Here is a 57,671-nt window from a genome sequence, read left to right as displayed (position 1 = left end):
CTACTTCCGTTACTTTCACTTTAAAGCTAATACTACGCTCAGCTGTATCAGTAATATTTTCATACTTCGCTGTGATTTTTCCAGCTTCTTCTTTTAGCTCTACTGGATTCGGTTCATTACCTTCTGCTTTTAAGCTGTCCTTTACATACTCTAAACCAGTTGGTAATTGATCCTCAATTTTCACTTCTGCTAGTTTTCCGTTTTCTACCGTATTTTTAAAACTAATTCGGTACTCTACTTCTTCTCCTAGCTTTGGATCCTTTTTATTTACCTTTTTATCAGCTTTAACTTTACCGTCTTTATGCTGCGGTGTAATATCTACTTCCGGTCGCTCTGGTGGATTTTTTGTATCATCAACAATTGCTTTATTTACAATTGCTTTGTCCACTTCAACAGAATCTTTCACCTTCACTTTAAAGATAATGCTTCTTTCTTTCATATCAGTGATATTTTCATACTTCGCACTAACCTTACCAGCTTCTTCTTTCAACTCTACTGGTGCTGGCTTATCACCTTCTGCTTTTAGACTATCTTTCACATACTCTAAACCAGACGGAATTTCATCCTCAATCTTCACCTCTGCCAGTTTTCCATCTTTCACCGTATTATTAAATGAAATTCGGTATTCGATTTCTTCCCCTAGCTTCGGTTTATGATTATTCACCTTTTTATGAGCAGCAATTTTACCGTCTTTATATTGCGGTGTAATTTTTGCTGTCGGATCAATTACTGGATGGTTCGGATCATCAACATGGATAATCGCTTTATTTGTAATGTCTTTACCTATTGCAACTGAATCTTTCACCTTCACTTTAAAGACGATACTTCTTTCTTTCGTATCCATAATCTCTGAATACTTTGCCATTACCTTACCATTTTCTACTTTCAACTCCACTGGTTTTGGCTCTTCACCTTCAGCCTTTTCGCTTCCTTCTACAAACTCTAATCCAGCTGGAATTTCATCTTCTATTTTTACCTCTGCTAGTTTTCCATCTTTCACCGTATTATTAAAAATAATTCGATATTCGATTTCCTCACCTAACTTCGGTTCATGATTACTTACTTCTTTTCTTGCCTCAATTTTCCCATCTTTATATTGTGGTGTAATCGGTACATAAGGCTCTTCTGGCAGATTCTTTGTATCATCTACAATTGCCTCATTTACGATTTCTTCTCCCACTTTTACGCTTTCTTTTACCTTCACTTTAAAGACAATACTTCTTTCCTCTGTATCTGTAATTTCTGGATACTTTGCCATTACCTTATTATTTTTCACCTGTAGCTCTACTGGTTTCGGTTTAGAACCTTCTGCTGTGATGCTGCCTTCTACATACTCTAAACCATTTGGTAATGTATCCTTTATATTTACCTCTACTAGTTTTCCGTTTTCTACCGTGTTTTTAAAACTAATTCGGTATTCTACTTCTTCTCCTAGTTTCGGTTTATGATTATTTGCTACTTTCTGCGCAGCAATTTTACCATCTTTATATTGCGGAGTAATTTCCACACGAGGCTCTTCTGGCTCATTTTTTGTATCTACTACGATTGCTTTATTAACAATCTCCTTGCCTATTTCTGCCTCTTCTTTTACTTTCACTTTAAAAGTAATACTTCTTTCTTTTGTATCCGCAATTTCTAGATACTTTGCCATTACCTTGCCGTTTTCAAATTTCAATTCTACCGGACTTGGTTTAGAACCTTCTGCTTGTAAACTGTTCTCCACGTACTCTAATCCAGCTGGAATTTCATCTTCTACTGTAACCTCTACTAGTTTTCCGTTTTCTACCGTGTTTTTAAAACTAATTCGGTATTCTACTTCTTCTCCTAATTTCGGTTTTTTATTGTTTACAAATTTCTCTGCTTTAAGCTTACCGTCTTTATATTCTGGCGTAATTGTTACTTCTGAAGTTGTTGGATCTTTTGTATCATCAACAACTACTTTATTGACAATGCCTTCACCAACCTTAAATTCTTCTTTTACTTTCGCTTTAAAGACGATACTTCTTTCTTCTGTATCCGTAATTTCTGGATATTTTGCGATTACTTTTCCATCTTTCACTTTCAGTTCTACCGGATTTGGCTTAGAACCTTCTGCTCGTAAACTATCTTTTACATACTCTAATCCATTTGGTAAATCATCTTCTATTGTTACCTCTGCTAGCTTTCCGTTTTCTACCGTGTTTTTAAAACTGATTCGGTATTCCACTTCTTCTCCTAACTTCGGCATTTCATTATTTACCGTCTTCTTCGCTTCCACTTTTCCGTCTTTATGCTGTGGAGTAATTTCTGCCGTCGTTGTTTCTGGCTCATTTTTCGTATCATCAATAATTGCTTTATTGACGATTTTTTTACCGACTTTCACTTCATCTTTTACTTTCACTTTAAAAGTGATACTTCTTTCTTCTGTATCCGTAATCTCTGGATACTTCGCCATTACCTTACCATTTTCCACTTTCAATTCTACTGGATCCGGCTTAGAACCTTCTGCTTTTACACTATTTTCTACATACTCTACACCTTCTGGTAAAGTATCTTCTATTTTCACCTCTGCTAGTTTTCCGTCTTCTACCGTGTTTTTAAAACTAATTCGGTATTCTACTTCTTCTCCTAACTTCGGCGTTTCATTATTTACCGTCTTCTTCGCTTTCACTTTTCCGTCTTTATGTTGCGGAATAATTTCTGCTGTCGGTGTTTCTGGCGGATGTTTCGTATCGCTCACAATCGCTTCATTAACAATTGAATCGCTCACTTTACCTTTTACTTTCACTTTGAAGGTAATACTTCTCTCTTTTGTATCTGTAATCTCAGGATACTTTGCCATTACCTTACCGTTTTCAAATTTTAATTCCACTGGATCTGGCTTAGAACCTTCTACTTTTAAACTATCTTTCACATACTCTAATCCAGTTGGTAAATCATCTTCTATCTTTACCTCTGTTAGCTTTCCATGTTCTACCGTATTTTTAAAGCTGATTCGGTATTCCACTTCTTCTCCTAACTTCGGCGTTTCATTATTTACTGTCTTTTTTGCTTCAAGTTTTCCATCTTTATACTGAGGAGTAATTTCCGCTGTCGGATTAACTGGCTTATTTTGCGAATCATCAATAGTTGCTTTATTAATGATTTTTTTACCGACTTTTACTTCTTCTTTTACTTTCACTTTAAAAACGATAATTCTTTCTTCTGTATCCGTAATTTCTGGATATTTTGCCATTACTTTACCGTTTTCAAATTTCAGCTCTACTGAATCTATTCCGGCACCTTCTGCCTTCAAACTATTTTCTACATACTCTAAACCTTCTGGTAAAGTATCCTCTACTGTCACGTCTGTTAGCTTTCCGTTCTTTACCGTATTTTTCATACTAATTCGGTATTCTACTTCTTCTCCTAACTTCGGTGTTTCATTATTTACGATTTTCTTCGCTTTAATTTTTCCATCTTTGTGTAATGGTGTAATTTTTGCTTCTGGTTCTTTCGGATCTTTCATATCATCAACAATTGCCTTATTGATGATTTCCTTCCCCACTTCCGCTTCTTCCCTCACCTTTACCTTAAAGACAATACTTCTTTCTTTCATATCCGTAATATTGTTGTACTCAGCAATAACTTTTCCATCTTTCACACTTAACTTTAATGGAGCTGGTTTATCACCTTCAGCCTTTTCACTGCCTTTTACATACTCTAAACCGTTAGGAATTGTATCCTCTATTATTACCTTTTCTAGTTTTCCGTTTTCTACCGTGTTCTTAAAGCTAATTCGGTATTCTACTTCTTCTCCTAGTTTTGGTGATGGATTATCTACTGTCTTCTTTGAATCAATTATTCCATCCTTATGTTGCGGAGTAATTCTTTCCTCCGGTTCAATCGGTGGATTTTTCGTATCATCAACAATTGCTTTATTGACAATCTCTTTATCTACTTTTACTTCTTCCTTCACCTTTACTTTAAAGACGATACTTCTTTCTTTCATATCCATAATATCGATATACTTAGCTTTGACTATCCCATTTTCAACAGCTAATTCTACTGGTTCAGGTGCTTCTCCTTCGGCCTTGATGCTATTTTCTACATATTCAAGACCTTTTGGAATTGTATCTTCCACTCGCACCTCTTCAAGTTTTCCGTTCTCAACCGTATTATGAAAACTAATGCGGTACTCGATTTCTTCGCCTAACTTTGGCTTCTTATTATTAACTACCTTTGTAGCAGCAATTTCACCTTTTTTACTTTGCGGTGTAATAACAACCTTTGATTCAACAGGCTCATTTTTCGGATCTTTTGCAATTGCTTTATTTACGATTGCCTCCCCTACTTTTGCCGAATCTTTTACTTTCACTTTAAAAACAATACTTCTTTTTTCTGTATCCGTAATTTCTGGATACTTCGCCATTACTTTGCCATCTTCCACTTTTAGTTCTACTGGCTCTGGTTTTATACCTTCAGCTTTCAAACTATCTTTCACGTATTCAACACCTTTAGGTAGTGTATCTTCTACTAGCACCTTTTCTAGTTTTCCGTTTTCTACCGTATTATAAAATGTAATTCGGTATTCCACTTCTTCTCCTAGTTTTGGTGTTTGATTCGTTACGCTTTTTTCTACATCCACTTTACCGTATTTATAATCCGGCGTAATCTTTTCCTCTGGATGCTCAGTTTGTCCATTTGGCTCACTCACAACCGCTTTATTAACAATCGTTTCTCCCGCTTTTGCCTCTTCTTTTACTTTCACTTTAAAGGCAATGCTTCGCTCTTTTGTATCCGTAATCTCTGGATATTTTGCGATTACCTTACCATTTTCTACTTTTAACTCTACTGGATTTGGTTCAGCACCTTCAGCTCTCTCACTGCCTTGAACAAATTCTAAGTTAGCTGGAATTTCATCTTCTATTGTAACTGCATCTAGTTTTCCGTTTTCCACCGTATTTTGGAAGCTAATTTGATATTCAAATTCTTCTCCTAGCTTTGGCTTCTTATTTGTTGCTTTTTTCTTTGCAGCAATTTTACCGGCCTTATGCTGTGGTGTAATCTTCTCTTCTAGATTCTTTGGTGGATTTGTTTTATCACTAACGTTTGCTTTATTAACAATTTCTTCACCAATTTTTGCAGTTTCTTTTACTTTTGTTTTAAAGACGATACTTCTTTCTTCCATATCCATAATTTCTGGATACTTTGCAATTACTTTTCCATTTTCAAACTTCAGCTCTACTGGCTCTGGTTTTGCACCTTCGGCTTTCAAACTATCTTTCACGTATTCAAGATTGCTTGGTAATTCATCTTCAATGGTCAATACATCTAGACGTCCATCTTTTGTATTATTTTTAAATGTAATACGATACTCTACCTCGTCACCTAGCTTCGGTGTTTTATTAGATGCTATTTTTTTAGCTTCTATTTCTCCAGGGATCTCTTTTGGAGTCGTAACCGTAATATCTGCATCATCTGCAGTTTCATAATTTACCTCGGTACTATCTTGTCCCTTTACAACAACGATATTTTTTACTGTTGTATCTGATTGTACAGAAGCTTTCACTTTTACTTTGAATGTAATAATGGCACTTTCACCAGGCTTTAAAACACCGCCGTCTTTAGCATTAGCACCTTCACCAACACGAAAATCAATTTGATTATTTACAAACTCTGCTTCATCATCGCTTGCATCATCTGTTTTATTTCCTTTATTACTTCCAGAAATATATTGTATAGATCCCGGAACATACTCTAAACGATCATCTAATTTATCAAAACCTTTTACATTCGATACAGGTGCTTGGTTATTTTTCGTATCATTTTTCACTTCAATTTGATACGTAAACTCTTCACCAGCTTTAATTTCCTTAACCTCTTTACCAGCACTATCTAATGCCTTTTTATCAACTTGTAAGTTTGGAGCATTATGTTCTGTAACGAATGTAGCGTTATTTAATACGTAAATATCACCGCCACCACCATATGCTCTAAAACGCATTTTTGCTTCTTTTAAATCATTTTTCACTTGAGTGGGTCCTTCAAGGTGATACGTATGAATATCTGTACTGAAAGAATTTGTCCAATCCGGGTTATATCCTGGATATTTTTTTGTAACAAACTCGTTAGTACCGTCTACTTGTACTTCTGTCATAGACGAATCATTCGCATCATTTTCTTTACCGTTAATATTTTTTATCTTTATATATCCAGCACCAAAATCGTATTCTCCATAATCATATGCATATCCATCTTTCTCAGCTGGATCACCTTGCGATGAAAAATAACTAAATTTTGCTTTAAAAGCACCTTCTTTTGGTGTGTTTATTTTATTAACACTAATATCTGTCCAAGCTGTACTTTTTTGAGAGACTAGCCCTTCCCAAATCTTCATGTCTTTTACTGTTTCTTTATAGTTTTCATAAACTAATATAAGATTCCAGTTACCCCAGTAATAGCCGCCACCTGTTACATCTTTAATTTGTGGCACGTTTGCAACTGTCAACGTTTGAGAAATCCCTTGCTGTGCAATTACATTTGTTACATCTGCATACGCAACATATCCCGCGCCACTACCTGAGTAATTAGAAATATAAGGTAGGTAATCCGCTTTTCGTATACTATCAGCAGTTACCTCTGCATATTCTTTATTTCCCATTTTCATTTTGACTGGTTGTCGTACATCATTATCACTAACTCTTTGATTAACATTTGTACTAGTTACAGTTCCCATTGCAGCTGTCCAAAACAAATACGCCTTTTTTACTTTACTTCCAGCAGGAATGTTAGGAAATGCGCCTGTTGACGAATTAAAAGTACTATTATCGTTATCAACGTCCACTGTCATTTTGTTCGTTTTATAACCCATACTTTGTCTGCCGTAATGGTCAGTTGTCAAACCAAGCGTCACATTACCAGTCTGTACTAAATTACCAGCAGCAATTGTAGAATACAGTGGATCTCCAAACCCTTGTTTATCTCCTGTTTGGATTTGAACCTTCGAAGCATTTTCTGACGCAGCTTGTACTTCTGCATCGCTCTGCTTTACTGCTAAAGGTGATTGCTTTTTCTCTTTTTCTAGTTGCTTCTCAGCTTCAGGTTGTTTTATCTTCTCTATTTCTGTTTTTTGTGTAGATGTATTTTTATCTTCTACAGATACTTTTAATTTCCCATCCACTTCTTTAGTTGTTGATCCGATAGCTTTCTTACTACTGTCAGCCTCATCATCGGTATTAGCTTCTAACTTCTCTTCAGAAGGAAGCCCTTCAACATCTACAGACATGTTTCCTATTTGTAGTTGATCCTTTTGCACACTAATTTTTTGCTTATACTCTTTATTAAAGTGTTGCGTACGACGAGCTTTTATTAATACAGTCATTTTTTCATGTGATTTTAAATCTTGAATTTTAAGATTAGAAGAAAGAACCTTTCCTCCATTATCTTTTTCCTCTACATAGAAATCCGCTACCTTATTTTCAAGTAACTTCTCTCCGTTTACTTTCACAGATTGCGAAAGAAACTCAATTCCATTGTCATTATTTTGTTTAATTACTAATTCTCGGATTGGTGTATCTCCCGTATTTTCAATCTTATATTGAAATACGTGCTCCCTCTCCGCTACTTCTCCCTTATACATTTCAGCATTCACTTGATCTGCCTTAATTTTCACATCATTTCCTTGTAACTCATCCCAGCTTTTTTTATTTATCTCTGTAGCAAAAGCACTGGGCGAAGGCAATATGATGGATAGAAGAAGTGTGATCATTGTTACGACATTAAAACACTTCAATACTTGCTTCATATTTTCTACCTTTCTCCTTTCTATATACTTGCTATCCGCCTACTTCATTTCAGTAACCCTTTCATTTAGTAGCCGAATACATAGCAATATATATCCACTCGCAACAATCCGACCTACGAAAATGTATCGTTGAAATCCCAATGTCAACAATATAAATCTCATAGAATATTACTATTTTAATTTATCAAAAATAGCATATATACCGGACACTTATACAAACCTTTACCATACTTTTAATATAGTAAAAACACCGTGCTGTATAGGTTTATATAACAGTTAAAGGATACTTAAAAATTTTAACATACTCCCAAACCTATTTGTACACGAAATAGAATTTTTACCATTTTTTACTTATTTTTTATTTATAATTAAAATTTCAAAAAAATTAATCTTAACATGTAAAAATATGTTATATTAAATCAAAGAACAAATGTTCTCGTTTAAAAGGAGGAATTTTCATGATTAACGAGCCCATTATAATGAAAAAAGAAGCTTTCCAAGCAATCGGCGTTTCAGTTACGACGACTAACGAAAGAGAGGCATCTACTAAAGGAAAAATCCCCGAGCTTTGGAACCGCTACTTCCAAGAACAAATGATGCATCACATCCCAAACCAAAAAACGAAAGCAACATTTGCTTTCTACTCAAACTACGAATCAGATGAAACTGGTACATATACATTCACAATCGGTATGCCCGTTTCTTCGTTAGAAGACGTGCCTGAAAATATGACAACTTTAACAATACCTGCCGCTACATATGCGGTATTTACAACAAGAAAGGGACCAATTGCTGAAGTCGTTTGCGAGGCTTGGGAATATATTTGGAAATGGTCAAAAGAAAATAAACGTGCTTTTACAATAGACTTCGAGCTTTACGACGAAAGGGCATTAGACCCCAATTATGCACAACTGGATATTTATATTGCGTTAGCCTAAAAAAAGATGCCCATTCGGCATCTTTTTTTGTCGTTAAATAGCTACTGGGCAAATTCATTATTATTGTCTACAATGAGAAAGTGCAGTATAGAAATATTAGAAACTGTATAAAGTGAAACTATAATCAGTGGGGGCATCTCCCATTAAGTATTAGCCCTCACCAATCGGGCGTTTACTGGTTTCTTAGTTTAAATTTGTCACATAGAAAGGAAGCAATATGGAGGAACTACAACAAAATAAAACTGCTTTAGAAGGAAGCGGAAAACCGTTATTAAAAAATACGAATTTCCTTTTTCTTTGGGCAGCTACTCTTTTTTCAAGCTTTGCTTTAGCCTTTTTTACTTTTTCACAAACGTGGTACATAGCAAAAACGTTAAACCTTGAAGCTTCACTCGGTGTTGTTTTCGTAGCCCTTAGTGTTCCAAGGCTTATTTTTATGATTGTCGGCGGCGCTGTAGCTGATAAATTCCCGAAAAAAAATATTATGTTTTACTCCAATATCATTCGAGCGATTCTTGTCGCAACCATTCTCACATGGTTCATTGTCGGTGATGTAACGCTATATACATTTGCTTTATTCGCTTTATTCTTTGGACTTGCTGATGCTTTCTTCTGGTCAGCAGATGGATCTATCTTACCGGAATTGGTAGAAAAAAGCCGATTAACACAAGCGAATTCACTTACACAAATGACGAACCAAGCATCGGTCATCTTAGGCCCTGTACTTGGCGGAATTCTCATTAAATTTACGAACTATGAGACAATCTTTTCCATTACGATTTTATTACTGATTGTCGCGGCCATACTCGTTCAAAGAATACAATTTACGATGCCAGAACAAAAAGATACAGATAAAGGTATGTTCACTTCCATTAAAGAAGGAATCTTATATGTAAAGGAATCGCCATTCCTTTCAACTTTCCTTATTTGTAGCGCTTTTTTAAACTTATTTTTAATCGGTCCGATGCAAGTTGGTTTCCCGCTTTTTGTTAAAAACGTGCTGCATGGTGATTCGCTCCAGTTTAGTTACTTAGAGGCATCTGTAGGCGGTGGAATGGCAATCGGTGCTATCATTGTCGGTTTAAAAAATATTAATCGTAGACGCGGTCTATTTTGTATTATCATGATGCTATTGTCTGGTATATTCTTCTTAGCCATCAACTTTAGTACCGTACTTTGGCAAGCACTATTAGCTGGCATGTTTTACGGTATTACAATCGCAATGGCGATTGTACCGCTTATGGCAATGATTCAATCGACAGTCAAAGAAGAAATGATGGGACGCGTAATGAGTTTACTTATGCTATCATCAATGGGCTTTATCCCGCTCTCTTATGCATTCACATCCATTGCACTTGCAATAGGAATTCCAATCGTAACCGTTATGAAAAGTGGTGCAATAGCTGTTATCGTCTTCGTACTATTTGTAGCGATTCGTGTTCCAGTTGTAAGGAAGTTCGATTAACTAATTAGAGTCATGTATTATACACATGGCTCTTTTTTGAATGGATCAAATAGTGATATTCCCTTACTTCTCCTTAATGCTGCTCCCCATTCTAATCCAATCTCTAAAAATAAATCTCGCACTGTACTGTATAAAAGTGCCCCAATGTCTTTACGAATTTCCCCATATTTATATGCTCTTACAACACTTTTCACACGCCAAATTAAATTTCCATACAATTCTTCGTCAGCTAATATTTGCTCTAGTAAAACACCTTGTTCTAGTAACCCGCTCTTTTTATACGCAAGCTCGACCTTACTCCAAAATATATTAATTTTCTTCGGATTACGCGTCATCGGTACAAGTGCGTATATAAAAGGCTTCGGTATATCGTGGCGGCAATACGTCTCATCAAGTTCGTACGTTTCTTTTCTATTCTCTTTTATTTGTGGAATGTTTTTAGAAAGAATTGTTTCCCCCTCATTTTTTTGCACATTTTTACTACAGCCAGTTGCATTATCCTCAATTTTACAAGCGGACATTTGCATACGGTCATCCATGCGGTCAATTGCAGATGTAAGAAATACATATAAGTTCGCACTATATCCGCCGCGTTTATGCCTTTCTTTCGTTGCAACACGCTTTATAATTCCTAGTTCCTCTAACTTTGCAATTGAACGGCGTACTGTACGAATACTCTTTCCAACATTCGTCGCAATCGTCCCCATTAATGGACAAGCAACCCCTACTGTTTTTTGTTTCTCGTTCACCGCATATTTTCCTAAAAAATGAATAATGGTAGCATCTGTTTTATTCAATTGAAATCGGTAGCACTTCAAAACTTGGTTTTGATATGTATTAAACTCTTCTTTACTTCGAAATTCACTATATGGTTTCATTAAATTATATAAGCTTCCCATTTATATCACCTCATTTATAAGTAAGAGGCAGGAAGAGAATTTGGCGTGATAGTTAATATTTTTTTAATGGAGATGAAAATATGATCGTAATTAGCGCTTGTTTAGGTGGGATTGCTTGCCGTTATGACGGGAATGACAATCTCGTTTCAAAAATAGAGGAGCTTCTGCAAAAAGAAGATACAGTCCTCATTTGTCCTGAAATATTAGGAGGACTACCAACACCTCGTCCTTCCGCTGAAATTATTGGCGGGAATGGCGACGACGTTTTAGACGGAAAAGCGAAAGTGATGACAAAAAATGGTGAAGATGTCACAGCAGCTTTCGTAAACGGTGCTTATAAAGCATTAGAACAAATTAAAAATTTAAACCCAGAATATATTATTTTAAAAGAACGCAGCCCATCTTGTGGTAGTTCTACAATTTACACCGGAGAATTTAACGGCAATAAACAAATCGGTTACGGGGTAACAACTGCTTTATTTAAAAGACATGGCTTTAAAGTCATTTCAGAAGAGGATTTTGAGAATCAAAAAAGGAATTGACCCTGTTCGTCAATTCCTTTTTCTTTCTTATTTCGCACCTAATTTTTCTTTCACTTTTGCAGGAAGCTCATCTTTCTTTACTTCTTCCCAAGCTGTTACACCTTTTTTATCTGAATTGTATACGCGTAAGAATGCATCTTTACGAAGATTTTTTTGAGCTGTGAATTCTAATTCTTTTTCTTTTTCTTTTCCGTCTTTATCGAATCCTTTTAATTTATACTCGAAATATTTATGTGGCTCTCCGTTATCAAACTTCTCATTTTTTTCAATTCCATCAGCTGTAACTTGAACGTAATACTCATCTTTTCCTAAACGATTAATATCACAACCAACTAAAAGGCTTGCGAATACAACTAAAATACTAAACAGTGCAATATATCTTTTCATTTCCTTCACCTCATGTGTTTTTCTTATATTGTTATCTTAAAGCTTAAACTTTAAAGAAGAAATTCAAAAACATGACATGAACATTACACTTTTGTAAGATAATAATTATTTCTTCACTTTAGAAATCGTCATCCCGCCTTCAATATGTGACAAGGGATTTCTAAATAATGAATTGAATATATATTTATTGTTTTCTAGCTTTTGAGAGGAGAAATAATATGAACCCTATTTTACTGGATGTTCCGTTACAAATAGAAACAGACAGACTCATTCTTCGAGCACCACTTCAGGCTGGTGAAGGGAATGTAGTACATGAAGCTATTAAAGATTCAATTCATGAATTAAAGCAATGGTTGTCTCTATTTCAGTCCATTCCTACTGTTGAAGAAACGGAAATTCTTCTGAGAAATGCACATATAGATTTTTTGAAAAGAGAAAGCTTTCGCTATCTTATCTATCATAAGGAGAAGAATGATTTTATTGGAACTGCTAGCCTTCACGCAATTGATTGGAAGGTTTCTAAATGTGAAGTTGGATACTGGATTAACACGCAATTTAGTGGCTATGGATATATGACGGAAACAGTAAGTGCGTTAATAAACTTTGGATTTCATTTATTCAAATTTAGAAGGATTGAAATACGATGTGAACGTAATAACACGAAAAGTCGTGCAATCCCTAAAAAACTTGGTTTTGAGCTTGAAGGGATATTACGTAATGAAGATCTTTCAGCTGACGGCAAACAACTAACTGATACTTGCATCTATGCAAAGATAAAGTAAAACTTTAATAAGCCTTACTAATTGGACTTTCACGGCAAAAGAAAAGACCTCCTTAACGATTTTATTTCATCGCTAAAAAGGTCTTTCTCTATTTCTGCTAAAAACTTAGCACTCTTCTGGCTTACCAGCATTCGATGCTGTACGGAAAGATGATCCACATCCGCATGATGCGATTGCGTTTGGATTGTCGATTGTAAATCCGCCGCCAAGCATAGATTGTTTATAGTCAATTTTTACTCCTTTAACAATTGGAGCACTTTCTTTATCGATAACAAATTCAACACCGAAAAACTCAAGAACTGTGTCGTCTTCTTTTGGTTCTACTTCAAACCCTAAGCCGTAAGAAAGACCGCTACATCCGCCGCCGTGTACAGCAAGGCGCACATACTTCTCTCCATCTTCAGCATCTTTTAACATATCTTTAATTTGAAAAGCTGCTTGTTCTGTTACTTCAATCATGAAATACACCTTCCTTTCTGTTCTTAGTCCATTATACATCTTTACGCTTCTATCTTGTACTCATACACTCCGCGACAAATTACTTCCGCAGGTCCTTTCATCAACACGTTTCCTTCTTCAGTCCACGCAATCATTAAATCGCCACCAGCTAAATGGACTGTAATTTCCTTACCACGTTCCATCTTTCCATTTAAAATAGCAGCTACAACTGCAGCGCACGCCCCTGTTCCGCAAGCTTGCGTTACACCAGACCCACGTTCCCAAACGCGGAAGTTCATCTCGTCATCATTCAAAATTTCGATAAACTCAACATTTACTCGCTCTGGAAACATTTCATGTGTCTCGAGGACTGGTCCAAGTGTTGTAAGAGGCGCTTTTTCTACATCATCAACAAAAATAACCGCATGTGGATTTCCCATTGAAACAGCTGTAAATGCATAACGATGATTATTGTATAAGAAGTTTTCACGAATAAATGGTGTTTCACCTTCACCAAGCATCGGTATTTCTGCACGTGTTAGACGCGGTGCTCCCATATCGATTTTCGCTAATGTCACGACACCATCTTCTACTGTTACTTCAGCCGTTACAATACCAGCCAACGTTTCAATTGTAAAAACTGTTTCTTCTACTAGTTTATGCTCATACGCATATTTCGCTACGCAGCGTAAACCGTTACCACAGCTCTTTCCTTCAGAACCATCATTATTAAACATGCGCATTTTCACCGGAGCTACGTCTGAAGGGCAAATTAAAATCATCCCGTCTGCTCCAATACCAGTATTAATATTTGAAACCTTTTCCGCCACAAGGGCTAAATCTTCTTCAGGAATTTGCTCTTCAAACATATTTACATATATATAACTATTGCCAAGACCATGCATTTTTGTAAAAGAAAATTGGCTCATTTATATTCACTCCAAAAATAATTTGTTATGTTAAGTATAAAATGCATGCTTTTAGAACACAATATGAATGTCCCCCGTTTCTCATATTTGACAACGTTTGGCGATGAGCCACTCTTACACAATTTGTGTAAGAAAAAAGCCCTTCTAAAAAGGGCCTTTTTTTATTTATTCCACTATTTTCGATTGGGGAGAGCTAATAATTAGTATTAGCCCTTCCCAATCGAAATCACATTTTATCTAATAAAAAAGGTGCTGCTAATTCGCAACACCTTAAAACATTGGATTTTCATCCAAATACTCATATACATTATTAACAAGCTCTTCTACTGTTGCACCTTGTACAACTTCACCATTTACAAGTGCAAACGGTCCTTCAAAACAAATACCACAATATCCTAGACAACCATACTCCATTACATCTAAATTCGGATCTTTTTCTAATTTTTCTAGAGCTGCTTGTGAACCACTTGCAAGGTTACCTACACAAAATTCAATTAATGGTTTAATCAAAATTCTCCCCCCTGTACTACAAAACAAATTACCTTTTCACTTTATCTATAAGAAGAAAACTAAGCTGTTTCTTGTTGTTTTCGTTACACAGTCTAAACTATTTAGTTACTTCATTACTTCACTTCAAAGTAGATGACTTCTTCTATATAACATGCTACTTCCAATGAAATAGTAACTACAAAGGAAAAACAGTTTATTTTACTTTTCTTCTTATTGTACAACAGAGTATTCATTCATGCATTGTTATTTGTTCACAAATTCGATATAATTTGATTGAGTAAAGTCAAAATATTTTATTAATATAAAATTTTATGATTAGGGGATATTTCAACAGAAAAGGGGTAATCCATCATGAAACACCTCGTAATACTAGGTGGCGGCTACGGTGGAATGAGAATTCTGCAAAGGCTACTTCCAAGCAACCAACTTCCAGATGATGTACAAGTGACATTAATCGACAAAGTACCATATCATTGCTTCAAAACTGAATATTATGCATTAGTTGCGGGTACTATTTCAGAAACGCATATTCGTATACCGTTTCCTGAACACCCACGCCTCAATATTCAATACGGCACAATAACAAATATTGACCTCGAAGAAAAAGCTGTTCATCTCGATGGCGGCGAAGCAATCCAATATGATGACTTAATTATCGGACTTGGCTGTGAAGATAAATATCATAACGTTCCTGGGGCTAGGGAATATACACATAGTCTACAATCAATTGAACAAACACGTAAAACCTATGAACAATTAAATAGTCTAGAACCAAATGCAACAGTAGCTGTTGTTGGTGCTGGCTTAAGTGGCGTTGAAGTAGCAAGTGAACTTCGTGAAAGCCGTTCTGATTTAAAAATCTATTTATTTGATCGAAAAGATAGAATTTTATTCCCATATCCAGAGAAATTAAGTAGATATGTAGAAGAATGGTTTGTAAAGCATAAAGTTAACATTATACGAAACTCTAACATTACAAAAGTGGAACCAAATATTGTGTATAACCACGATGAACCACTTGAATGTGATGCAATCGTCTGGACAGCTGGTATTCAAGCAAATGAAGTTGTTCGAAACCTTCCAGTTGAACAAGATGGTAGCGGACGGGTTGTCTTAACGAAATATCACAATATTCCAAATAACGATCATGTTTACGTTGTAGGAGATTGCGCAGCACTTCCACATGCACCATCTGCCCAACTTGCTGAAGGTCAAGGAGAACAAATTGTCCAAATATTATTAAAACGTTGGAATAATGAATCACTCCCGGATGAACTACCTGTTATTAAATTAAAAGGTGTTCTCGGCTCTCTTGGTAAGAAGCATGGATTTGGTTTACTCGCAAATCAACCGTTAATGGGACGTGTACCTAGGTTATTAAAATCGGGTCTTCTTTGGATGTACAAATATCATAAGGGTTAATACTTTACAGGCTGTCTACTATATAGGCAGCCTCTTTGCATCAGTTTTTAAAAATTATCAGACACATCTTTCTCAATATTTATAATGATTTATTTTTCATTTTCATATTAAAAAATATTGATAAACATTGTATGCTATTTGTAAGTTGTTTTATTATTTCCTTGAAGACCGAATTCATTCGGTCTTATTTTTTATGTGATAAATACTTTTGTAGGAGGCATTACATTCCACTTATGAACTTATCGAAACTAAACAATCGAATAGAAGCGAAAAAGAAAGAGTTACTCTATCTCGTTGAACGATACGGATTCACTCATGATAAAGTGATTTCTTTCAGCCAAGAATTAGATCGTTTACTTAACTTATTAATAAAACTCAAGACGAAGAAAAAACGTTGTTCATTATAACCATTTTTCCCTCTTTTTTTGATACGATATAACTAGAATCAGAAAGGAGCGATTTATGTTTATATTAAAAGACGTTATATATAAAGATATACTACACATTCCTTATTTACAGATTCAAAAAGAAAAAATCACATGTATTATAGGTGAGAGTGGGAGCGGAAAAAGTACATTGCTCCGTATGTTAAATGATTTGCAATCTCCAACGTCTGGAACAATTGAATATAACGGAAAACTAATTTCCGATTATCCTCCTATTCATTTACGACGTGACGTAGTTATGCTTGGGCAAACGCCACCTATTTTTGATGGAACCATTAAAGACAATTTATTAATGGGACTTCGTCTTTCTGAAAAACCATTTCCAAATAATGATATTTTGAGAAGCGTATTAAAGACTGTTAGCTTAGAAAAAAGTTTAGAGGACAACGCTGACTCATTATCAGGTGGAGAAAAACAACGCCTTGCTTTTGCACGTATCGTACTTATGGATCCACCTGTTTATTTATTAGATGAACCAACTTCGGCGCTAGATAGCGATACAGAACGCCGCGTTATGAAACAATTTACTGAACTAGCACGAAAAAAGAAAAAAACAATTATCTTCATCACACACTCACAACAACTTCCAGAAGAAATTGCAGACGACATTATTGAAATTAGTAAAGCAAACGGTACAACTAGAAAGGAAGTGCTCTCAGTTGAAGGGCGTTATTGAACTCCAAATTTGGCAACTTGCCGCTGCCTATATTTTCATTCTTATTTTAATTGGGCTTGTGAAATTAAAAGGAATACCTCGCGAAAAACAAATCGCGCTCGCAACATTCCGTATGACGATTCAGCTCGTACTTGTTGCATATGTCCTTACATACGTATTTGAAAACAGTAATCCATTTTATACAATTGCTCTCATTACTTCTATTACTACCTTTGCAATTTTTAATATTTATAAACGAGTTAACATCCCAATGTCTAAAGAATTAAAACGAGTAGCCGCCCTTTCCATGGTCGCCGGGTCAATTGGGCCACTTCTACTATTTATCTTTGTTATTATCGGACATGATCCGTGGTATGCTCCGCAATATATCGTCCCTATTACAGGAATGTTAGTTGGGAATGCCATGACTGGCGTTTCTCTCGGCGCAAATACGTTCTTAAACAATATGAAATCGCAAAGAGGTCAAATTGAAGGTGCACTTATGCTCGGCGCAACACCGAAAGAAGCAGCTGCTCCGCTCATTCGAGACGCTTTTGACTCTGCTATTTTACCGACAATCAATTCTATGGTCGGAATGGGGATTATAAGCTTACCAGGCATGATGACTGGTCAAATATTATCCGGTGTATCACCATTCACAGCCATTCAATATCAAATCGCCATCATACTCGGTATTTCTGGAAGTACTGCCTTTGCTGTCATTATCTTTTTACAGCTTGGATATAAAACGTTCTTTAATAAGCGATGTCAATTGAAAGAAATTGACTATGGTGCACGGTGAATCGTGCGTAGTTCACGATGAATGAAATTATATTAACGATTTTTTCAATATATCTATCATAACTTGCAATATATCAACGATTTTTCAAATATATCTATCATAACTCAGAATATATCAACGATTTTGTACGAAATATCGATTTACCGACAAAAAGTGACATAATAAAAAGAGGAGGCTATTCGCCTCCTCTTCTATTTACTTACGCCTTCTTAACGAACTGTGATTTTAACTTCATAGCTCCGAAGCCGTCGATTTTGCAATCGATATCGTGATCGCCATCAACTAGACGGATACTCTTTACTTTCGTACCGATCTTCACAACTGAAGAAGTTCCTTTTACTTTTAAATCTTTAATAACAGTAACTGCATCGCCGTCTTGAAGAACGTTTCCGTTCGCATCTTTTACAACTTTCGCACCATCATTATTTTCAGCTTCTGCTTCTTGGCCCCACTCATGAGCACATTCTGGACATACGAAAAGAACGCCATCCTCATACGTATATTCTGAATTACATTTTGGACAATTTGGTAAAGTAGCCATAAATTCATTTCCTCCGTTCATTATTTATACGTAAAAATCAAAATTGATGTTTACATCTCGATAAATAAAATTTGTATAGCATTTCTTTATAGTGCCATAGTCTCACGTTATTGACAAGCCTACCTCAAATTCTCATTTTTTATTGTATTTTACAAAATTTCAATTTGTATGCCGTTTTTCTATTTGCTCTTCTACTAATTTTAAAAATCTTCGTTGTGCATTTTTATTTTTTACAAGCAATCGAACTCTTAGCTTACTTTGTAAATATGAGCGAACTTTGTAGTTCGTAATAAATAACTTTCGATACTTTTCGTCTTCATATATCATTCGAAACCATTCATACTGCTGCAAGTAACGTATGTTAGCATCAATCTTTTTCGTGTGTAAACCCGTACTTAAACTAATCGATCCTATTAGAGCTTCTATTAATGCTGAAATTATTTCTCTCCCCCCTAATAAACAAAAGAAGAACCTTCACAAGATTCTTCTTTTCAAAATGAACGAGTTCCCTCTAGAAACCCCAATTATTTTCTTCAATATAAATTTGATATTCTTCTACTTCTTCTTCACTTAACTTCTTATTATTTTCATATACCTCTTGCCACTCGAAATAATCTTCATCGAAATAAACAGCAAATTTAATTTTCACGTTTTTCTTCTCTGTATAATCATAGCCAGTAAACTCTACTACATCATAATCTTTTTCTTTCTTCACAAACTTCCAGGTTGGATTATCAGTCATAATCTCTAAAGTAACCCCTTCACCAGTTGAACGAACAACGTTTTTAATATTCGGCTCAGTTGGTAAAAGAGAAAGTCCGAGCATAGCTCCGCCAAACACAATCCCGACTATAACTTGTAAACCAATCATACCAGCTACACTAGCGCCACCCTTAGATTGTAAGAAATACGCCTTCTCATGATCAGACGCATCTTCTCCCTTACGAAAAACACGAACAGCCTGCTTATAATATAAACGGTTTCCTTGCCATCCAGTAAATATCATCATTCCTAATTGAAGAGCTAAACTAAATGTTACATAAATCCCCTCTGGAATATCTATAAAAGGGGTTATAACTATACTAGGTATAGCCAATAACGCAAATATAATAAATAACTTATACATTTTGCGATAAGCTAACCAAAAGGTTGGGAAGAAAAAGGCTACCCAATTCCATGTATTCCCTTGCGCAGGGTTTTCTACTTTACCCCACTTAAAATCATAATAAGCTGTATTCTTTTGAACAACTTTATGTAATTCTTGTGGAGAAATCGTTTCTTGTAAAACAGTGTCCTTCACGTACATCATCCTTTTCTTATTTCTATATACATTTATTGTATATGGACAAAATGAAGGAATCTAACAAAAAGTACACATATTTCATAAAAATGAACGGAAATCGAATATATTCCGACAATTATCCGTTTCTTATTTCATTTTACTTTTAATTATATTAAAATAATCATGTATCATATCTTTAATACACTAAGTTAATTATTTTATATATTCACTAAAAAGGATGCATCAAAATCATTTTTATACATCTTTTTTAGTGAATATATACTACTACTTTAAAACAAACATCTCGACTTAAGAAAACTCACAAATTAGCCTTCTACTATTTCAAACATATTTCCACTTACACAACTAATGAATAGTCCATTATTAACTTCCTCAATTGATACAATAAAATCTATTACAACAACATTTTTAGGAAGTTTAATTATATTTTTTACTTCGCCACATTCAGCATCAAGTATTATCAATTCTAAATTTGAAGTTGCAATGTAAATTTCTCCCTCTTTATATAACAGAACCTCTGTAATATCATGTAGAGTAGTATTATTCCAAAGCACTTTACCTGTTTGAATATTAATACCACAAATTCTGCCTTCTCCTAAGGACAATACCATCATCTCTCCGATAAGAAATGGAGGCAATTCAATTTCAAAAGACATATTTACTTCATATAACTTTTGACCGCTCTTATGGTCATAACATTGTATTTGTCTACTTACCCCTTCATATCCATACTCAGTTCTTGTTAATAGTATTTTCGCTTCCTTTGATTCAATGCAAGAGTACCATACCTCATCAAAAGCTTTTTCAAAAATTAAGTTACAGCCTTCTTTTCCATATTCCCACTTTTGTAATGAATCTATTGCTACACATATAAAATGTTCATTAGTTAAAGTAACTGGTTCATTTGGATTACAATCTTCCATCATTTGTTTCCATCGTGTAGAAGCATCTAATAATTGAATGGAAATTGCAACATTACTATATGCATCAACTTCCCCATCTTCATCAAAAGGATTCCCTGCTAATACATAGTAATCTGGGCCAAGATGGCACTGCAATTTTTCTCCTCCGACTCGAACATTCTTTTCCCATACTTTTACTCCACTTTCAAGCTCTAATAAAACATTGTAGCCTTCTTGTGTAATAACTAGTAAACGTGGTAACTCTTCTCCCGTAGTTTTTACATCTTGTATAATATGCCCTTCTATTTCTAAATCCCATAGAAGCTGTCCACAACTTGATGAAATAGCATACAATTTCGCAATACTTTCTCCAAATCTATTTGCATGCCAAATAATTACGACACCATTCACAGTAACGCAATTACAATCTTCTACTATTGGAATACGGCACTGCCAAATCTCTTCTTTCGTTTCACTATCGAGTTTACGAATTCTGTGGTTATTTTCCTCTACATAAAAGATACTCTTCTTATCATGAGATAGTACCGGAGTAAATATCGGTTCAACCTCTCTCCCTTTTAAATACTTCCATTTTAATTCATACTTGTCACTTGTAGAATGATAAGTTCGATACATAATTTCGTCATTTCCATTTATAAGTTTAGGAACAAATGGATCAATTTCTAACATTCTATGGTAAGCATCTTTGATTCGAAAAGAATCAACTCCACTCATGTAAATCTGCCCTATCTCCTTTTTAAGAAACGAAAAGAGTACTCGTAAAAATTGCTCGCTATCAACACTAGCTAACTTCTTGCCTCTCTGATTAATAATGAGAAACTCCCCATCTTTCTTCTTAAATTCCATCTTTTTTTCATATTCATTTAAGAAAATTGTAGCGTCATTATATTTAAAAACCTCGATACAAGCATCAAACAACTGACAAATCGGTCCTATTATGTCTGTTTTTTCTTCAAACACAATTCTCTCATCTATACTAAGTACTATTTCTCCAGCATTTTCTGTCGGCAGTTTATTTAGTTCGATTTGAAACTTTTTCATTATTTCCTCCCTCTTAATCACATTGAAATACTATTTTATTTCCCCCACATTCCCCTTCACTTTCTCAATAATATCTTCTATACGTTCCGCTATACATTCCAGCTCCCATTCTCCCTCACCGTGCATAGCTGTATAAACTGGACAGTTCTCATCATTACTATCTACAAAAATCGGGTCTCCAAGATATGAATCTATCCCTATTACAATCCATCCTTCTTTCCAATCTCCTTCTTCATTCCCGACTAAGCTTTGTCCTTCTTCATCAAAACTATAACCAAGTTGCCCTTCTTCTATTTCTTCACTATTAAACAATTCTATCGTCATAGGTTCAGATTCATACTCTAGCTCAATTTCATTATCCTCAGCACGATCTATATGTGTTAAAAGTTGTTTAATTTTATTATGGTTAATCATGATATCCTCTCCATTCTATCTTTTAAAAATCTAATTTTATTCATAATGAGCTGCCGCAAGTAACATTTGAGCAATAAACTTCCATGAAATATTTTCTGGAAACTTCTCTCCTTGATTTATATAAACCGATTCACAAGAACCTAACCAACTATTTAATGCCTCTAAATAAGTCTCTACCTCTACATTCTCCCATTCATCTTTATTCACTTTAAAATCCTTTTGGAGGTATACAAGAAATTTTAATAAATCTTCTTTAGAATTTACGTGATCGAGGTATTCATACACATCCATACTCCGTCCCTCCCTCTATTGCGTGTTATCTAAACTAACTATAATATATGACATAAGATTCTTAAAACTATTATTTGAGGTGACCGAATATGAAGAGTACAATTTGGGCAGACGATGACTATTTAAAACTAGCACCCATTAACGATGAACTAATCAAAAAAGCAGAAGAAGTACTGAACGTAAAGCTTCCAGAATCATATATAACCCTTCTAAAAGAACAAAATGGGGGAACTCTTCGTCTCGATGTTCACCCTACTTCAAAGCCAAATTCTTGGGCAGACGATCACGTTAATGTATCTGGTTTATATGGTATTTCTTTTAATGAAAATGAATCTAGTATTTTAGAGAGCCGCTATTTAATTCGAGAATGGGAAATGCCTGAGAATATCGTACTTTTATCTGGTGATGGACATACATGGATTGCATTAGACTATCGAAATGTAGCTGAAAATCCTCCAGTTATATTTATCGATAATGAGTTTGAGGAAATTATTGAATTAGCACCTAACTTTGAAAGTTTCTTACAAAACTTAACTACTTATGAATATGACGAAGAATAAGCCTGGCTCTAAAAAGGAGCAAGATTTTATTACAAATTTACACGCCACTTTAAAACCACTCGGCTTTAAGAAAAAAAGACATACATTTTTCAAAGCTGAAAACGGATTTTATAAGCTCATTAACATACAAAAAAGCCAGTTTGGAGATGACTTTTATATAAATATAGGAGTCCACCCTATCGGTCTCCCGCAGCTTATTACGAACCAATTACAAATAAAAGAGAACATTTCAATATTCGATTGCATTCTACAAACGAGAATAGAGCCTATGCATATCAAACAGAACCAGTTATTGCATAATGTTTCACATGAAACTATCGAAATTCCGAATTACCTTTCTACTATTTTCGACTGGTTTCAAACGTGGGTATCTTATGAAAATTTAGTGGAAACAAATATGAATTCCATTACTCCCATACTAGCTGTCGTTCCAATATTAGAAGAAAAAGCGTTTCTACTTCTTACCTGTTTTTCTTTCTACAAATTAAAACAGTACGAACAAGCTACTCGCTACTTACAGCAATATTTACATTGCACCGTGCATCTGAATACCGAGGAAAAAGAGCCCATATTCTTTCACGAAGTTGATATGTATATGAAAAAACTAGTAGAAAGTACAATGTAATTTCACATTGTACTTTCTACTAGTGCTTTATATTCCTTTTGTGACTTTTTAAATCAGAAATATTTTATCCTCCCCCTACAACTCCCAAGTAATATTCATTTCTTCAAATGAGTCCTTACTAACTTCCAATCCTTCGCTATCTTCCGTTCCAATCATTGCTATTTCTTCTTTAGACAACTTAATTTCCTCATTTGGACTTTGGATTTTTTTCTTATACACGAGTTGTAAAAGCTCTATTTGTTCCTCTGTCAGTTCATACTCTTCTTCCAGTCTTTCTATTGCTGATTCTGTATCAAGTAATGGAATTTCTAATAAGAATCCGCCGTGCTCTTCCATCTCTTCAAATGAATCAATTGAATACGCACCACTATCCTCAATCCAAAATGCAGTTGTAATAAAAGGAACTGTTTCGCCTTCTACTTCTTCTAATACGTATTGAAGTGCTTCTTCTTTCGCAATATCTATTACTTCCGAAGGTGCCCCTTCAAAATAATTTTTCGCATCAATCCACTCATCAATTCTCTCGCTATTCACATCTTGAAGACATACAATCGTGTAATTCGGATGAAACGTAATTGTCCCTTGTCCGCCTTGGCTATCTTGCATACTATAGTTAAATCCATCCCATGAACTTTCATGTAAGAAATCTGGACAATGCGCTACATTAATTGCATGGGCAATCGAATTTAAAACGCAGCCTTTCCATAGTTGTTCTTTATCTATATGTAATTTATATTTACTCATCATCTTCCCCCATGCGCATATTTTTTTCTATTATCTTTCCTCTACACAATACTTGTAAATACTTTTCTATCTACTACAAAATAAAAAAGACAATACACCCCACTGTATTGTCCATTTTCTTCCCTACCATTTCTCTCTACACGTCTCAATTAAATGCAGCAAGTACCTCTTCGTCATATCTGCTCTTCTCCACCTTGAGAGCATTCGCTTTTCTTTTGGGTTCTGCCGTATTCTCGCTACTTCTTTTAATAAAAGCTCCCATTCTTCCGCTGAACGTTCTGACAAGTATTGCAATCCTCTATCTTTTGAAACGATTGTTTTATGATCTAGTGTATATAAAATACGTCCCATCGTAACGACAGCTGATTCTACCCACTCTTCTATAAAAAATAAATATGGCTTCTTCGCCTTTTCACTCCAGTACTGTTCTACGTTATATTTCATTGTATTTACTACATCATTCCATTTTATTTGCAGCGGAAGATCTTCTGCTTCTTTTCCGGTAACTGTAATGCCTTCATTTTTCAACGTCCACCATGTGACCGCATTAATGTCCCAATGACCAACATTAGCTTTACCATCTGCACAATACACGTACTCGTTCATTTCATCATTGTATTTCCCTAAGTCAGCAAGCGGAATATACATACCGTCCATTCTTTTACCTAGCGTATTATCACTAAGTTTATTATGTAGTTCCACAAGCTGCTGTTTTTCAGCTTCATTCACGGAATCATTTATCACTGTAACAAAATCAACATCGCTCGTTTCCTTATGAAATGCACCTAGTGCGATAGATCCGTAAATATATACCCCGACTATTTTTTCATCCAAAAAAATTTCTTTTAATTCTACTGTGTACCGCTCCATTAACCGTTGTACTTCCGTTGGTAACGCATGCTTCACTCCATTTTTCATATCTATCCCTCCAATAAAAAAGCCTTTGCAAATTCGCAAAGACTTCTTGTTTTATAAATATTTCTCGATTTCTTCGTAAACATCCTTCAAACGAGGATTTCCTTCTCCAACAATTTCTCCATTTACAAGAACGACCGGATAAAATAAATCTTCTTCCACTACGCGCTCTGCGAATGCTTTTTTATCCGCATCTTCTTGTTCTTCTTGGAAATCAATATACTCGAAATTAAATTTATTTTCTTGTCCTTCATATTTACGACCAATTGCCGCTTGTAACCATTCAAACGTTTCTGTTGAAGATGGCATTCCGACGCAGCTCGCACAAATTACTTTCGTCCCATACACTTGAACATTAACCATTTCTTCTCCCCCACTTCTTGTTCCAACAGTATATTCAGATGTCTTATTACATAAGCACATCATTTTACAAACTTATTCCATACCCCTATACTGAAAAAACACGATACAATATTTCGACAATAAAACAAGAAGAGAAAAAATAGATTTTCCCCTCTATCTTGATTATAATAAAACTGATGAAAGGAGTCGATAAAAATGGAAAACCCACATATGCAAGAACAAGTATTAGAAGTATTAGATAAATTACGTCCATTCTTACTTCGCGATGGCGGAGACGTTGAATTAGTAGACATTGAAGAAGGTATCGTAAAACTACGCCTTATGGGTGCATGCGGAAGCTGCCCAAGTTCTACAATCACACTAAAAGCTGGTATCGAGCGCGCGTTACTTGAAGAAGTACCAGGCGTTATCGAAGTAGAACAAGTATTTTAATCTAAAAGCGGAAGCGGCTCGTTCAGAACAGGAGGTCATTGGAGCTCCTGACGAAGAGGCGCTTTTTGCCTCACAGGAAGGCGCGAAATGGCCGACTGTTCTAGCCGCTGGAGCTAGATACTAATTAAAAGCGGAAGCGGCTCGTTCAAAATGTGAGGGGGATGGAGCTTCTGACATAGAGGCGCTTTTTGCCTCGGCGGAAGAAGCGAAGCCACCGAACATTTTAGCCGCTGGAGCTGGATATTATCTAGCGGCTCGTTCAAAGTCACTTGCTAAAAGGAGACCAAATTTGGTCTCCTTTTTTTATTCAAATTACATTTATCCGTTAACATCATAAAACAAAATTGGAAATCCTTCTCAAAAAATGCGATAATTAATACTATATAGTGAATCGTTCACACATATACAGTAAAAAAACATAGGGGGACGACAGATGCCAAAAATGGGGAACACTTTTGTAACAATCCAAGAACTAGAAAAGAAAAAAGAGTATTTATTAGGCCTTTCATCCGTTATACCAACATGGAATACAAGCTATCAATTTTTATTTAAAGAAATCCAGCAAGAATTATTGGGTAAAGTAAATGAAAAGCTCGAAAGGCATCAATTCGTTTTAAATATATGTACAGATCAACAGGTAGGGGCATAATGTATTACATAAAATTGTGGTATATAAAAAAGAGACCTCACTCGGTCTCTTTTTTATATTTTTAAGATAACCAATCTAATTTTCTAATCCCAAGCTTATCTACTGGTAAACGAAGTGAGCCATAAAAGTGCTTCATAAATTGCTCTGAGCGGTTTACATCGTGTAAAATGGCTTCTAAGCGATCTCTATATATGCTTTTTTGTTCTTCGTTTCCAGTTTGGTAATATCGTTCGACCGTTTCAAAATAGTGAAGCGGGAACAGGAGCCTTGCAAATAATAAACGCCAACCAAATGAGGACAGCGAGTAATTCCGTTCATAATCTGTAACAAATTGAACGATTGTTTGATCCCAGTCTTTCTTTTTTTCAATCATCATATAGCGAATCCATTCTGCTATATCTCGAGTTGGGTGATCATACACCCAATCAAAAGGAAGTTTGAGACGCTTCGTTTGATGCCATAATAAAGGTGTGAATCGTTCTTGGCAAATTGTCGCTGCATCAGTTAGTTGCGGCGTATCATCCATTTCTGTATCAACAACATATTGAATGGCATTTTCTGCAACTCCTAAGTAATACGGGAAGGATTCAATAAACAATTGATCGAATACGTCTGTAGGGTGGTTCATTACTTGTGATTGCCAAAACTTTTCTAACTGATCGAGTCTCTTTTCCCATAACGCTTTCCATTCACCAATGCGGCTTAATTGCTCGATTTCTTCTGGAAAGAATGCACCTCGTTTATGGAATATAGAAAGTTCACTTCCTAATGATGTAGCATGTCGTTCTAACGCTCGCATACCTTTTAATAAGCAGTAATTTTGTTCTTCTATCTCACTTACATAGTAGCCGTGTATAGTCGGAACGAAAGTCGCTACAGTTATATCCCCTTGCTGGTTCATATAGTCACTGAGCTTTTTCATCTCTACAAGTACTTCTTCCTCCATTTCTCCAATTGGAACAAGTACATAAATTTTGTTGCGAATCCAAAAGCTTTTATAGGGGCCAAGGGGGATTAATTCTTTAACATGCATGTGATAATGCTCATAAATATGCTGAATCATCGCAGTCGCCACCTATGGTTTTTCTTTATATATATGAGCTTGTGCTCGCCTTTCATTCCTATGCACAGGATAAAGCAACGAAACGTATACAAATACTAAAAAGAAAAAAAGGTGATAAACATGAAAGAATCAAATCAACTACAAGAAAGAGCATTACAACTATTACAAGAACGTGGTGTAACAATTGACGATATTGCTGAACTTGTTCATTTTCTTCAAAAAAAATATCATCCAAATTTAGAGATGTCAGAATGCCGTTACAATGTAGAACGTGTACTATCAAAACGTGAAGTACAAAACGCACTGATTACTGGTATCGAACTCGATGTCCTTGCTGAAAAGGGAATGCTAAGTGAACCGTTACAAGATATTGTAAAACGTGATGAAGGCTTATACGGAATTGATGAAGTTATCGCACTTTCTATCGTAAACGTGTACGGCTCTATCGGTTTCACGAACTTTGGATATATTGATAAATTAAAACCTGGTATTTTAGAATACTTAAATGATAAATCAACTGGAAAAGTGCACACATTCCTTGACGATATCGTTGGCGGAATTGCTGCCGCAGCTTCAAGCCGTTTAGCGCACCGAGCTGAGCACTCAGAATAATAATGTTTTCTAGGCCGTCAGTTTCATGCTGACGGCCTTTCGTATTCCATAAGCATAAATTCTCTTCCGCGACTCAAAAAAATAGTCCCTTGTTTAAATCCGATATTTTTATATACCGTAATCGCTCTTGTATTAAATGTTGCTACGCTTAATCGAAACATTTTTGCATTAAACTCTTTGGTGGCAAACGCTATTCCAGCTTGGAAGAATTCTTTCCCTATTCCCTTCCCAGTTAACGCCGGCTTCATGCCAAGTCCGATATCAATCACATCTTCTCCACCATATAAATTAGCATCTCTTCCACCTGGCACTTGTGCATTTCCTCCAAAACAAAAATAACCGATGAGATCTCCTTGATCGTCACAACAGCCATAATACGTTCCATCTAATAGCTCTTCTATTACTTCTTTCTCGCCTGAAAAACTATATAAACTATAAGGTTCCTCGTACGTCCACGTATTTATCTTCTTTGCTTCTTCTATCGTTAACTTATGTATATCCACTTTCTCTTTCCCCCTATTATATTTCTATTAACAATATTCGATATTCATCTTATAATTCATCTTTCTCAATATATTTTTTAAATTTATCGCTTCATTTTTATGGAAGATTTTTCTTATTATGTTACGATTAAACAGAATCATTACAAATAAGGTGGTGACAATTTGAATTACTTTTCTTATCTCTCCTCGGAAGAACGGCAAAATTTTTTCTATAAAGAACCTCTTAGTTTTTCAAAAAATATAGGGAAAGAACAACTAGCTTACGCACTAGGCGCCACACTATATACTCCTGGCACGAAAGAAACGATTGCGGAAGATATAATTAGAAAGAAACATGTGGATGCTACCTCAATTATTCTTTGTCTAGAGGACGCTATCAGCGATGAGGAAGTAAAACTTGCAGAGCAAAACATCGTCGTTCAAATACAGCAAATCGCTAACTTAGTCAGTGCCAACATACTAAATCAAGCAGACATCCCGCTTCTTTTTATTAGAGTTCGACAGCCAAGTCAACTGAAGACAATTGTTACTGAATTAGGTAGTGCTGTTCATTGTTTATGTGGTTTTGTCTTTCCAAAATTCACACCGATTAACGGAAAGACTTATATCGATCAGCTTGCATATATAAACGAGTTATACTCATTATCGCTATATGGCATGCCGATTTTAGAATCCCCCGAAATTATGTATAAGGAAACACGGGCAGAATCATTATTACAAATAAAAAATTTACTAGATTCTTATCACGATTACATCTTAAATGTACGTATTGGTGCTACTGATTTTTCAAGTATATTTAGTATTCGGCGCAATAAATACACACCTATCTATCATATTACTGTTGTCCGTGATTGTATTTCAGACATTATTAACGTTTTCTCAAGGGCAACAAATGAATATATTATTTCAGGATGTGTATGGGAATATTTTTCTAATGATCATGAAGAAGGGCTTATTCAAGAGGTATCACTTGACCATGCAAATGGCTTAATCGGAAAGACAGTTATTCACCCATCTCATATTAAAGTTGTACAGGCAATGCACATTGTCACAATGGAAGATTATTTAGATGCGAGATCAATTTTACAAAATGCAGATACGTATAATGGAGTGCTAAAAAGCAGTTTTTCTAACAAAATGAATGAAGTAAAACCTCATTATAGCTGGGCTCGCAAAACCATTTTAAAATCTAATATTTACGGGGTGCTACATGAAAACAAACAATTCACCGATCTCCTTATTACAAACGCAAAGCAACACGTATAACGTTTTAAATAATATACAAGTCCATGTAGAAGTACGTGATAATCCATATAATTTAGCGCTAGACAATCTTTTTCAAATGGCTGCGAGAATAAATAAGAAACGTAGTTTTTTATTTGTGAGTACAATCCTTGGAAAGCATCTTCCTATTAAACCTGCAGTCTCTCTATCAAGTGGAGTTGCTCTCGCTGCAAGATATATGGAAATACTACATAATATTTCTCATCCATTTCAAAAAGAAATTTTAAATCTCATTTCATTAGAAATTGATGAAATCCCAGAGGAAGTATTTCGTTATCAATATCCTCTGCAAGAAGAAGTTTTGTTCATCGGATTCGCTGAAACAGCGACATCACTTGGTCATTCTATGTTTCAATGCTTTCAAAATGCAAAGTATGTACATACAACTAGGGAATCGATACCCCACCTAGAATCTGTCATTACATTTGAGGAAGAACATTCTCATGCAACATCACACCGTTGTTATGTAGATGAAAGCTTTTTTCAAAACAACAATCCAATTGTTCTCGTAGATGATGAGATGACAACAGGAAAAACAGCATTAAATATTATTAGATCTATTCAAAATAAATTCCCACGAGAAGAATATATAATTGCTTCTTTATTAGACTGGCGTTCTCATACTAATAGAAAACAATTTAAACAATTAGAAGAAGAACTTCAAATTAAGGTTCATGTTATTTCTTTATTAGAAGGCAGTATTCATACAACTGGCCAACCATTAAATATTGCAAAAAAAGAGATTCAAATTGAAGAAACAAAACCTGATTTCAAAAAACATACCCTTACCTGCCTAAAATCACCCTATACATCAAATTATATAAAATATACTGGGCGATTTGGCATTTCAGCATATGAACAAAAGCACATTCATTCTTTCGCCCAAGAAGCAGGAAAAACTTTAAAAAGAGAAAGAATGGGAAAACAAACACTCTGTCTCGGAACGGGTGAATTTATGTATATCCCAATGAAAATTGCTGCTGAAATGGGTGAAAATATTTTATATCAATCTACAACAAGAAGCCCTATCCATTCTGTTTCAAATGATGTGAACTACGCCATTCATAATCATTTCTCATATCCAAGTCCTGAAGATTCTACTATTACAAATTACTTTTATAATATTTCACCTCATGATTACGATGAAGTATTTGTTTTCATTGAGCGTGATTTAGGGGAAGAAGCCCTATCTCCTCTTCTACAGCAGTTACAAACAGTTATTCCTTTTATTCATATCGTCTCATTTTCAAATAGCATAGAAAAGGAAGGTTGATAATTATGGTAAAATTAAATTCTCATATTAGTAGTTACAATCCAAATGATGCTATTTTTCTATTAAAAGATATTAGTGATTTAATGAAAGAAAGTTCCACGGAAACTAGAGAACAAGCAATTCAAGCTGGCACACATTATTCCGAAATGTTACCAATGGAATATAAACCCTCTAAAGCGTATATGGATTTATTCTTTTCTTCCCTGCAACAATACAAACACAAACTAGCCATCGCTGTTGGAGTTGTCGCCGAACAGATTATACAAACTAAAGGAACTAACCTTGTCCTCGTTTCATTAGCTCGTGCTGGTACACCTATTGGCATTCTTATCAAACGCTACATACGCTATCAATACGACCTTGATGTACCTCACTATTGTATTTCTATTGTTCGCGGACGCGGTATTGATGAAAATGCACTCCATTATATTTTGGAACATCACCCTAAAGAAACAATTCAATTCATTGATGGGTGGACTGGAAAAGGTGCAATAAAAAAAGAATTAGAATATGCCGTACACACATTTAACGAACGAAATAATACACACATTTCTCATTGTATGGCTGTGCTTGCTGATCCCGGTTACTGTACTTCAATTTACGGTACACGTGAAGATTTTCTTATTCCTAGCGCTTGCTTAAATGCAACAGTCTCTGGACTCATTAGCCGCACTGTACTAAATGACACCTATATCGGTCCAAATGATTTTCATGGTGTTAAATATTATAAAGAGCTAGAACAAGAAGACTTATCAAATTTATTCATTGATGAGGTAACAGATTTATTCCCTTCTGTTCATTCTCATATAGATAATCAATTACGTTATATTACTTCAACTTACACTGATCCCTCTTGGCAAGGATTAAAAGATATACAGTCTATCCAAAATCACTTTGAAATTGACGATATTAACTTAATCAAACCAGGAGTGGGCGAAACAACTCGTGTATTACTCCGGAGAATACCATGGAAAATTTTAATACGGAAGCAAAACAATCCCGATTTAAAGCATATTTTACTTCTCGCTAAAGAAAAGAATGTCCCTATTGAAATCTATGAGAATATGGCTTATTCATGTTGCGGGCTCATTAAGCCTCTTAGGAAGGAAACAAGATGATTTTCGCCAGTGATCTTGATCAGACGCTTATTTATTCCCGGAAATCGTTTCGTGCCCCTATAGAAGATGAATCAATTCAACTCATTGAAACTATAGATGGGAAAGAAATTTCTTTCATATCACATAAAACCATTTTACTACTAAAAAAATTACAACTGCACTCACATTTCATCCCAGTTACAACAAGAACTATTGAGCAGTTTCAGCGTATTGCTTTATTCCAAGACGAAATCATTCCCGAATACGCCATTACAAGTAACGGCGGCAATATCCTTCATAACGGGAAACAAGATGGTACTTGGAACAGGAAAGTAAAAGAAAGACTATCGGTTGAATGTATAGAGAGAAACGACATACTAAAGGAATTTGGACAAATAGCTCATAAGGATTGGGTTATATCGCAAAAAACAGCTGATGATCTATTCCATTATTGCATTATTAAACGGGAGAACATTCCTTATGATGAATTATCATCCTTCACTTCCTGGTTAGACAAACAAGGCTGGAATCATTCACTTCAAGGTAGAAAGCTATACTTTGTACCAAAACCAATTAATAAATGGGACGCCGTGCAATATATAAAAGAAATTTTGCAAATAGATACGATTATTACAGCTGGGGATTCTTTACTTGATTTATGCATGCTTGAAAAGGCGAACCATGCCTTCGCACCACTTCATGGTGAGTTAGGGGCAATGCATGATAACTTACAACCCCATATTTTAAAAACAGACGCAATCGGCATATATGCCGCAGAAGAAATCGTAAATAAATCACTTCAAATTATTCACAGTTCATTACCTACCTCATGATCATCATATGCACAATTGCATACGCACCGCGGTTAAACAGATGGTACAATTTATTTGAATCGCTGTTGCTACACTTCTTGATTAGAGAAAAGGCGTTAAAACGGAAATTAGCGTCTTATCAACCTCAAGCAATTGGCACATTTTGTCATCTTAAAAGACACTCCACGAGTGTCTTTTTTTCTATATCCAACAAGGACTTACTCATTTCAAAGTATAAATACATAAAATAATGTAAATCATGACACGCATGAATCACTTTCTAAAAGTTATAAAGTAGATTCAAAATAAAAAGCACTCTTAACTAGAGTGCTTTTTACTTTCAAACAAGGAGGCTACATATATGGATAGTACTCTCGTATTTAACTTTGGCATTGGTATTGTTATCATTTTATTTGTTTTCTTTGTACTTTGTATGAGTGGTGTGTAACAGTCTTTTATGCTGATAACTCTTTTAAAGTATCACTTAATTTGAACTTTCTTAATTGTAATGACGCAATCAATGCTGCCCCCGCTCCAAGCATCACGCTAGCTAAAGCCAGTATGACCACTTGATTATACGGAATAATAATAACCGTTAACTCTAAGCTTGATAACACTATATAACTAAACAAAATCCCACCAAAAATGCCAATGCAACCAGCTATCGCTCCAAGTAAAGTTCCCTCTAATAAAACGATCCTTCTCATTTGCTTTGGGATAGCTCCTACCGCACGAATCATACTAATTTCAGCACGTCTTTCATGTAAACTTGCTACTATCGCATTCATTAATCCTATACCAGAAATAATGAAAACAATTACAACTAACAAGCTAATTAACATCATCATTTGCGATAATAACTGCTCTTGTTCTTTCAATAAATCATAACTGTTTATAACTTCTATATTCTCTTTATTCTTTGTAATTTCTTTTACTTGCTTCTTAATTGCTTCAAATGACTGATTAGAATTTGTCATAATTTGAATCGCTTCATATCCTTGTACGTGAAACTTATCGCGAGCCCATTGTTCATTTACAAAAACATCTAACCCTCTTAACCTTAATCCTTGCTCAATAATTGAAACGACTTTAATCGTTTGTTTTTCTTTTCCCTTTCCTTGTACTTCAAACGTATCTTGCAACTGAATCCCTAAATTTTTAGCCACTTCCTTCGTAATGACTCCCTCACCATCTTCTAATGGCTTATTTAAAGTTTGTCCTGCAATCACTTTCGCCTTTGTTACTTTCTGATACGCTACAATATCATTACCTACAACTTCCATTGAATCAGAGTTCAAATTGTTTTTTTTCATAAATTCATACCATTCTTGATTCGCTTTTTTAAAGTCATAATTCACAAGCTTTGCTGTAAAGTCAGTAGCATTCCCAACACTCGTCTCTACACCATCAATTTTTTTAACCTTCTCCATCCAACTAAACGGTAATGTTTCTATTCCTTGTGACTCTACTGGAATTCTTACTACTAAGTCCGCTGGTAAATGTTTTTGTAATCCTTTTTTCATACCTTCATACATAGAGTTTACATACATCGTTCCAACAAGTGCTAACATAAAACCAAATGCTAGTATAGCAACCGACACAGCTGCCTTATTTCGATAACGAATGACATTCCGGCTACTAATCGTCGTTTCAATTCGTAATATCATTTGAATCGGTTTTGCAATCACTGGTGCTATCACGCGAATAAATAACGGGATCGCAAATAACAAACCGACCGCGAATAAAAGCGCTCCTATCGCACTTGGATTAAAACCGATATACTCCTCTAATACGCTACCTGCTAGCCCAATAACAGTACCAATAATTAAAATGCTAAGGCTAAAAGCACTCCATCTTTTTTCTTTCTTCTCATTACTAGGAAGACCTGGGCGGAGTGCTTGAACTGGTGGAATCTTTCTAACCATGAAAGCTGGTATAATAGCCCCTATGATAGACATAACAATCCCTAGTAAAAAAGTAATGAGTAAAATCTCACTTAAAATCGAGAATGATGCTTCCCCTGCCCCCTCAATATTCACCCATTTGTTAATGAATGATGCTGCAATTGTTTGCGTACCTGCCCCAAGAATAACCCCTGCTAACGATCCGATCGCTCCGATGCATAAAGCCTCTAATAAAACGACTACTATAATTTGATTTGGGTTACTACCGAGTGCACGTAATAATGCCCATTGCTTAAATCGACTTCTGACAGATAAGAAGAAACTTCCCATTATTAAAAGGGCTACTACAAATAAGGCAATACCACCTAAACTAAAAATTAAAGGCTTCATTACATTTAGTCGTTCAAATGCCTTATCGACATAAGTACGTTGATCCACCTTTATATTTTCTATCTTCTTATTTACATCAAGAGCAATCGCCCTTTTCACATTTACATCGGCTGTTTTCACTTGAACGAGATTAAACTGATTTGGTAGATTTAATTCTTTTTGAAGCCACTGGATTGGAAAATAAGCCCCATGCCCCATTGCCGCCATTAACGGCGGATTTAAAATGCCGACGACTTTCACATTCTTTTCTCCATGTTGTGGGAATGGCAGTTTAATCGTATCTCCCAATCGTATATTTTCACGTTCTGTATACCCTTTTGTCAGCGCTACTTCAGCACCTTTTTTCGGATATCGCCCTTCTACTATTTTATAAGAATGCATTTCTGGAGAATCTTGCTCAACACCCCAATAGGGCGGTTTTCCCGATAACTCTTTATAATGCGGAAAAGGATATGGTATAAGTGCTTTTGATATTTTCTCAGCATTTTCTAAGCCATCTATTCCCTTTAAACTTTCATTATTTAAATACATATCGTTTTTTATATAGCCAAATTGTAAATTATAATCTCCATATCGGCTTACTACTTGTTCCTTCACACTCTTCTCTACTGATTGATTTCCTAGCAATAACATCGTCGCTAACATAACACCTAAAGCTGCACCGAGAGCAATCAACATATTTCGCAGCCAATTTTGTTTCATCGATTTTACTGCATACTTAATTACCCATCGCATCACCTTTACCCCCTACTTTAAAGTGGCGATTCATAATCTCTTGAATGTGAGTAACTTGTTGTGGGATATTTCGAAACTTCCACCCTTTACTTTCAGCATGTTCATGAATCACTTCACCATCTAATAAGAAAACAACTTTATCCGCATGAGCCGCTACGAACGGGTCGTGCGTTACAATAACAGCTGTTTGCCCTAACTCATCACACGCATTGCGAAGTGCCGCAATTATGTTTTTGCTATTTTCCGAATCTAATGCCCCTGTTGGCTCATCCGCTAATATAATTGCCGGTTCATTTGCAAAAGCTCTTGCTATCGCAACCCTTTGCTGTTGCCCGCCTGATAACTGTGCTGGTAAATGTTTTTCTTTTTCCTTCAATCCAACAAGTTCTAATAAACGAGTTGCTGTCACCGTTGCCTTCTTTTGCGAGACATTATCTAACAGTAACGGTAACCCTACATTCTCTTCTGCACTAAACACTGGAATCAAATTAAACTGCTGAAAAATAAAACCGATTTTATGCCTTCTAAATAAAGCGAGCTCTTTTTCTTTTAATGTGGAAATCTCTGTACCATCAACTCGAATACTACCTACCGATGGAATATCTAATCCACCTAACAACTGAAGTAAGGTCGTTTTACCCGAGCCACTTGCTCCCATAATACAAACGAAATCTCCTTTTTGAATTTGAAGATTAATGCCTTTTAATATCTTGACTTTACTATCTCCAATATCAAATGATTTTTCTAACCTTTCAATCTCAATAATATTCATCCCCATATCCCCTTCTCTCTCTATTTATCAATCTATATATTCTATTCAAAATACAAACTTCCTACTATTTTGTATTTTTTTGTAACATACTAATATTTCTCATGTCAGAAAAATTGACTCTCGTAAAAAAAGTAACCATAATAGTTACACGAATACATAAAAGCTATTCACATATCCACAAATAGGAGGAAGAAAAATGAAACATGTAATCGTTTATGCACACCCGAATACAGAAAGCTTCAACCATGCGATTTTAGAAACGGTAAAAAGTGAATTAGAAGGAAAAGGTCACGAAGTACGCGTTCGCGATCTATACGAATTAAACTTTAATCCAGTATTAGGCGCTTCCGATTTCATCTCATTTTCTCAAGGAAATACACCAGAAGATATTAAAGAAGAACAAGAGCATATCTCTTGGGCTGATAGCATTACATTCATTTATCCAGTGTGGTGGGCGGGACTTCCTGCTATTTTAAAAGGATACGTTGACCGTGTATTTAGCCACGGATTCGCTTATGCTTACGGTGAAAACGGTATTGAAAAGTTATTAAGCGGTAAAAAAGGATTGTTATTATCTACAATGGGAAATACGAAAGAAGCATACACAGCAGGCGGCATGTTTGATGCAATGAAGAAAACAGCGGATGTTGGTATTTTTGAATTTACAGGCATTGAAACAATTGAGCATACATTCTATACAAGTGTTCCTTCTGTGGATGACAGTGTGCGTAAACAATATCTTGAAGAGGTTAAAGACGTTGTGAATCGTGCATTCTAATAAAAAACTCCGGTTGTTAAAACCGGAGTTTTTTTATTTCACCATTAATTTCGGAATATATCTTTGAAGAATGCTTTCTAATTCATTCATATCTTCCTTTCTAATAAGTAAATTCACATTGTCATTCATTTTTTCTCTCCCGCGATATAAAAATATATTTTCTTTTGGATTTTCCCATGTTGATGTTTTATAGCCTTTCAATTCTTCATATGAATAAAAGTTTAATCCATCTATTACACCTTTTTCATATATTTGTACACTTTTAATAAGATGTATAGCTATTAAAGTCATAAAACAACTTGCTACAGCATGAATACCTAGCTGAATAAAAAACTGTTCAACTGTATCAATATCGCCACTTACGTACTGAGCATATATATACATACATTGTCCAATGAAATATGTTGGTCCAAGTAATGCAATCCAACGTCTTTTCACCCGAGGATACATTGCAATAAGTTTTCCTGCGCTTTTTTTCATTTCATTTATTTTATATATTTTCCATAGAACAAAGAACAAAACGCATAATGTAAAAACAAGCATAATACATGACATCCAGTACATTCTTATTCCTCCCTTATATCAATACATTTAAATTTTACATTCCGTATACCTATAGTACATATGCAATTATGCATAAAAAAACAGGTAACCTCTTCCGGCTACCTGCATTTCATTACATCTTCTCAATCCACTCCGTCAAGTTATGCACAACTTGCGTCGGTTGTACTTCGTATTCTGTTAACTTCTCCACAGTTGTGACTCCAGTGTGGACAAGAAGCGTATGCATACCAGCATTTATTCCTGCTAAAATGTCTGTATCGTAGTTATCCCCAACCATTAATGCTTCATTCTTTTCTATGCCAAGCACTTTCAAAGCTTGTTCCATAATGATTGATTCTGGTTTTCCGATAAAGATTGGATCCACACCTGTTGATACTGCTACAACTGATGTTAATGAGCCGTTACCTGGTAATAATCCTCGCTCAGTTGGGATGGCAATATCCCCATTTGTAGAAATAAACGTCGCGCCATTACGCACAGCAAGACACGCTTTTGCTAATTTTTCATATGTGATGTCACGATCTAAACCAACAACAACGAAATCAGGATTTTCATCCACAAGTTCAAATCCTTTTTCCACAAGTGCATCGTGTAAGCCTTCTTCACCAATCATATATACAGTTGCGTCTTGTTTACGTTCATAAATGAAGTTCGCAGTCGCCATACTCGTTGTGAATACTTGCTCCGCTTTCGCTGGAATATCGAAACGAACAAGCTTTTCTGCCACTTGTTCTGGTTTGCGAGTTGAGTTATTCGTAACGAATAAATATGGAATGCCGCGCTCTCCTAATGCTTTTACGAAGTCGCTTGCTTCTTCAATTTGTTCTTCTCCGCGGTACATCGTACCGTCTAAGTCAATTAAGTAACCTTTATACATCGATTATGTCTCTCCTTCTATGCTAACGTTCTCACCTTATCATACCACTCTTATATTACCCGCTTTTCCAAAAGAAAAAAACGCTTTACCTTAAAGCGCCCCATAACGTTCATTTTTTCTCTTTTATTTGGTAAGAACAACTACAATCGCCCTCGCACATATTTGCTAGCGTTTTCACTTCTGCGTTCGTAAATAAACGCTTATACATTTCTTTTTCATCTTCACACACTTGCGGGAATCTCTCGGCAATTTCCTTTAACGGACAGTTTTGTTTTTCAATTACGAAAGATTTCTCTCCATCTCTCTTTATTTGAACCATATAACCATTTTTCTCTTGCATAGCTGCTATCTCTTGCACTTTATATGCTAAATTCTTTTGATTACTCACTCTCTTTTGTAACTGTTCTTCCATTCGCTTCGTTCTCTCTTTTAAAACGTAACGAAGTATTTTTTCATCGCCCATTCGAGCTAAATCTTCTAGCATATCAATCGCAAATTGCTTATACTCTTTCGGGAATGTATCTTCTCCCTTTTCGCTTAATCCATACAAATAAGTTGGTCTTCCGACATGTTGCCTTACCATCTTAGAATAAATGAGTCCGTCTTTCTCAAGATTACTTAAATGTCTTCGAATCGCCATTTCTGTAATCTCTAAAACGTCAGCTAGTTCCGCTACCGTGTGCTCTCCCTTTACTTTCAACAATTGTACAATCTCGTCTTTCGTAGTACGTGCTTCCCCCATACTTCACCCTTCTCCCTTTTCTTTCTCACATACAATATAAGATCCCCAAAAGGCATTCTCTGGGGATCTTATAAGCATAATTATTCTGGTACAAATGCAGATACAGGTCCTAATTCCTTTTCTAAATAACTGCGAATATTTGCTGGGTATTTCTCTACCACTGCAATATGTTTTTGAATCGTCTTATATAATTCATCATGATTCATTTGAATATAATCTTGCGTAAGCATTTTTCGAAGAAGGATAATTTCTTTCATCCCTTGTCCATCTTCTTCACTTATCACTCGCTCATCCATTAAAATATCAATAATATCTTCATAGCTTCCTGGATCGCGCATAATAAATCCATCAATCATCGCATTCCCGACATCTAATACAGTATCAATAATAAGATGGGCTATGCGCTCTAATGCGTAAAATTCAAACTCGGTTTCATATATCTTTTTCTCTTGAAATGTACTTGTTGCTCGTTCTAAACATACTAGCATTTGTTCTATTTTCTTTCTGTCTACAAAATACATGAATGTCACCTACCTGGAAATTAAAGCATTTACATTTTAATTGTAACGCTTTCTTCTGAAAAAATCGACAATTTTTCGAATTCACCTTTTCTCCGTTATTTGTTATAGTTATATTTGTATGATTTTTGAAATTGGAGGAATGGAATCTTGGAACGTGAACTCGCACTAGAAATTGTCCGTGTAACAGAAGCAGCAGCCTTAGCATCCGCACAGTGGATGGGCCGCGGAAAGAAAAATGAAGCAGATGATGCAGCAACTACAGCAATGCGTGATATGTTCGATTCAGTAAACATGGCAGGTACAGTTGTAATTGGTGAAGGAGAACTTGATGAAGCACCGATGTTGTATATTGGTGAAGAACTAGGAACAGGTAACGGTCCAGAAGTAGACATCGCCGTTGATCCATTAGAAGGTACAAACATCGTTGCAAAAGGTCTTGCAAATGCAATGGCAGTTATTGCAATCGCAGACAAAGGGAACCTTCTTCATGCTCCTGATATGTACATGGAAAAAATCGCGGTTGGTCCAAAAGCAGCTGGTAAAATTAGCTTAGATGATCCAATTGAAAAAACAATTGAAATTGTAGCAGAAGCTAACAATAAAAAGATTCGCGATCTAACAGTTATCGTTCAAGAACGTGAACGTCATCAAGATATTATTGACCGTGTTCGTGCAAAAGGTGCACGCGTAAAATTATTTGGTGACGGTGATGTTGGTGCGTCAATCGCAACAGCACTACCTGGAACGGGTATCGACTTATTCGTAGGTATTGGCGGAGCTCCAGAAGGTGTTATTTCTGCAGCAGCATTAAAGTGCCTTGAAGGTGAAATGCAAGCTCGCTTAGTTCCAATGAACGAAGAAGAAGAAGCTCGTTGTCGTGAAATGGGATTAGAAGATCCTCGTCAACTTCTTATGTTAGATGACTTAGTATCTGGGGATGATGCAATCTTCTCAGCAACTGGTGTATCTGCTGGTGAGTTATTAGACGGTGTTAAATTCCTTGGCGGAGACTTAGCTGAAACATACTCTATCGTAATGCGTTACAAAACAAGAACAGTACGATTCATTAAAACACATCACCATTTAGATCATAAACCACACTTAAACTTAGATATTTAATAAAGGAGCCATGTGTATGGAAGAACGTTTCTTTCTGTACGACGATACTGTCGCTACAAAAACTCGTTTCGTTAGCTTTATGGGAGAAAATGAGCGTCACGATTTAGCGCTATTATACTCCGATCGTCATTACGGTAAAACAATTGTCCTTGATATGCAACGCAATAAATTTGCAATCATCGGTGCTGACGATTTAAACGAACCAGGCTACTTAGAGCATGCATTTTCTATGACTGAAGAAATTGCAGAAGAACTACGCTCATTTTTATTTGAACTTATATAATTTATCTTAGGCACCAGCTTTTTAGCTGGTGTTTTTCATTATAATTATTTTAAATTTTCAATCTTTTAATTATAATTAAGAATAAATCTATTTGGATGAACACTCCCCCACTTAGCAAAGCTTGAAGTGGGGGTTTCTAACGTTTCGACCTAACGGACGATTAACGTCAGGGGAGTTAACACATTAGCGAGCTGTTTCACACCTAACCCCTCTATCCCATTTGTCCATGCATTTGGGATTACTTTTCGTAAAATGTTAGCCGCAGCATTTACATCTGCATGAATTAAAGTTTTATTTGCTGAACAATATATGCCGCGCTTTATTCGTTTTCCTGAAAAAGTTGTATTTTGGTCATTTTCTCCATACGTTGGAATGAAGTCGTTATCCAGAAAACTTGCTTTCGATGTATATGATTCTTCAGTTACAATAACTTGAATGCCTACAGCATTTGCTTTGTATGTAATCATTTGAATCAATAAACTATGTGGGATATGACAAAACGATTGGTTATTTCTTTTTCCCATATTTGTTTCTTGTTTCCAACTTTTGTTTTGACCAATAACGATTTTACAAACATCTTCTTCTTGTGCTAGTTTTACGATATGGTGACTAACTTTATGGAAGACGTCTTTTATTTTCAAGTAACGTTTTTGATGAAGTTTTTCTATCCTTTTAGAAGTAAAAGGTCCTTCATTCGTTTGTTTTCCATTTCTAAGAATGCTTGTAAAATGACTCTTCATTTTGTTGTAATATTGATTTATGCTTTTGACATGTTTGCCCTTAACAAGGACAGGTTTCATACCTGTGTTTGTTACGATGGTTGCAAGGTTATCAATACCTAAATCAATACTCATATAACGAGCATTCTCTTCAATAATTTGTTGTTCAGAAGGAACATCAATTACCAATTCCACTACATATTCATTGTATTTTGGAATCACACGAACTTGTTTCAGTTTACCTTCAGTGAAACCTAGTTTCCCAATATTTAATTGCAATTTCGTCTTTGGAAACTTTAAAAATCTACTGTTTTTAATGATGCAATCTTGGTTTGTATACAGAATCTCTTTTTCAGAAGAACGAATATACTTTGGAATCCTAGGCATTCCAGCATATTTGTTTGGATTCTTTTTATAGTCTTTTAAACTAGCAAAAAAAGATTTCCAATTTTGGAACACACCTTTCATGATTGACTGGCTACATTGCGTAGGCAAAGCTCGATAATCATTTTGAATCATAGCCTTAAATAGTGCATCTAGAAAGTTGTAATCTACATAAGGTTTTTCAAAATTAGGTTCTGAAAAAAAATTACATGTAATCTCTTTCTGTTCTTCTTTAGGCTTTAATTTCTCTTTTTCCAATTTCTTCTGATAGGCAAGAAGTTGTGTGTCATTCATCTTACCAATATTTTTATGAATATGATCCAGAACTTCTTTTTGCAATGGCTGTAACTCTTTTTCTTGTGTTAATCCAGTGTACACCTGGCGTATATAAAAGTTTGTAGTGTTGTACATATTCTTAGCGTTATGACAACATTCTTGAAAATAAGAATACATACGATGCCCTTTTTTAATCCAAATTTGAAGAGTTTTATAGTTTGATGGATTTTCTTTTGCCATTTTATTCACCTCCTTGTTAAGGATATTATAGCAAAAAAAGAACATACGTTTCTGTTTTTCTCAAAAATAAAATATTTCTTTCGATTCACCTCACCACCTTCACTTACGTTTAGAGGTGGGGGGCCTCTCGAAAGGCATGATAGACAGGACGTTTACGACGTATGCCAACAACTACTTTGTAATGGACCAGCAATTGGATAGAATTACTCTCAAAAAAGCACCGTGCTTTTTCAAGGGAGTAGTCTGCCCATTCCCATTACAAAGGAGCGTATTGCATCTGTAGTATGATGTTTACGGAGGTTCCTCTTTGGGGAACCTCCTTTTATTTTTGTCTTTTTCTCATGCCTTCATACTACAAGACATCCAAATAGCTGTATTACGTTCCTTTACCACTACTATAAGAGGTGAAGGAAAATGCAGAAAGTACAACTTTCTTGGAGTTTATATGAAAACGAGCAAAACACAATCGAAAAATATTGTAAAAATTGCAGACGTACTACCCTATTTACCGACACAAATATTCGTAGGCATAACGCCAACGGAAAAAACATATACCGCTTTGCCATTTATAAATGTCCGAAAGACCATACGTGGAATCAAAAACTTCGTATTTATAAAGCATTTACTGATCACGTTGAAACAGTCGATATGACGCAGCAGGATCAGCCAGAAACAACTACTACCATTTCCATTACGCAACATCAAGAAAGCGGCATAACCGAAATCACGATCGTATTAGATATTGTTTTCGGTTCCCACCGCATCGATAAAGCCTTATCCACATATATTTCCGACTGGAGCCGTACACGCATTGTGGATAAAATTAAAAATGGGGATATTCAATTAAACGGACAACAAATGAAGCCAAATACAATACTTTCTGAAGGCGATCGTATCTCGATTTGTTTATAAATGAGAATATGCAAAAAATCCTCTTACAATCGTAAGAGGATTTTTTTATTTCTTCACTTTTCGTAATACAAAATGTGCGCAACCGAAGTTACAGTACTCGTATAAATACTCCGTTAACGTACTAATTTTCGTATCATATGTCGCACGTTGGTTACTATCATCAAAGAATCCGCGCAATCTAAGTTGCTCATATCCCCAGTCCCCAACGATGTAATCATATTTATTTAAAATTTCTGCATAGCGCTCTTTAAATGCTTCTTCACTAAAACCGTCACGAAAGTTTTTAATTACTTCGTACTGAACATTATTAATGCTCACCGTAGCATGAATCTCTTGCTTTTGCTCCATCATTAACTTCCTCTCTAAGCATTCTTCTTTTTATCGTATCACAAAGCATAACAACCAACAATTTCAAATACAAAAAATTGCAAATTAGTACATGCTATGGAGAAGGAGGTGATACATCGTGAAAAAACAAATTTTACTTTCCCTTCTCACTCTTTCCTTATTTGCAGGCTGCCAATCAGCGAACAAAGCTGAAATGGAACGTGAAGAAGGAAGCCGTGTTCTTGTTTCCAATAAAAACGACATGTATCATACGGAAAATACAAATACAAGACTCACAAGAGTCGGTTATTCTTCTAAACAAAAGCATGAAGTATCTAACAAACAAGTAGGGGCCATTAATCGCGAGAAGGTCGCTGAAATGATTACAAGCATGACAGTCAAACTTCCTGACGTTACAAACGCTGCTACACTCGTTACTGATGATGAAGTGTTCGTTGTATACCGTGCAAACACAACGGATCCAAAACTCGTAGCGGATCAAGTATATAGAGCTGCTTTGTCTATCGTTCCTCGCTATTATAAAGCATATGTATCAACAGACCAAAAGTTGATTTCTCAAATTCAAGGGCTTCAATCTGGCGCATTAAATGATACAGAATATACACAAAGCCTCGATATGTTAAAACGAGAAATGAGTAAAAATCCTCATTTGAACAATACGGGAGATCAGACTTTGAATGATATGATTAAAAAGTAAAACAGGTGGAGAAAATCTCCACCTGTTTTACTTTTTATTTTTTATTACGATCCGCATAAACCTCCATCGCATCACACATAAACTGCGCTAATCCCTCACCAAACTTATCAATATTTTTCGTAAAACGCTCATCAGCGACGTACATTTGACCGAGTCCTTTAAAAGCATCTAACGAATATTCACCGAAGTTTTGCAAGTAATCGTACCATACTTTAATAGCTGCCTGCGCCTCTTTAGAATCTGGTGCATCGTGTCTAAGCGTTGCTAAATTTCTATAAATAGCATTAAACTCCTCTTGGTTCTCTTTTGACATACCTTTTGCATATTCGTTCGCTTTATCTACAGCTGCGTCTCCCCATTTTTCACGTGCTTCTTCTTCATATGGGTTATGGCTGAAATCGAATCCTTCAAATTTCTCTTTATTCGTCATTTCAATCTCTCCTTTTGTATGCTGAATTGTTTTATCAATCGTCGCAATCACCTTATCTAATCTGGCACGCTTTTCAAGAAGCATCTTCTTATGAAGCTGTAGTGCCTCTTCGCGATCAAATGATGGACTCATGATAATCTCTTTAATTTTCTTCAAAGGGAAGCCAAGCTCTTTAAAAAACAAAATTTGCTGCAATGTCTCTAAATTTTCATTGGAATACAGACGATATCCAGACTCTGTCGTCTCGTCTGGGGTTAACAACCCAATTTCATCGTAATGATGCAGTGTGCGCACACTAATTCCAACTAAATCAGCTACTTCTTTTACTCTCATTGTCATTTGTATCTCCCCCTTAGTACATACGATAAAGTATGACGCAACGTTAGAGTCAATAAGTAAATTCATTTTCTTTCTAAAAGTTTCATCTCTCCCCTATTTCATGCATAATAGATATGTACATATATTAGAAAGCGGTGAAAGTATGGTTTCAAATACTGTAATTGCCAGCATCATTTTTCAACTTATTGTCTCGATTCTGGTCCCAATTATCGTACTCGTTTATTTCCGTAAAAAATATAATATGAATTGGAAAGTGGTCGGCGTTGGTGTTCTTATCTTTATCGGATTCACCCAAATTCTTGAAACACCATTCCACCTATTTATGCGCGGTAATCCAACAATCGCTCCATTTTTAGAAAATCCGTTTGTCTTCGCAATTTATGGCGGATTGACTGCTGGTATTTTTGAAGAATTAGGACGCTTCGTTGCCTTCTTCTTCTTACTAAAAAAATATCTAGAATATAAAGATGGCTTCGCTTATGGAATTGGTCACGGCGGAATTGAATCTATTTTAATTGGCGGTTTTTCTGCATTACAAGCATTAATCTTTGCTAATTCTATTAACGATGGTAGCTTCGCTCGACTGATTGAACAAAAACCCGAGCTTAGCATTTTACAGGACATGTTAATTCAGCAACCTGCCTACTTATACTTCCTTGGTAGCTTAGAAAGAATTATGGCACTCGTGCTTCAAATCGCCTTTACAATGCTTGTTTTATACGCAGTCAAACAGAAGAAATATATCTTCCTAGTATACGCTATACTATTCCACGCATTTGTAGACTTTTTCGCGGCACTTTACCAAACAAAAACAATCAATATCTTTGTTGCCGAAGGAATTACCCTTCTCTTCACAATTGGGGCTGTCGTTCTTATTCGCAAGATGAAAGCGAAATTAATGAGTGTGCCGGAGTAAAAAATACCCCACCGATTGGTGGGGTATTTTTTATGGATTGTCGCAATGGTGATAGCTTTTTCCTTCTTGCAGCTCCCTCTTTGTTTCTGCATCTATAACGATATATTTATGAAACTCTTCTACTTCATTTTGAGAAAAGGAAGCGAAAAAATAAACTTGGCGATCAGGATGAACAAAAAAATCTTGAAGCATCACACTACTCCGACAACCCATGGCTGTTTTTTGTAGGAAAGAAAATTCTTCATCAGCCACTTCTTTAAATAAGATTTTTTTCCGAACACTATATGCTGCATTATTGTATTCTTTATAGATTTTCTTGTCTAACTGTTTATAAAAAACATCCTCACTCACAAATGACTTATTTCGATTGCTTGGATAATTTAGTTTTTGATTCGACTCTGCATAAGTTGTGGACAAGTGTATAAAAAAACAAAGACTAAATACAATACATATTATTTTATTCATGATTGCACCTCAAATGTTCATTATCCACATTACTTTTCCACATATTTAAATCCATATGCCGTTTTCCAAGAAAAAGGAATTATTTCCACATTTGTCGAAGTATATAGCGTCAACTTGAAAGATGGGGATGAATTATGAAGAAAATTATTGTAATACGACATTGTTCAGCAACTGGGCAAAAACGTGATGCTGAATTAACGACCGATGGAAAAGACCAAGCAAATACCCTTGCTACATTCCTCTTAGAAAATCATCTACAAATCGATCATATTATTTCAAGCCCATTTGTCCGAGCTATCGATTCCATTCGGCCCTATGCGCTCCAAGCTAACTTATCTATCCAAGAAGATGAACGATTAACTGAACGCATATTGAGCAACGTTCCAATGGATGATTGGATGCAAAAACTAGAATCTACTTTTACAAATATAGATATTGCCTTTTCAGGCGGAGAGTCAACAAAACAAGCAACAGACCGTGCCATATCGCTTATTCAAGACGTTTTACAATTAAACCATACGACAACACTACTTGTTACACATGGCAATTTACTTACGCTCATTTTAAAGCATTTTGATCATACGATTGGCTTTAATGAATGGAGAACTTTAACGAATCCTGATATTTACGAAATTACAATCAACGAACAATGTATCATAAAACGCTTATGGGAAGCATCGTCCAAGTAATATCCCTTTCCAAAACATTCAGTTGACGCCACGAGAAGAAACTGTACTAATAATAGAAAGGGGTATCACTCCATATGTACGAAGATGTACTTGCTCTACTACATAAAACAAATGTTTCTTATGAAAAATTTGAACACGAACCAGTACTCGATTATGAGACAGATCGGATTGTACGTGAGAGACTCGGCTTACAAGGCACTCCAAGTAAAAGCTTATTTTTAAAATCAAAGTCTGGAGATTATTACGTATTTTTTACGTTAGAGGGCACAAGACTCAACCGGGGAGAGATGAAAGAACTAACAGGAGAACGGTTATCTCTCTGTTCTCCTGATGAACTGCGAGACAAAACTGGTTGTACGCCGGGATGTGTGGCTCCTTTCGGATATTCACACGATGTAACAATTATTGTGGATAACGCTATTTATACGTACGATAAAATTTTAATTACACCTGGTGTACCTGAATTTACAATTGAATTATCCACAGAAGAATTAAAAAAGATTTTATTAACATGTCCAAATACCGTTTTAGAGTACAAACAAAAAGAGAGCTAATCATTAGCTCTCTTTTTTTCATTATTTAGCTTCTGCTGTTTTTTCTTTTGCAGAACGTACTTGCTCGTCCGCATGGTAAGAAGAACGCACAAGTGGGCCAGCTTCACAGTGGCTAAATCCTTTGCTAAGTGCAATTTCTTTAAGCTCTGCAAATTCTGCTGGTGGGTAATATTTAAGAACTGGTAAATGCTTCTTAGATGGTTGTAGGTATTGCCCAAGAGTTAAAATATCCACATTGTTTGCACGTAAGTCATCCATTGCTTCAATTAAATCTTCTCTCGTTTCACCTAAGCCCACCATAATGCTCGATTTAGTTGGAATATCAGGCTGCATTTCTTTCGCTCGACGTAAAAACTCTAATGAACGTTCATATTTTGCTCTAGCGCGAACTCGGTCAGATAATCGACGTACTGTTTCAATGTTATGGTTTAAAATATCTGGTTTTGCATCCATTAACATTTTTAAGTTTTCTTCTACTCCACCCATATCAGATGGTAATACTTCGATAGACGTGAATGGGTTTTTACGACGTACTGCGCGTACTGTTTCAGCAAAAACAGCTGCTCCTCCGTCCTTTAAATCATCACGTGCAACCGCTGTTATAACAACGTGCTTTAAGCCCATTTGTACTACTGAATCTGCTACGCGTTCTGGTTCTTGTAAATCAAGCTCAGTTGGTAAGCCTGTTTTAACCGCACAAAAACGACAAGCACGTGTACAAACCGCACCTAAAATCATAAATGTTGCTGTTTTTCTTACAGCCCAGCATTCATGAATATTCGGACATTTTGCCTCTTCACAAACGGTATGAAGATTCTTAGAACGCATCATTTTCTTTAAGCCTGTATAGTTTTCATTCGTGTTTAACTTAATTTTCAACCATTCGGGCTTGCGCTTATATTCTGTTTGTTTTGTCATGGTTATCAACTCCGCACAATATGAAATAGTTTACCGTGTTCGCTTCTTTCAATGTAACATATCTATTCTAACGTATGAAAGCGATTTGCTCAAATGAAGATTCTAAGATTTTTTCCAATCGTTCCCTATAATGAAATACTCCGTATATCCCACACTAAAAAGAGTGATGTTGTGAAAGGAGTCTATTTCATGCTTCGAAAAATTTCTCTTTTGCTTTCTATTTGTTTTCTTCTTCACCAAAACATCGCTTACGGTGAAGATAATCAGCAAAGCATATACGAAAAGCGCATGGCACTATATAAAGAAACCGAGCAGTCTTCAGGCATTCCATGGTATTACTTAGCTGCAATGGATCAATATGAAAGAAATATACGGAGCGTAAGAAAAGATATTCCGAAAAAACCAGATGCCATCATTTCCCTTTATTTCAAACCAGAAATATGGGCTGGACCTATTAATAGTAACGATACTCTCCCCCATACAATTTCTCTATTTGGCGGAATAGGTTTAGATGGTGACAAAGATGGATTTGCAAATGCAAATAGCGATCGTGATCTTCTGCATACCGCAGCGACTATTTTAAGGAAACAAGGAACGTCAGAAGACCGTATTAAAATTATGCTCTGGGAATATTATAGACGTGCAAAAACAGTTGATTTAATTAGCGAATACGCCCAAATTTATAAACATTATGGACGTATTAATTTAGAAGGAAATGCTTTTCCTCTTCCGATCCGTAGTGACCATAGCTACCGTAGTACTTTCGGCGCTGGAAGAAGTTTTGGGGGCAGAAGGATTCATGAAGGAACCGATATTTTTGCCGGATATGGCGTGCCAGTAAGGTCGACTTGCTATGGCATTATTGAAACGAAAGGTTGGAACCGCCTTGGTGGATGGCGCATTGGTATTCGCGACCTTCATAACAATTACCATTATTACGCTCATTTAGGCGGGTTCTCAAAAGAAATACAGCTTAGACAAATTGTTGAGCCAGGGAAAGTAATCGGATTTGTTGGTAGCACTGGTTATGGACCTCCTGGTACAGCCGGAAAATTTCCGCCCCACTTACATTTTGGCATGTATAAAGACAATGGCTATACAGAATGGGCCTTCGATCCATACATGCATTTAAGCCTTTGGGAACGCAAAGAACGAGCAAATACAAAAAGATAACCGTAGCTGCATTGCTACGGTTATTTTTTATCCAGTAAAAGCCTGACTGAACCGAGTTTCACTTTATATGCGACTAACTATCTGTTTTCTTTTTATCAGGTACAGCAACACTTCCGCTTCCATAATACGTAGGCACTTCCCCTTGAACGATACGCGTCGCAATCGGAACATTTTGTTTCACCTTTATCTCTTTCGTATGAAATGGAATAATCACTTGCAATGTTACTTCCATTTCCATAACAATTTGAATCGCTGTAGTATTAATCCCATGCGGCTCAATTTTTTGTTTAATATCTGTATTCACATGTCCAACTGGCGTGAAATGAATCGGAATATCTGGTCCTATATTACCAAGAAGTGCATTATCAATTACACGCCCAAAAGGAACTGCCATAGTCGCGCCGTTTTTTTCAGCAATACCTAGCTCCTTCAACTTCCCTTGTTCTACTTGCTGCAAATATTTTTCTATGTATGTGGTCGTTGATGTTACAATTTCATTTACTTGCTTTGTATTTAAATTAATTGTGGATACTTTTCCGTTTTTATCATTCTGTACTTTCATTAATGAATCTACATCGAATCCTTCATTAATTCGATCCTTTACTGCCTTCGTCATAATTGCCGTCGCCATTTTATGTGTCTCTACTTCCCCATATTTAATTAAGGTCGGCTGAATATTATTATTCACAATCCACAACCCTTGCGTAAGTAATATAACAAAAAGAATAAACGACATAAGCAGTATATACCGAAAGGCAATAGGTCCCCTTCGAAACCGCGAGTTTTTCGAGCGAAATATACTCATAAAAAAACCTCCTTCTTATATCATTTCTATGCAAGAAGGAGGGACGATATATGCTTATCTCATTTTTAATAATGCTTCTTTTCCAATTGTACCAGCCGTAATGCCTAAAGCTTCGGCTTCAATCGTTACCGATTCTAGTGGCGCTTCAAGAAGTTGTTCAATCGTTCTTACGCCAACCGCACGGCCAGCAATAATTCCTCGATCACCTAACTTCTCATTTAAAAGACCTACATCTAATGCACCACACATAATATATCCTTTATCGCTCATTACAGCTAGCAAATTCGTCTTTGGAAGTTTCACGCTAACTGCAATAAACGTATAATTATCAATTATAATTGGCTCCACATTAACCATAGTTCACACTCCTCTCTTTCTTATCTGTATGACAAGAGAAAAATGAGTGTTACAAGTTAACTAGCCTATAGTTTAACGGAAGATGTATAAGTTATTAACATATCTGTTAACACATCTCTAAGTAGTTCTGGCATATAATATTGTTTGTCAGAAAGTGTGGATAGCTCTGGGTATAAGTAGCCAAATGTAAACATATCAATCGTTCCTACTGTATATATACGATCTAATTCCAGCGATTCCCCGTTAATTAATACATCTTCGAGTAAAATTTTATTCCCGGGAATCGTATCTGGAATGACTTCTACACCAGCGTAAATCATTTTCCCCATCACTTTTCCCCGAAATCCAAATCCTTTCACCTCAAGATTCTCCATATTCGGCTTACGTGCTTTCAAAATAACTTCTCTTAATATCTTTCCTGGAACTTTCAAAGCACACGGATTAATTGGATGTGGACAAATTCTGTGAATATCTCCGCGCGTTACAACACCCTCTTCTAACCCTTCAAGAAGTACACCAGCGTTCACCATGCCAATCTCTGCATTGCACCATGTTTTCAGCGCACTTGCTAACATGTGAGAAAACGGCGTCTCATGAAACCAATCAACCGGTAATGACTCTTTTAAATGAACGACAGACTCTGCCATTATATGCTCACTTTCTTCCTGCAGTATTTCAATTGTGGATAACGGCTCGCTATAAGCACCTAAACGTTCCGTCTTAATCGCCCTACCGTCTTTTTTCAGCAATTTCTTCATCTCTATATCCACAGTAAGCTGTACGTGACCAACGTAACGCCCCCACTTTTCACAACAACAAAGTAAAGTATTATTCAGTAGAATACCACGCTCAAATAAATGATGCGTATGTGCTCCTAAAATAACATCTATATCATAATGCTCTGCCATATACTCATCCATACTTTTTCCAAGGTGAGAAAGGACAACCGTAATATGAGCCTCATCTTTCACTTCTTCTAAAATAGACTCTAAATGAATAATGGGATCTTCAATATGCCAATCGAGCATCTGATAAAACTCTGGATAAGCTACCGTTAATCCGATAAAAGCAATGGTAATCCCATCCGTCGTTGTATGCAATTTATAAGGCCTTGCCCATGACGGACGTACCCCTTCTTTTTCAAATAAATTTGCGACAAGTATTTCAAATCCAGCATCATCATAGAGCCGATTCAAATGCTCCTTCGCTAACGTAATTCCTTCATTATTTCCGATCGTTACATAATCATATAACGCCTCATTCAAAAGCTTCGTATTCCCAAGTCCATTCGTCGCTTCCGAAATACTATGAAAACGATCCACATGATCGCCGATATCAACCGTCAAAACAGTCTCTCCCGCTTCCTGTCTTCGCTTTTTCTCCCCTAGAACAAACCGAGAAATTTGCGGCCAATTTTCAAAATGACTATGTATATCGTTTGTATGATAAAGGTGGATGATTGTTTCTTTATTTGTATTCAGAGAAAAAACCTCCTCTCAGTTCCTTACTGCCATTTACGCTATGCGCACACAATAATCCTGTAAATACTTTTCGTCTTTTCTTGCTATTTTACATTGTACTCGCATTGTGAGAAAAAGCAAAAGATTGTCCTTTTTATAGGAGAAACTTTACTTTTTCCAGTCTGGGGATTAGTTGGTAGAGCGGGGATTTGTCAGAAAGTTCAACAGGAGATTCGCAGGTCTTTTTTCAATTGGATTCACCAGTGGATTTGTCAGTATCTTTGCCTTACTTCCAGTCGGTCCCCTTTCATATAAAATGTTGCAGGGTATATGAAGAATTTCTTTTGTCGTAATTTGTTGATAAGTCGATATTCCTTGTCGAATCGTCGATATATTGAAATAATCGCTGATATATTCCGAGTTGTGATCGATATATTTGAAAAATCGCTGATATATTTAGCCAGAAACCCACCTGGGTATCTCGGCTAACCCCACCCCAAGCCCAGCTCACACAATAAAAAAGCGCCCTGCACAGCAGGGCGCTTTCTTCATACATATATTAACCGATAGAACCTTCCATCTCAAACTTGATTAGGCGGTTCATTTCAACTGCGTATTCCATTGGAAGTTCGCGAGTGAATGGTTCAATGAAGCCCATTACGATCATTTCTGTAGCTTCTTGCTCAGAAATACCACGGCTCATTAGGTAGAATAATTGTTCTTCTGATACTTTAGATACTTTCGCTTCGTGCTCAAGTGAAACGTAATCGTTTTTGATTTCGTTGTAAGGAATTGTATCAGATGTAGATTGGTTATCCATGATTAACGTGTCACACTCGATGTTAGAGCGAGAGTTTTTCGCTTTTGGTCCGAAGTGTACGATACCACGGTAAGTTACTTTACCACCATGCTTCGCAATCGATTTAGAAACGATTGTTGAAGACGTGTTTGGTGCTAAGTGAATCATTTTCGCACCAGCATCTTGGTGTTGGCCTTTACCAGCAATCGCGATAGATAATGTTAAACCACGAGCGCCTTCGCCTTTTAAGATAACTGCTGGGTATTTCATCGTTAATTTAGATCCGATGTTACCGTCAATCCATTCCATCGTTGCGTTTTCTTCACAAACCGCACGTTTTGTAACTAGGTTGTATACGTTGTTCGCCCAGTTTTGGATTGTTGTATAACGGCAATATGCATCTTTCTTAATGATGATTTCTACTACCGCACTGTGAAGTGAGTTAGTCGTGTAAACAGGTGCTGTACAACCTTCTACGTAGTGTACGTGTGCGCCTTCGTCTACGATGATAAGCGTACGCTCGAATTGTCCCATATTTTCAGAGTTAATACGGAAATACGCTTGAAGTGGTGTATCAACTTTAACACCTTTTGGAACGTAGATGAATGATCCACCAGACCAAACTGCAGAGTTTAATGCAGAGAATTTGTTGTCTGTTGGTGGGATTACTTTTCCGAAATGCTCACGGAAAATATCTTCGTTCTCTTTTAATGCGCTATCTGTATCTTTGAAGACGATTCCTAGAGCTTCTAGGTCTTCTTTCATGTTGTGGTATACAACTTCAGATTCGTACTGTGCAGATACACCAGCTAAATATTTTTGCTCAGCTTCTGGAATACCTAATTTATCAAATGTTGCTTTAATTTCATCAGGTACTTCATCCCAAGACTTCTCAGATTTCTCAGATGGTTTTACGTAGTACGTAATTTCATCGAAATCTAAGTCGTTTAAGTCGCCGCCCCATTGTGGCATTGGCATTTCGTAGAACTTATCCAGTGATTTTAAACGGAAGTCTAACATCCACTGTGGTTCTTCTTTCATACGTGAAATTTCTTCAACGATTTCTTTTGTTAAACCGCGTCCAGCACGGAAAATCGAAACGTCTTTGTCTTTGAAACCATATTTATAATCGCCGATATCTGGCAGTTGCTTCGCCATGTTGGTGTGTCCCTCCTTAGATAACCTCGTTTTTAGGAACCTTTAACATTACTTATCTTCGTTTAAGCCCTTTTCTAACGCTTTCCACGCTAATGTTGCACATTTAATACGTGCAGGGAACTTGCATACGCCTTGTAATGCTTCAATATCTCCTAAATCGATGCTGTCATCGTACTCTTTTCCTAGCATCATGTCAGAGAAAATTTTCGAAAGCTGAAGTGCTTCTTCAATTTTCTTACCTTTTACTGCTTGTGTCATCATTGAAGCTGAAGACATTGAGATTGAACATCCTTCACCTTCAAACTTCGCCTCTTGCACAATCCCTTCTTCTACTTTCATCGTAAGTTGAATACGATCGCCGCAAGTTGGATTGTTCAAGTTAACGGTAACACTATCTTCTAACACGCCATGGTTACGAGGATTTTTGTAATGATCCATAATAACTTGACGATATAACGTATCTAAATTATTAAATGACATTTGTGAAATACTCCTTTGTCTTGATTAGCGATTCAACAAATGTATCAATTTCTTCTTTTGTATTATATAAATAGAAGCTCGCACGTGCTGTTGAAGAAGCTTTTAGCCACTTCATAAGCGGTTGTGCACAGTGATGTCCTGCGCGAACTGCAATGCCTTCTACATCTAATACAGTCGCTACATCGTGAGGATGTACGTCTTCAATATTAAATGTAACAAGACCAGCGCGATGCTTTGGACCATAAATTGTAACGCCATCTACTTCTGATAGTCTTTCTAAAGCGTATTGCGCTAATTCATGCTCATGCTTTTCAATATTATCAAGACCGATTTCTTCTAGGAAATCAATTGCCGCACCAAGTCCGATTGCATTACCGATAATCGGTGTACCTGCTTCAAACTTCCACGGAAGCTCTTTCCACGTAGATTCTTGTAAATCTACGAAATCAATCATTTCACCACCAAATTCAATTGGCTCCATATTGTTCAGCAATTCTTTTTTACCATATAATACGCCGATACCTGTAGGTCCGCACATCTTATGAGCAGATAATGCGTAGAAATCACAGTTTAAATCTTGTACATCCACTTTCATGTGAGGTGTACTTTGTGCACCATCAACGACCATAATTGCGCCATTTTCGTGTGCGATTGCTCCGATTTCTTTTACAGGGTTAATCGTTCCAAGTACGTTTGATACTTGCATAATAGAAACGATTTTTGTATTCGGTGTAACTGTTTGACGAACATCTTCTAAAGAAATTGTACCGTCTGGTTGAAGCGGAAGGTATTTTAAAGTTGCACCAGTTTTCTTCGCAACTTGTTGCCACGGAATGATATTACTATGGTGCTCCATGTAAGAAATAACGATTTCATCGCCCTCTTTTACATTTTCAAGACCATAGCTAGCTGCTACTGTATTTAATGCAGTTGTCGTTCCGCGCGTGAAAATAATCTCTTCCATTGATTTCGCGTTAATAAACTTGCGAACTTTCTCACGTGCACCTTCATACGCGTCGGTAGCTTTCGTACCGAGCGTATGAACACCGCGATGCACGTTAGAATTATATTCTTTATAGTAACGTTCTAACGTTTCAATGACTTGAATTGGTTTTTGAGAAGTTGCTGCACTATCGAAATAAACAAGTTGTTTGCCGTTCACTTTTTGATCAAGAATTGGAAACTGTTTGCGTATTTCATGAATATTCATTAGCGAACTTTCCTTTCAATTACCTCAACAAGCTGTGCCTTTACTCCTTCAATTGGAAGCTCATTAACTACAGGTGCTAAGAATCCATGGATGACTAAACGTTCTGCTTCGCGTTTTGGAATACCACGGCTCATCAAGTAGTATAGTTGGACTGGATCTACGCGACCTACTGAAGCTGCGTGACCTGCCATTACATCATCTTCGTCGATTAAAAGAATTGGGTTTGCATCAC

At 36.0% G+C, this 57,671-nt stretch carries 61 protein-coding genes (2 of these 61 cut by a window edge); 26 read left to right on the top strand and 35 right to left on the bottom strand.

Annotated elements, in window-relative coordinates; genetic code table 11:
* Positions 1 to 7,765 carry the 5' portion of an isopeptide-forming domain-containing fimbrial protein gene (locus tag MKY38_RS25065; RefSeq protein ID WP_341050062.1) on the bottom strand. The gene continues 2,144 nt to the left of window position 1, outside the view, so the window shows 7,765 of its 9,909 coding nt (coding positions 1–7,765); its start codon is at positions 7,763 to 7,765; its stop codon lies off the left edge, out of view.
* A 458-nt stretch (positions 7,766 to 8,223) separates the two neighbouring features.
* Here MKY38_RS25065 and MKY38_RS25060 point away from each other — a divergent pair, with 458 nt between their 5' ends.
* Both MKY38_RS25060 and MKY38_RS25055 read left to right on the top strand, forming a co-directional pair.
* The gene (locus MKY38_RS25060) at positions 8,224 to 8,703 is read left to right on the top strand and encodes a GyrI-like domain-containing protein (protein WP_114555940.1); all 480 of its coding nucleotides are present in this window, start codon (positions 8,224 to 8,226) and stop codon (positions 8,701 to 8,703) included.
* 217 nt (positions 8,704 to 8,920) lie between these two features.
* Positions 8,921 to 10,168 carry an MFS transporter gene (locus MKY38_RS25055; protein WP_065224323.1) on the top strand — a complete coding sequence of 416 codons (1,248 nt, stop codon included), beginning with the start codon at positions 8,921 to 8,923 and terminating at the stop codon, positions 10,166 to 10,168.
* Positions 10,169 to 10,185: 17 nt separating this feature from the next.
* On the opposite strand, the gene MKY38_RS25050 is transcribed toward MKY38_RS25055, so the two are convergent.
* Positions 10,186 to 11,067 carry a helix-turn-helix domain-containing protein gene (locus MKY38_RS25050; RefSeq protein WP_114555939.1) on the bottom strand — a complete coding sequence of 294 codons (882 nt, stop codon included), beginning with the start codon at positions 11,065 to 11,067 and terminating at the stop codon, positions 10,186 to 10,188.
* A gap of 80 nt (positions 11,068 to 11,147) precedes the next feature.
* On the opposite strand from MKY38_RS25050, the gene MKY38_RS25045 reads away from it, so the two are divergent.
* Positions 11,148 to 11,609 (top strand): DUF523 domain-containing protein, encoded by a 462-nt coding sequence (locus MKY38_RS25045; protein WP_065224325.1) that lies wholly within the window; start codon positions 11,148 to 11,150, stop codon positions 11,607 to 11,609.
* 27 nt (positions 11,610 to 11,636) lie between these two features.
* Here MKY38_RS25045 and MKY38_RS25040 read toward each other — a convergent pair whose 3' ends face one another.
* Positions 11,637 to 11,996: a YxeA family protein gene (locus MKY38_RS25040; protein WP_065224326.1), complete on the bottom strand. Its 360-nt coding sequence runs from the start codon at positions 11,994 to 11,996 to the stop codon at positions 11,637 to 11,639.
* Between the two features lie 218 nt (positions 11,997 to 12,214).
* Between MKY38_RS25040 and MKY38_RS25035 the strand changes: the two genes are divergently transcribed.
* Positions 12,215 to 12,778 carry a GNAT family N-acetyltransferase gene (locus MKY38_RS25035; RefSeq protein ID WP_065224327.1) on the top strand — a complete coding sequence of 188 codons (564 nt, stop codon included), beginning with the start codon at positions 12,215 to 12,217 and terminating at the stop codon, positions 12,776 to 12,778.
* Positions 12,779 to 12,883: 105 nt separating this feature from the next.
* Here the strand turns inward: MKY38_RS25035 and MKY38_RS25030 are convergent, their stop codons facing one another.
* From MKY38_RS25030 to MKY38_RS25020, 3 genes are all read right to left on the bottom strand, one after another.
* Entirely contained in the window at positions 12,884 to 13,237 is a 354-nt protein-coding gene (locus tag MKY38_RS25030; protein ID WP_000573821.1) for a HesB/IscA family protein, read from the bottom strand.
* A 41-nt stretch (positions 13,238 to 13,278) separates the two neighbouring features.
* Positions 13,279 to 14,145 carry a diaminopimelate epimerase gene (dapF, locus tag MKY38_RS25025; RefSeq protein WP_000077396.1) on the bottom strand — a complete coding sequence of 289 codons (867 nt, stop codon included), beginning with the start codon at positions 14,143 to 14,145 and terminating at the stop codon, positions 13,279 to 13,281.
* A 270-nt stretch (positions 14,146 to 14,415) separates the two neighbouring features.
* Complete coding sequence (locus tag MKY38_RS25020; RefSeq protein WP_000595026.1) at positions 14,416 to 14,655, bottom strand: YuzB family protein; 240 nt, start codon at positions 14,653 to 14,655, stop codon at positions 14,416 to 14,418.
* Between the two features lie 351 nt (positions 14,656 to 15,006).
* On the opposite strand from MKY38_RS25020, the gene MKY38_RS25015 reads away from it, so the two are divergent.
* The 4 genes from MKY38_RS25015 (at position 15,007) to MKY38_RS25000 (ending at position 17,980) form a co-directional block, all read left to right on the top strand.
* Complete coding sequence (locus MKY38_RS25015) at positions 15,007 to 16,077, top strand: NAD(P)/FAD-dependent oxidoreductase (protein WP_078385492.1); 1,071 nt, start codon at positions 15,007 to 15,009, stop codon at positions 16,075 to 16,077.
* A 233-nt stretch (positions 16,078 to 16,310) separates the two neighbouring features.
* On the top strand, positions 16,311 to 16,484 hold the full coding sequence (locus MKY38_RS25010) for an aspartyl-phosphate phosphatase Spo0E family protein (protein WP_065224329.1): 174 nt from the start codon (positions 16,311 to 16,313) through the stop codon (positions 16,482 to 16,484).
* A 55-nt stretch (positions 16,485 to 16,539) separates the two neighbouring features.
* Positions 16,540 to 17,199 (top strand): ABC transporter ATP-binding protein, encoded by a 660-nt coding sequence (locus tag MKY38_RS25005; protein WP_114555938.1) that lies wholly within the window; start codon positions 16,540 to 16,542, stop codon positions 17,197 to 17,199.
* Positions 17,183 to 17,980 carry an ABC transporter permease gene (locus tag MKY38_RS25000; protein ID WP_000679254.1) on the top strand — a complete coding sequence of 266 codons (798 nt, stop codon included), beginning with the start codon at positions 17,183 to 17,185 and terminating at the stop codon, positions 17,978 to 17,980. Before MKY38_RS25005 ends, MKY38_RS25000 begins: the two co-directional genes overlap by 17 nt.
* 199 nt (positions 17,981 to 18,179) lie before the next feature.
* Here the strand turns inward: MKY38_RS25000 and phnA are convergent, their stop codons facing one another.
* The 6 genes from phnA to MKY38_RS24970 form a co-directional block, all read right to left on the bottom strand.
* Complete coding sequence (gene phnA, locus MKY38_RS24995) at positions 18,180 to 18,521, bottom strand: alkylphosphonate utilization operon protein PhnA (RefSeq protein WP_000212737.1); 342 nt, start codon at positions 18,519 to 18,521, stop codon at positions 18,180 to 18,182.
* Between the two features lie 159 nt (positions 18,522 to 18,680).
* Positions 18,681 to 18,962, bottom strand: a complete 282-nt coding sequence (locus tag MKY38_RS24990; protein ID WP_033687535.1) for a hypothetical protein — start codon at positions 18,960 to 18,962, stop codon at positions 18,681 to 18,683.
* 70 nt (positions 18,963 to 19,032) lie between these two features.
* Entirely contained in the window at positions 19,033 to 19,830 is a 798-nt protein-coding gene (locus MKY38_RS24985) for a DUF2628 domain-containing protein (protein ID WP_072940842.1), read from the bottom strand.
* Between the two features lie 299 nt (positions 19,831 to 20,129).
* The gene (locus MKY38_RS24980; RefSeq protein WP_341050051.1) at positions 20,130 to 21,788 is read right to left on the bottom strand and encodes an outer membrane protein assembly factor BamB family protein; all 1,659 of its coding nucleotides are present in this window, start codon (positions 21,786 to 21,788) and stop codon (positions 20,130 to 20,132) included.
* A 30-nt stretch (positions 21,789 to 21,818) separates the two neighbouring features.
* A complete protein-coding gene (locus MKY38_RS24975) occupies positions 21,819 to 22,202 on the bottom strand; it encodes a hypothetical protein (protein WP_078385294.1) in 384 nt (127 codons plus the stop codon).
* A gap of 36 nt (positions 22,203 to 22,238) precedes the next feature.
* A complete protein-coding gene (locus tag MKY38_RS24970) occupies positions 22,239 to 22,493 on the bottom strand; it encodes a DUF7660 family protein (protein WP_000383680.1) in 255 nt (84 codons plus the stop codon).
* A gap of 89 nt (positions 22,494 to 22,582) precedes the next feature.
* Here MKY38_RS24970 and MKY38_RS24965 point away from each other — a divergent pair, with 89 nt between their 5' ends.
* A complete protein-coding gene (locus tag MKY38_RS24965; protein WP_002025033.1) occupies positions 22,583 to 23,053 on the top strand; it encodes an SMI1/KNR4 family protein in 471 nt (156 codons plus the stop codon).
* Positions 23,040 to 23,678 carry a DUF4304 domain-containing protein gene (locus tag MKY38_RS24960; protein WP_139366612.1) on the top strand — a complete coding sequence of 213 codons (639 nt, stop codon included), beginning with the start codon at positions 23,040 to 23,042 and terminating at the stop codon, positions 23,676 to 23,678. The genes MKY38_RS24965 and MKY38_RS24960 overlap by 14 nt, the downstream gene beginning before the upstream one ends.
* A 75-nt stretch (positions 23,679 to 23,753) precedes the next feature.
* On the opposite strand, the gene MKY38_RS24955 is transcribed toward MKY38_RS24960, so the two are convergent.
* The 3 genes from MKY38_RS24955 to MKY38_RS24945 form a co-directional block, all read right to left on the bottom strand.
* The gene (locus MKY38_RS24955) at positions 23,754 to 24,422 is read right to left on the bottom strand and encodes a hypothetical protein (RefSeq protein ID WP_078385292.1); all 669 of its coding nucleotides are present in this window, start codon (positions 24,420 to 24,422) and stop codon (positions 23,754 to 23,756) included.
* 123 nt (positions 24,423 to 24,545) lie between these two features.
* A complete protein-coding gene (locus tag MKY38_RS24950; protein ID WP_341050048.1) occupies positions 24,546 to 25,340 on the bottom strand; it encodes a nucleotidyltransferase domain-containing protein in 795 nt (264 codons plus the stop codon).
* 51 nt (positions 25,341 to 25,391) lie between these two features.
* Positions 25,392 to 25,700 carry a YuzD family protein gene (locus MKY38_RS24945; RefSeq protein WP_000248588.1) on the bottom strand — a complete coding sequence of 103 codons (309 nt, stop codon included), beginning with the start codon at positions 25,698 to 25,700 and terminating at the stop codon, positions 25,392 to 25,394.
* A 195-nt stretch (positions 25,701 to 25,895) separates the two neighbouring features.
* Between MKY38_RS24945 and MKY38_RS24940 the strand changes: the two genes are divergently transcribed.
* Together MKY38_RS24940 and MKY38_RS24935 are read left to right on the top strand one after the other, a co-directional pair.
* Complete coding sequence (locus tag MKY38_RS24940; RefSeq protein ID WP_000431159.1) at positions 25,896 to 26,132, top strand: NifU family protein; 237 nt, start codon at positions 25,896 to 25,898, stop codon at positions 26,130 to 26,132.
* Between the two features lie 433 nt (positions 26,133 to 26,565).
* Positions 26,566 to 26,781 (top strand): hypothetical protein, encoded by a 216-nt coding sequence (locus tag MKY38_RS24935; RefSeq protein ID WP_001125507.1) that lies wholly within the window; start codon positions 26,566 to 26,568, stop codon positions 26,779 to 26,781.
* A gap of 61 nt (positions 26,782 to 26,842) precedes the next feature.
* On the opposite strand, the gene yutH is transcribed toward MKY38_RS24935, so the two are convergent.
* The gene (yutH, locus tag MKY38_RS24930) at positions 26,843 to 27,844 is read right to left on the bottom strand and encodes a spore coat putative kinase YutH (protein ID WP_000614215.1); all 1,002 of its coding nucleotides are present in this window, start codon (positions 27,842 to 27,844) and stop codon (positions 26,843 to 26,845) included.
* A 120-nt stretch (positions 27,845 to 27,964) separates the two neighbouring features.
* Here yutH and MKY38_RS24925 point away from each other — a divergent pair, with 120 nt between their 5' ends.
* Complete coding sequence (locus MKY38_RS24925; RefSeq protein WP_000665103.1) at positions 27,965 to 28,456, top strand: phosphatidylglycerophosphatase A family protein; 492 nt, start codon at positions 27,965 to 27,967, stop codon at positions 28,454 to 28,456.
* 23 nt (positions 28,457 to 28,479) lie between these two features.
* Here the strand turns inward: MKY38_RS24925 and MKY38_RS24920 are convergent, their stop codons facing one another.
* Positions 28,480 to 28,959: a GNAT family N-acetyltransferase gene (locus MKY38_RS24920; RefSeq protein WP_341050043.1), complete on the bottom strand. Its 480-nt coding sequence runs from the start codon at positions 28,957 to 28,959 to the stop codon at positions 28,480 to 28,482.
* A gap of 162 nt (positions 28,960 to 29,121) precedes the next feature.
* Here MKY38_RS24920 and MKY38_RS24915 point away from each other — a divergent pair, with 162 nt between their 5' ends.
* The 4 genes from MKY38_RS24915 to MKY38_RS24900 are packed head-to-tail and all read left to right on the top strand — an operon-like array spanning position 29,122 to position 33,446.
* Positions 29,122 to 30,225: an HpcH/HpaI aldolase/citrate lyase family protein gene (locus MKY38_RS24915; RefSeq protein WP_001106083.1), complete on the top strand. Its 1,104-nt coding sequence runs from the start codon at positions 29,122 to 29,124 to the stop codon at positions 30,223 to 30,225.
* Complete coding sequence (locus tag MKY38_RS24910; protein WP_048534647.1) at positions 30,170 to 31,516, top strand: phosphoribosyltransferase family protein; 1,347 nt, start codon at positions 30,170 to 30,172, stop codon at positions 31,514 to 31,516. The genes MKY38_RS24915 and MKY38_RS24910 overlap by 56 nt, the downstream gene beginning before the upstream one ends.
* 5 nt (positions 31,517 to 31,521) lie before the next feature.
* Entirely contained in the window at positions 31,522 to 32,634 is a 1,113-nt protein-coding gene (locus MKY38_RS24905; RefSeq protein WP_341050039.1) for a cysteine protease StiP family protein, read from the top strand.
* Positions 32,631 to 33,446 (top strand): HAD family hydrolase, encoded by an 816-nt coding sequence (locus MKY38_RS24900; RefSeq protein WP_341050036.1) that lies wholly within the window; start codon positions 32,631 to 32,633, stop codon positions 33,444 to 33,446. Before MKY38_RS24905 ends, MKY38_RS24900 begins: the two co-directional genes overlap by 4 nt.
* A gap of 434 nt (positions 33,447 to 33,880) precedes the next feature.
* Here the strand turns inward: MKY38_RS24900 and MKY38_RS24895 are convergent, their stop codons facing one another.
* Together MKY38_RS24895 and MKY38_RS24890 are read right to left on the bottom strand one after the other, a co-directional pair.
* Positions 33,881 to 36,454, bottom strand: coding sequence for an FtsX-like permease family protein (locus MKY38_RS24895; protein ID WP_341050034.1), 2,574 nt, complete (start codon positions 36,452 to 36,454; stop codon positions 33,881 to 33,883).
* Positions 36,438 to 37,226 carry an ABC transporter ATP-binding protein gene (locus MKY38_RS24890; protein ID WP_016123691.1) on the bottom strand — a complete coding sequence of 263 codons (789 nt, stop codon included), beginning with the start codon at positions 37,224 to 37,226 and terminating at the stop codon, positions 36,438 to 36,440. Before MKY38_RS24890 ends, MKY38_RS24895 begins: the two co-directional genes overlap by 17 nt.
* 196 nt (positions 37,227 to 37,422) lie before the next feature.
* On the opposite strand from MKY38_RS24890, the gene MKY38_RS24885 reads away from it, so the two are divergent.
* The gene (locus MKY38_RS24885) at positions 37,423 to 38,004 is read left to right on the top strand and encodes an NAD(P)H-dependent oxidoreductase (RefSeq protein ID WP_000683439.1); all 582 of its coding nucleotides are present in this window, start codon (positions 37,423 to 37,425) and stop codon (positions 38,002 to 38,004) included.
* Positions 38,005 to 38,037: 33 nt separating this feature from the next.
* Here the strand turns inward: MKY38_RS24885 and MKY38_RS24880 are convergent, their stop codons facing one another.
* The 4 genes from MKY38_RS24880 to MKY38_RS24865 form a co-directional block, all read right to left on the bottom strand.
* Positions 38,038 to 38,568: a hypothetical protein gene (locus MKY38_RS24880; protein ID WP_000289911.1), complete on the bottom strand. Its 531-nt coding sequence runs from the start codon at positions 38,566 to 38,568 to the stop codon at positions 38,038 to 38,040.
* A gap of 112 nt (positions 38,569 to 38,680) precedes the next feature.
* Positions 38,681 to 39,445, bottom strand: coding sequence for a TIGR01457 family HAD-type hydrolase (locus tag MKY38_RS24875; protein WP_000276467.1), 765 nt, complete (start codon positions 39,443 to 39,445; stop codon positions 38,681 to 38,683).
* A gap of 109 nt (positions 39,446 to 39,554) precedes the next feature.
* A complete protein-coding gene (locus MKY38_RS24870; protein ID WP_000503345.1) occupies positions 39,555 to 40,187 on the bottom strand; it encodes a helix-turn-helix transcriptional regulator in 633 nt (210 codons plus the stop codon).
* 80 nt (positions 40,188 to 40,267) lie between these two features.
* Positions 40,268 to 40,708, bottom strand: coding sequence for a DUF86 domain-containing protein (locus MKY38_RS24865; protein ID WP_000274010.1), 441 nt, complete (start codon positions 40,706 to 40,708; stop codon positions 40,268 to 40,270).
* A 147-nt stretch (positions 40,709 to 40,855) separates the two neighbouring features.
* On the opposite strand from MKY38_RS24865, the gene glpX reads away from it, so the two are divergent.
* The gene (glpX, locus tag MKY38_RS24860; protein ID WP_000439090.1) at positions 40,856 to 41,827 is read left to right on the top strand and encodes a class II fructose-bisphosphatase; all 972 of its coding nucleotides are present in this window, start codon (positions 40,856 to 40,858) and stop codon (positions 41,825 to 41,827) included.
* Between the two features lie 16 nt (positions 41,828 to 41,843).
* Entirely contained in the window at positions 41,844 to 42,110 is a 267-nt protein-coding gene (locus MKY38_RS24855) for a DUF3055 domain-containing protein (RefSeq protein ID WP_000392606.1), read from the top strand.
* Between the two features lie 149 nt (positions 42,111 to 42,259).
* Here MKY38_RS24855 and MKY38_RS24850 read toward each other — a convergent pair whose 3' ends face one another.
* Positions 42,260 to 43,729 carry an RNA-guided endonuclease InsQ/TnpB family protein gene (locus MKY38_RS24850; protein WP_341050028.1) on the bottom strand — a complete coding sequence of 490 codons (1,470 nt, stop codon included), beginning with the start codon at positions 43,727 to 43,729 and terminating at the stop codon, positions 42,260 to 42,262.
* 414 nt (positions 43,730 to 44,143) lie between these two features.
* Here MKY38_RS24850 and MKY38_RS24845 point away from each other — a divergent pair, with 414 nt between their 5' ends.
* Positions 44,144 to 44,641 carry a cytoplasmic protein gene (locus MKY38_RS24845; RefSeq protein WP_065224342.1) on the top strand — a complete coding sequence of 166 codons (498 nt, stop codon included), beginning with the start codon at positions 44,144 to 44,146 and terminating at the stop codon, positions 44,639 to 44,641.
* A 45-nt stretch (positions 44,642 to 44,686) separates the two neighbouring features.
* Here MKY38_RS24845 and MKY38_RS24840 read toward each other — a convergent pair whose 3' ends face one another.
* Complete coding sequence (locus MKY38_RS24840; protein WP_000435943.1) at positions 44,687 to 44,989, bottom strand: YutD family protein; 303 nt, start codon at positions 44,987 to 44,989, stop codon at positions 44,687 to 44,689.
* Between the two features lie 118 nt (positions 44,990 to 45,107).
* Here MKY38_RS24840 and MKY38_RS24835 point away from each other — a divergent pair, with 118 nt between their 5' ends.
* Complete coding sequence (locus MKY38_RS24835) at positions 45,108 to 45,686, top strand: YhcN/YlaJ family sporulation lipoprotein (protein ID WP_000744132.1); 579 nt, start codon at positions 45,108 to 45,110, stop codon at positions 45,684 to 45,686.
* Between the two features lie 34 nt (positions 45,687 to 45,720).
* Here MKY38_RS24835 and MKY38_RS24830 read toward each other — a convergent pair whose 3' ends face one another.
* Positions 45,721 to 46,455, bottom strand: a complete 735-nt coding sequence (locus MKY38_RS24830; protein WP_000178775.1) for a MerR family transcriptional regulator — start codon at positions 46,453 to 46,455, stop codon at positions 45,721 to 45,723.
* Between the two features lie 100 nt (positions 46,456 to 46,555).
* Here MKY38_RS24830 and MKY38_RS24825 point away from each other — a divergent pair, with 100 nt between their 5' ends.
* Positions 46,556 to 47,371, top strand: a complete 816-nt coding sequence (locus MKY38_RS24825; RefSeq protein ID WP_002164635.1) for a YhfC family intramembrane metalloprotease — start codon at positions 46,556 to 46,558, stop codon at positions 47,369 to 47,371.
* A gap of 30 nt (positions 47,372 to 47,401) precedes the next feature.
* On the opposite strand, the gene MKY38_RS24820 is transcribed toward MKY38_RS24825, so the two are convergent.
* Positions 47,402 to 47,836, bottom strand: a complete 435-nt coding sequence (locus MKY38_RS24820) for a hypothetical protein (RefSeq protein WP_065224346.1) — start codon at positions 47,834 to 47,836, stop codon at positions 47,402 to 47,404.
* A 134-nt stretch (positions 47,837 to 47,970) separates the two neighbouring features.
* Here MKY38_RS24820 and MKY38_RS24815 point away from each other — a divergent pair, with 134 nt between their 5' ends.
* Both MKY38_RS24815 and MKY38_RS24810 read left to right on the top strand, forming a co-directional pair.
* The gene (locus MKY38_RS24815; RefSeq protein WP_065224347.1) at positions 47,971 to 48,525 is read left to right on the top strand and encodes a histidine phosphatase family protein; all 555 of its coding nucleotides are present in this window, start codon (positions 47,971 to 47,973) and stop codon (positions 48,523 to 48,525) included.
* Between the two features lie 74 nt (positions 48,526 to 48,599).
* On the top strand, positions 48,600 to 49,079 hold the full coding sequence (locus tag MKY38_RS24810) for a YbaK/EbsC family protein (protein WP_000272747.1): 480 nt from the start codon (positions 48,600 to 48,602) through the stop codon (positions 49,077 to 49,079).
* Between the two features lie 21 nt (positions 49,080 to 49,100).
* Here MKY38_RS24810 and lipA read toward each other — a convergent pair whose 3' ends face one another.
* Positions 49,101 to 49,997, bottom strand: coding sequence for a lipoyl synthase (gene lipA, locus MKY38_RS24805; RefSeq protein WP_000166372.1), 897 nt, complete (start codon positions 49,995 to 49,997; stop codon positions 49,101 to 49,103).
* A 189-nt stretch (positions 49,998 to 50,186) separates the two neighbouring features.
* Between lipA and MKY38_RS24800 the strand changes: the two genes are divergently transcribed.
* Positions 50,187 to 51,170, top strand: coding sequence for a M23 family metallopeptidase (locus MKY38_RS24800; RefSeq protein ID WP_070180644.1), 984 nt, complete (start codon positions 50,187 to 50,189; stop codon positions 51,168 to 51,170).
* A gap of 73 nt (positions 51,171 to 51,243) precedes the next feature.
* Here the strand turns inward: MKY38_RS24800 and yunB are convergent, their stop codons facing one another.
* From yunB to sufD, 7 genes are all read right to left on the bottom strand, one after another.
* The gene (gene yunB, locus MKY38_RS24795; RefSeq protein ID WP_065224350.1) at positions 51,244 to 51,975 is read right to left on the bottom strand and encodes a sporulation protein YunB; all 732 of its coding nucleotides are present in this window, start codon (positions 51,973 to 51,975) and stop codon (positions 51,244 to 51,246) included.
* Between the two features lie 54 nt (positions 51,976 to 52,029).
* Positions 52,030 to 52,332: a YunC family protein gene (locus MKY38_RS24790; protein ID WP_000248463.1), complete on the bottom strand. Its 303-nt coding sequence runs from the start codon at positions 52,330 to 52,332 to the stop codon at positions 52,030 to 52,032.
* 65 nt (positions 52,333 to 52,397) lie between these two features.
* Positions 52,398 to 53,789: a bifunctional metallophosphatase/5'-nucleotidase gene (locus tag MKY38_RS24785; RefSeq protein ID WP_071686394.1), complete on the bottom strand. Its 1,392-nt coding sequence runs from the start codon at positions 53,787 to 53,789 to the stop codon at positions 52,398 to 52,400.
* 562 nt (positions 53,790 to 54,351) lie between these two features.
* On the bottom strand, positions 54,352 to 55,749 hold the full coding sequence (gene sufB / locus MKY38_RS24780; RefSeq protein WP_001118827.1) for a Fe-S cluster assembly protein SufB: 1,398 nt from the start codon (positions 55,747 to 55,749) through the stop codon (positions 54,352 to 54,354).
* A gap of 48 nt (positions 55,750 to 55,797) precedes the next feature.
* Positions 55,798 to 56,229 carry a Fe-S cluster assembly sulfur transfer protein SufU gene (gene sufU, locus MKY38_RS24775; RefSeq protein WP_000009523.1) on the bottom strand — a complete coding sequence of 144 codons (432 nt, stop codon included), beginning with the start codon at positions 56,227 to 56,229 and terminating at the stop codon, positions 55,798 to 55,800.
* Positions 56,219 to 57,439, bottom strand: coding sequence for a cysteine desulfurase SufS (gene sufS, locus MKY38_RS24770; RefSeq protein ID WP_001020767.1), 1,221 nt, complete (start codon positions 57,437 to 57,439; stop codon positions 56,219 to 56,221). Before sufS ends, sufU begins: the two co-directional genes overlap by 11 nt.
* Positions 57,439 to 57,671 carry the 3' end of a Fe-S cluster assembly protein SufD gene (gene sufD / locus MKY38_RS24765; protein WP_000152167.1) on the bottom strand. Its footprint extends 1,060 nt past the window's final position, so the window shows 233 of its 1,293 coding nt (coding positions 1,061–1,293); the start codon falls outside the window, past its right edge; it ends in the stop codon at positions 57,439 to 57,441. The genes sufS and sufD overlap by 1 nt, the downstream gene beginning before the upstream one ends.

The sequence above is a fragment of the Bacillus sp. FSL R5-0585 genome (genome assembly GCF_038004545.1).
Classification (GTDB): domain Bacteria; phylum Bacillota; class Bacilli; order Bacillales; family Bacillaceae_G; genus Bacillus_A; species Bacillus_A cereus.
The sequence above is the reverse complement of the archived record's forward strand: the minus strand, read 5'-3'. Positions and strand labels throughout refer to the sequence as shown.

Excerpts from the sequence above, each read along its gene's own strand:
- MKY38_RS24905 (WP_341050039.1), top strand. The coding sequence starts at position 31,522 with ATGGTAAAATTAAATTCTCATATTAGTAGTTACAATCCAAATGATGCT.
- MKY38_RS24885 (WP_000683439.1), top strand. The coding sequence starts at position 37,423 with ATGAAACATGTAATCGTTTATGCACACCCGAATACAGAAAGCTTCAAC.
- MKY38_RS24825 (WP_002164635.1), top strand. The coding sequence starts at position 46,556 with ATGCATAATAGATATGTACATATATTAGAAAGCGGTGAAAGTATGGTT.
- MKY38_RS24890 (WP_016123691.1), bottom strand. The coding sequence starts at position 37,226 with ATGAATATTATTGAGATTGAAAGGTTAGAAAAATCATTTGATATTGGA.
- MKY38_RS24910 (WP_048534647.1), top strand. The coding sequence starts at position 30,170 with ATGAAAACAAACAATTCACCGATCTCCTTATTACAAACGCAAAGCAAC.
- dapF (WP_000077396.1), bottom strand. The coding sequence starts at position 14,145 with ATGAGCCAATTTTCTTTTACAAAAATGCATGGTCTTGGCAATAGTTAT.
- yunB (WP_065224350.1), bottom strand. The coding sequence starts at position 51,975 with ATGAGTATATTTCGCTCGAAAAACTCGCGGTTTCGAAGGGGACCTATT.
- MKY38_RS24880 (WP_000289911.1), bottom strand. The coding sequence starts at position 38,568 with ATGTACTGGATGTCATGTATTATGCTTGTTTTTACATTATGCGTTTTG.
- MKY38_RS24815 (WP_065224347.1), top strand. The coding sequence starts at position 47,971 with ATGAAGAAAATTATTGTAATACGACATTGTTCAGCAACTGGGCAAAAA.
- MKY38_RS25060 (WP_114555940.1), top strand. The coding sequence starts at position 8,224 with ATGATTAACGAGCCCATTATAATGAAAAAAGAAGCTTTCCAAGCAATC.
- MKY38_RS24840 (WP_000435943.1), bottom strand. The coding sequence starts at position 44,989 with ATGGAGCAAAAGCAAGAGATTCATGCTACGGTGAGCATTAATAATGTT.
- phnA (WP_000212737.1), bottom strand. The coding sequence starts at position 18,521 with ATGGCTACTTTACCAAATTGTCCAAAATGTAATTCAGAATATACGTAT.
- MKY38_RS24855 (WP_000392606.1), top strand. The coding sequence starts at position 41,844 with ATGGAAGAACGTTTCTTTCTGTACGACGATACTGTCGCTACAAAAACT.
- MKY38_RS25035 (WP_065224327.1), top strand. The coding sequence starts at position 12,215 with ATGAACCCTATTTTACTGGATGTTCCGTTACAAATAGAAACAGACAGA.
- MKY38_RS25040 (WP_065224326.1), bottom strand. The coding sequence starts at position 11,996 with ATGAAAAGATATATTGCACTGTTTAGTATTTTAGTTGTATTCGCAAGC.
- MKY38_RS24970 (WP_000383680.1), bottom strand. The coding sequence starts at position 22,493 with ATGGATGTGTATGAATACCTCGATCACGTAAATTCTAAAGAAGATTTA.
- MKY38_RS24960 (WP_139366612.1), top strand. The coding sequence starts at position 23,040 with ATGACGAAGAATAAGCCTGGCTCTAAAAAGGAGCAAGATTTTATTACA.
- MKY38_RS24985 (WP_072940842.1), bottom strand. The coding sequence starts at position 19,830 with ATGATGTACGTGAAGGACACTGTTTTACAAGAAACGATTTCTCCACAA.
- MKY38_RS24925 (WP_000665103.1), top strand. The coding sequence starts at position 27,965 with ATGAAAGAATCAAATCAACTACAAGAAAGAGCATTACAACTATTACAA.
- MKY38_RS24945 (WP_000248588.1), bottom strand. The coding sequence starts at position 25,700 with ATGGTTAATGTTCAAGTGTATGGGACGAAAGTAATTTGTGCGAGCTGC.
- lipA (WP_000166372.1), bottom strand. The coding sequence starts at position 49,997 with ATGACAAAACAAACAGAATATAAGCGCAAGCCCGAATGGTTGAAAATT.
- MKY38_RS24975 (WP_078385294.1), bottom strand. The coding sequence starts at position 22,202 with ATGATTAACCATAATAAAATTAAACAACTTTTAACACATATAGATCGT.
- MKY38_RS24800 (WP_070180644.1), top strand. The coding sequence starts at position 50,187 with ATGCTTCGAAAAATTTCTCTTTTGCTTTCTATTTGTTTTCTTCTTCAC.
- MKY38_RS25055 (WP_065224323.1), top strand. The coding sequence starts at position 8,921 with ATGGAGGAACTACAACAAAATAAAACTGCTTTAGAAGGAAGCGGAAAA.
- MKY38_RS24845 (WP_065224342.1), top strand. The coding sequence starts at position 44,144 with ATGCAGAAAGTACAACTTTCTTGGAGTTTATATGAAAACGAGCAAAAC.
- MKY38_RS24790 (WP_000248463.1), bottom strand. The coding sequence starts at position 52,332 with ATGGTTAATGTGGAGCCAATTATAATTGATAATTATACGTTTATTGCA.
- MKY38_RS24850 (WP_341050028.1), bottom strand. The coding sequence starts at position 43,729 with ATGGCAAAAGAAAATCCATCAAACTATAAAACTCTTCAAATTTGGATT.
- MKY38_RS24980 (WP_341050051.1), bottom strand. The coding sequence starts at position 21,788 with ATGAAAAAGTTTCAAATCGAACTAAATAAACTGCCGACAGAAAATGCT.
- MKY38_RS24875 (WP_000276467.1), bottom strand. The coding sequence starts at position 39,445 with ATGTATAAAGGTTACTTAATTGACTTAGACGGTACGATGTACCGCGGA.
- MKY38_RS24810 (WP_000272747.1), top strand. The coding sequence starts at position 48,600 with ATGTACGAAGATGTACTTGCTCTACTACATAAAACAAATGTTTCTTAT.
- MKY38_RS24950 (WP_341050048.1), bottom strand. The coding sequence starts at position 25,340 with ATGAAAAATGGAGTGAAGCATGCGTTACCAACGGAAGTACAACGGTTA.
- MKY38_RS24895 (WP_341050034.1), bottom strand. The coding sequence starts at position 36,454 with ATGCGATGGGTAATTAAGTATGCAGTAAAATCGATGAAACAAAATTGG.
- MKY38_RS24955 (WP_078385292.1), bottom strand. The coding sequence starts at position 24,422 with ATGAGTAAATATAAATTACATATAGATAAAGAACAACTATGGAAAGGC.
- MKY38_RS24870 (WP_000503345.1), bottom strand. The coding sequence starts at position 40,187 with ATGGGGGAAGCACGTACTACGAAAGACGAGATTGTACAATTGTTGAAA.
- MKY38_RS24900 (WP_341050036.1), top strand. The coding sequence starts at position 32,631 with ATGATTTTCGCCAGTGATCTTGATCAGACGCTTATTTATTCCCGGAAA.
- sufS (WP_001020767.1), bottom strand. The coding sequence starts at position 57,439 with ATGAATATTCATGAAATACGCAAACAGTTTCCAATTCTTGATCAAAAA.
- MKY38_RS24820 (WP_065224346.1), bottom strand. The coding sequence starts at position 47,836 with ATGAATAAAATAATATGTATTGTATTTAGTCTTTGTTTTTTTATACAC.
- MKY38_RS25010 (WP_065224329.1), top strand. The coding sequence starts at position 16,311 with ATGAACTTATCGAAACTAAACAATCGAATAGAAGCGAAAAAGAAAGAG.
- MKY38_RS25015 (WP_078385492.1), top strand. The coding sequence starts at position 15,007 with ATGAAACACCTCGTAATACTAGGTGGCGGCTACGGTGGAATGAGAATT.
- MKY38_RS25045 (WP_065224325.1), top strand. The coding sequence starts at position 11,148 with ATGATCGTAATTAGCGCTTGTTTAGGTGGGATTGCTTGCCGTTATGAC.
- MKY38_RS24965 (WP_002025033.1), top strand. The coding sequence starts at position 22,583 with ATGAAGAGTACAATTTGGGCAGACGATGACTATTTAAAACTAGCACCC.
- sufB (WP_001118827.1), bottom strand. The coding sequence starts at position 55,749 with ATGGCGAAGCAACTGCCAGATATCGGCGATTATAAATATGGTTTCAAA.
- MKY38_RS24865 (WP_000274010.1), bottom strand. The coding sequence starts at position 40,708 with ATGTATTTTGTAGACAGAAAGAAAATAGAACAAATGCTAGTATGTTTA.
- sufU (WP_000009523.1), bottom strand. The coding sequence starts at position 56,229 with ATGTCATTTAATAATTTAGATACGTTATATCGTCAAGTTATTATGGAT.
- MKY38_RS24935 (WP_001125507.1), top strand. The coding sequence starts at position 26,566 with ATGCCAAAAATGGGGAACACTTTTGTAACAATCCAAGAACTAGAAAAG.
- MKY38_RS25005 (WP_114555938.1), top strand. The coding sequence starts at position 16,540 with ATGTTTATATTAAAAGACGTTATATATAAAGATATACTACACATTCCT.
- MKY38_RS25030 (WP_000573821.1), bottom strand. The coding sequence starts at position 13,237 with ATGATTGAAGTAACAGAACAAGCAGCTTTTCAAATTAAAGATATGTTA.
- yutH (WP_000614215.1), bottom strand. The coding sequence starts at position 27,844 with ATGATTCAGCATATTTATGAGCATTATCACATGCATGTTAAAGAATTA.
- MKY38_RS24940 (WP_000431159.1), top strand. The coding sequence starts at position 25,896 with ATGGAAAACCCACATATGCAAGAACAAGTATTAGAAGTATTAGATAAA.
- MKY38_RS24830 (WP_000178775.1), bottom strand. The coding sequence starts at position 46,455 with ATGACAATGAGAGTAAAAGAAGTAGCTGATTTAGTTGGAATTAGTGTG.
- MKY38_RS25050 (WP_114555939.1), bottom strand. The coding sequence starts at position 11,067 with ATGGGAAGCTTATATAATTTAATGAAACCATATAGTGAATTTCGAAGT.